This window comes from Cupriavidus sp. KB_39 (genome assembly GCF_052114485.1).
In the GTDB taxonomy this organism is placed as follows: domain Bacteria; phylum Pseudomonadota; class Gammaproteobacteria; order Burkholderiales; family Burkholderiaceae; genus Cupriavidus.
Map to the genome: position 1 here is coordinate 56,564 of NZ_JBFREV010000013.1, position 57,671 is coordinate 114,234.

47 protein-coding genes (2 of these 47 running past the window's edge) are annotated in these 57,671 nt (G+C 66.0%); 39 read left to right on the top strand and 8 right to left on the bottom strand.

Annotation, left to right across the window (positions count from 1 at the left end):
- On the bottom strand, positions 1-2,458 hold the 5' portion of the coding sequence (locus AB4Z27_RS12340; protein ID WP_092293842.1) for an FAD-binding and (Fe-S)-binding domain-containing protein. The gene continues 587 nt to the left of window position 1, outside the view; the window shows 2,458 of its 3,045 coding nt (coding positions 1-2,458); the start codon lies at positions 2,456-2,458; the stop codon falls past the left edge of the window.
- A 98-nt stretch (positions 2,459-2,556) separates the two neighbouring features.
- Positions 2,557-3,249, bottom strand: coding sequence for a GntR family transcriptional regulator (locus AB4Z27_RS12345; RefSeq protein WP_092293840.1), 693 nt, complete (start codon positions 3,247-3,249; stop codon positions 2,557-2,559).
- Positions 3,250-3,499: 250 nt separating this feature from the next.
- Here AB4Z27_RS12345 and AB4Z27_RS12350 point away from each other — a divergent pair, with 250 nt between their 5' ends.
- The 4 genes from AB4Z27_RS12350 to AB4Z27_RS12365 all read left to right on the top strand — a co-directional run bounded on the left by AB4Z27_RS12350 (position 3,500) and on the right by AB4Z27_RS12365 (position 8,129).
- Complete coding sequence (locus AB4Z27_RS12350; RefSeq protein WP_092293838.1) at positions 3,500-4,705, top strand: pyridoxal-phosphate-dependent aminotransferase family protein; 1,206 nt, start codon at positions 3,500-3,502, stop codon at positions 4,703-4,705.
- 115 nt (positions 4,706-4,820) lie between these two features.
- Complete coding sequence (locus tag AB4Z27_RS12355; protein ID WP_092293836.1) at positions 4,821-5,834, top strand: Bug family tripartite tricarboxylate transporter substrate binding protein; 1,014 nt, start codon at positions 4,821-4,823, stop codon at positions 5,832-5,834.
- A gap of 269 nt (positions 5,835-6,103) precedes the next feature.
- Complete coding sequence (locus AB4Z27_RS12360) at positions 6,104-6,610, top strand: tripartite tricarboxylate transporter TctB family protein (RefSeq protein ID WP_092293834.1); 507 nt, start codon at positions 6,104-6,106, stop codon at positions 6,608-6,610.
- 10 nt (positions 6,611-6,620) lie between these two features.
- Positions 6,621-8,129, top strand: coding sequence for a tripartite tricarboxylate transporter permease (locus AB4Z27_RS12365; protein WP_092293832.1), 1,509 nt, complete (start codon positions 6,621-6,623; stop codon positions 8,127-8,129).
- Between the two features lie 13 nt (positions 8,130-8,142).
- Here AB4Z27_RS12365 and trhA read toward each other — a convergent pair whose 3' ends face one another.
- On the bottom strand, positions 8,143-8,760 hold the full coding sequence (trhA, locus tag AB4Z27_RS12370; protein WP_092293830.1) for a PAQR family membrane homeostasis protein TrhA: 618 nt from the start codon (positions 8,758-8,760) through the stop codon (positions 8,143-8,145).
- Between the two features lie 147 nt (positions 8,761-8,907).
- On the bottom strand, positions 8,908-9,606 hold the full coding sequence (locus tag AB4Z27_RS12375) for a dienelactone hydrolase family protein (protein WP_441591278.1): 699 nt from the start codon (positions 9,604-9,606) through the stop codon (positions 8,908-8,910).
- 193 nt (positions 9,607-9,799) lie between these two features.
- On the opposite strand from AB4Z27_RS12375, the gene AB4Z27_RS12380 reads away from it, so the two are divergent.
- The 3 genes from AB4Z27_RS12380 (at position 9,800) to AB4Z27_RS12390 (ending at position 13,660) form a co-directional block, all read left to right on the top strand.
- Positions 9,800-10,627 carry an alpha/beta fold hydrolase gene (locus AB4Z27_RS12380; protein WP_092293826.1) on the top strand — a complete coding sequence of 276 codons (828 nt, stop codon included), beginning with the start codon at positions 9,800-9,802 and terminating at the stop codon, positions 10,625-10,627.
- Between the two features lie 185 nt (positions 10,628-10,812).
- On the top strand, positions 10,813-11,811 hold the full coding sequence (locus AB4Z27_RS12385; protein ID WP_092293824.1) for a Bug family tripartite tricarboxylate transporter substrate binding protein: 999 nt from the start codon (positions 10,813-10,815) through the stop codon (positions 11,809-11,811).
- Positions 11,812-11,866: 55 nt separating this feature from the next.
- A complete protein-coding gene (locus AB4Z27_RS12390; protein WP_255370783.1) occupies positions 11,867-13,660 on the top strand; it encodes an IlvD/Edd family dehydratase in 1,794 nt (597 codons plus the stop codon).
- A gap of 18 nt (positions 13,661-13,678) precedes the next feature.
- Here the strand turns inward: AB4Z27_RS12390 and AB4Z27_RS12395 are convergent, their stop codons facing one another.
- Entirely contained in the window at positions 13,679-14,560 is an 882-nt protein-coding gene (locus tag AB4Z27_RS12395; RefSeq protein ID WP_149138440.1) for a LysR family transcriptional regulator, read from the bottom strand.
- Positions 14,561-14,654: 94 nt separating this feature from the next.
- On the opposite strand from AB4Z27_RS12395, the gene AB4Z27_RS12400 reads away from it, so the two are divergent.
- From AB4Z27_RS12400 to AB4Z27_RS12410, 3 genes are all read left to right on the top strand, one after another.
- Positions 14,655-15,611 (top strand): dihydrodipicolinate synthase family protein, encoded by a 957-nt coding sequence (locus AB4Z27_RS12400; RefSeq protein WP_092293818.1) that lies wholly within the window; start codon positions 14,655-14,657, stop codon positions 15,609-15,611.
- Between the two features lie 88 nt (positions 15,612-15,699).
- Positions 15,700-15,981 carry a hypothetical protein gene (locus tag AB4Z27_RS12405; RefSeq protein WP_143093877.1) on the top strand — a complete coding sequence of 94 codons (282 nt, stop codon included), beginning with the start codon at positions 15,700-15,702 and terminating at the stop codon, positions 15,979-15,981.
- Positions 15,978-16,655: a LuxR C-terminal-related transcriptional regulator gene (locus AB4Z27_RS12410; RefSeq protein WP_092293814.1), complete on the top strand. Its 678-nt coding sequence runs from the start codon at positions 15,978-15,980 to the stop codon at positions 16,653-16,655. Before AB4Z27_RS12405 ends, AB4Z27_RS12410 begins: the two co-directional genes overlap by 4 nt.
- Here the strand turns inward: AB4Z27_RS12410 and AB4Z27_RS12415 are convergent.
- On the bottom strand, positions 16,652-17,308 hold the full coding sequence (locus tag AB4Z27_RS12415) for a response regulator transcription factor (protein WP_092294372.1): 657 nt from the start codon (positions 17,306-17,308) through the stop codon (positions 16,652-16,654). The genes AB4Z27_RS12410 and AB4Z27_RS12415 overlap by 4 nt on opposite strands.
- Positions 17,309-17,550: 242 nt before the next feature.
- Between AB4Z27_RS12415 and AB4Z27_RS12420 the strand changes: the two genes are divergently transcribed.
- The 24 genes from AB4Z27_RS12420 (at position 17,551) to AB4Z27_RS12535 (ending at position 50,368) form a co-directional block, all read left to right on the top strand.
- Complete coding sequence (locus AB4Z27_RS12420) at positions 17,551-18,150, top strand: TagK domain-containing protein (protein ID WP_092293812.1); 600 nt, start codon at positions 17,551-17,553, stop codon at positions 18,148-18,150.
- Entirely contained in the window at positions 18,137-18,661 is a 525-nt protein-coding gene (gene tssE / locus AB4Z27_RS12425) for a type VI secretion system baseplate subunit TssE (RefSeq protein WP_092293810.1), read from the top strand. The genes AB4Z27_RS12420 and tssE overlap by 14 nt, the downstream gene beginning before the upstream one ends.
- 1 nt (position 18,662) lies before the next feature.
- On the top strand, positions 18,663-20,543 hold the full coding sequence (gene tssF, locus AB4Z27_RS12430; RefSeq protein WP_092293808.1) for a type VI secretion system baseplate subunit TssF: 1,881 nt from the start codon (positions 18,663-18,665) through the stop codon (positions 20,541-20,543).
- Positions 20,544-20,547: 4 nt separating this feature from the next.
- Positions 20,548-21,573 (top strand): type VI secretion system baseplate subunit TssG, encoded by a 1,026-nt coding sequence (tssG, locus tag AB4Z27_RS12435; protein ID WP_255370782.1) that lies wholly within the window; start codon positions 20,548-20,550, stop codon positions 21,571-21,573.
- A gap of 20 nt (positions 21,574-21,593) precedes the next feature.
- Entirely contained in the window at positions 21,594-22,664 is a 1,071-nt protein-coding gene (locus AB4Z27_RS12440) for an ImpA family type VI secretion system protein (RefSeq protein ID WP_441591370.1), read from the top strand.
- Between the two features lie 87 nt (positions 22,665-22,751).
- A complete protein-coding gene (locus tag AB4Z27_RS12445; RefSeq protein WP_092293806.1) occupies positions 22,752-23,789 on the top strand; it encodes a fimbrial protein in 1,038 nt (345 codons plus the stop codon).
- Between the two features lie 25 nt (positions 23,790-23,814).
- Positions 23,815-25,191, top strand: coding sequence for a GlcNAc-transferase family protein (locus tag AB4Z27_RS12450; RefSeq protein ID WP_092293804.1), 1,377 nt, complete (start codon positions 23,815-23,817; stop codon positions 25,189-25,191).
- Between the two features lie 50 nt (positions 25,192-25,241).
- The gene (gene tssH, locus AB4Z27_RS12455; RefSeq protein WP_441591281.1) at positions 25,242-27,950 is read left to right on the top strand and encodes a type VI secretion system ATPase TssH; all 2,709 of its coding nucleotides are present in this window, start codon (positions 25,242-25,244) and stop codon (positions 27,948-27,950) included.
- Positions 27,951-28,101: 151 nt separating this feature from the next.
- Complete coding sequence (locus tag AB4Z27_RS12460) at positions 28,102-28,653, top strand: fimbrial protein (RefSeq protein WP_092293800.1); 552 nt, start codon at positions 28,102-28,104, stop codon at positions 28,651-28,653.
- A 62-nt stretch (positions 28,654-28,715) separates the two neighbouring features.
- Positions 28,716-29,456, top strand: a complete 741-nt coding sequence (locus tag AB4Z27_RS12465; protein WP_441591371.1) for a fimbria/pilus periplasmic chaperone — start codon at positions 28,716-28,718, stop codon at positions 29,454-29,456.
- 99 nt (positions 29,457-29,555) lie between these two features.
- Complete coding sequence (locus AB4Z27_RS12470; RefSeq protein WP_441644553.1) at positions 29,556-32,234, top strand: fimbria/pilus outer membrane usher protein; 2,679 nt, start codon at positions 29,556-29,558, stop codon at positions 32,232-32,234.
- A gap of 32 nt (positions 32,235-32,266) precedes the next feature.
- Positions 32,267-32,830 carry a fimbrial protein gene (locus AB4Z27_RS12475; RefSeq protein ID WP_092293796.1) on the top strand — a complete coding sequence of 188 codons (564 nt, stop codon included), beginning with the start codon at positions 32,267-32,269 and terminating at the stop codon, positions 32,828-32,830.
- A 163-nt stretch (positions 32,831-32,993) separates the two neighbouring features.
- Positions 32,994-33,530: a type VI secretion system contractile sheath small subunit gene (gene tssB / locus AB4Z27_RS12480; protein WP_092293794.1), complete on the top strand. Its 537-nt coding sequence runs from the start codon at positions 32,994-32,996 to the stop codon at positions 33,528-33,530.
- A gap of 28 nt (positions 33,531-33,558) precedes the next feature.
- Positions 33,559-35,061, top strand: coding sequence for a type VI secretion system contractile sheath large subunit (tssC, locus tag AB4Z27_RS12485; RefSeq protein ID WP_092293792.1), 1,503 nt, complete (start codon positions 33,559-33,561; stop codon positions 35,059-35,061).
- Positions 35,062-35,176: 115 nt separating this feature from the next.
- The gene (locus AB4Z27_RS12490) at positions 35,177-35,659 is read left to right on the top strand and encodes an Hcp family type VI secretion system effector (protein ID WP_092293790.1); all 483 of its coding nucleotides are present in this window, start codon (positions 35,177-35,179) and stop codon (positions 35,657-35,659) included.
- A 75-nt stretch (positions 35,660-35,734) separates the two neighbouring features.
- Positions 35,735-36,292, top strand: coding sequence for a type VI secretion system lipoprotein TssJ (gene tssJ, locus AB4Z27_RS12495; protein WP_255370781.1), 558 nt, complete (start codon positions 35,735-35,737; stop codon positions 36,290-36,292).
- A gap of 5 nt (positions 36,293-36,297) precedes the next feature.
- Positions 36,298-37,647 (top strand): type VI secretion system baseplate subunit TssK, encoded by a 1,350-nt coding sequence (gene tssK / locus AB4Z27_RS12500; RefSeq protein ID WP_092293789.1) that lies wholly within the window; start codon positions 36,298-36,300, stop codon positions 37,645-37,647.
- On the top strand, positions 37,644-38,957 hold the full coding sequence (tssL, locus tag AB4Z27_RS12505; protein WP_369823411.1) for a type VI secretion system protein TssL, long form: 1,314 nt from the start codon (positions 37,644-37,646) through the stop codon (positions 38,955-38,957). The genes tssK and tssL overlap by 4 nt, the downstream gene beginning before the upstream one ends.
- 12 nt (positions 38,958-38,969) lie before the next feature.
- On the top strand, positions 38,970-42,896 hold the full coding sequence (gene tssM, locus AB4Z27_RS12510; protein ID WP_441644554.1) for a type VI secretion system membrane subunit TssM: 3,927 nt from the start codon (positions 38,970-38,972) through the stop codon (positions 42,894-42,896).
- Positions 42,897-42,950: 54 nt separating this feature from the next.
- Positions 42,951-45,518, top strand: coding sequence for a type VI secretion system Vgr family protein (locus AB4Z27_RS12515; protein ID WP_441644555.1), 2,568 nt, complete (start codon positions 42,951-42,953; stop codon positions 45,516-45,518).
- A 76-nt stretch (positions 45,519-45,594) separates the two neighbouring features.
- The gene (locus AB4Z27_RS12520; protein WP_092293783.1) at positions 45,595-45,861 is read left to right on the top strand and encodes a PAAR domain-containing protein; all 267 of its coding nucleotides are present in this window, start codon (positions 45,595-45,597) and stop codon (positions 45,859-45,861) included.
- An 8-nt stretch (positions 45,862-45,869) separates the two neighbouring features.
- Positions 45,870-49,247: a DUF6531 domain-containing protein gene (locus tag AB4Z27_RS12525; RefSeq protein WP_441644556.1), complete on the top strand. Its 3,378-nt coding sequence runs from the start codon at positions 45,870-45,872 to the stop codon at positions 49,245-49,247.
- On the top strand, positions 49,244-49,879 hold the full coding sequence (locus tag AB4Z27_RS12530) for a DotU family type IV/VI secretion system protein (RefSeq protein WP_441644557.1): 636 nt from the start codon (positions 49,244-49,246) through the stop codon (positions 49,877-49,879). The genes AB4Z27_RS12525 and AB4Z27_RS12530 overlap by 4 nt, the downstream gene beginning before the upstream one ends.
- Positions 49,880-49,957: 78 nt before the next feature.
- Positions 49,958-50,368, top strand: coding sequence for an FKBP-type peptidyl-prolyl cis-trans isomerase (locus tag AB4Z27_RS12535; RefSeq protein ID WP_092293777.1), 411 nt, complete (start codon positions 49,958-49,960; stop codon positions 50,366-50,368).
- Positions 50,369-50,381: 13 nt separating this feature from the next.
- Here the strand turns inward: AB4Z27_RS12535 and AB4Z27_RS12540 are convergent, their stop codons facing one another.
- Positions 50,382-51,884 carry a sigma-54 interaction domain-containing protein gene (locus tag AB4Z27_RS12540; protein WP_092293775.1) on the bottom strand — a complete coding sequence of 501 codons (1,503 nt, stop codon included), beginning with the start codon at positions 51,882-51,884 and terminating at the stop codon, positions 50,382-50,384.
- 257 nt (positions 51,885-52,141) lie between these two features.
- Here AB4Z27_RS12540 and AB4Z27_RS12545 point away from each other — a divergent pair, with 257 nt between their 5' ends.
- The 3 genes from AB4Z27_RS12545 (at position 52,142) to AB4Z27_RS12555 (ending at position 54,834) form a co-directional block, all read left to right on the top strand.
- Positions 52,142-53,533: a GntP family permease gene (locus AB4Z27_RS12545; protein ID WP_441644558.1), complete on the top strand. Its 1,392-nt coding sequence runs from the start codon at positions 52,142-52,144 to the stop codon at positions 53,531-53,533.
- A 22-nt stretch (positions 53,534-53,555) separates the two neighbouring features.
- Complete coding sequence (locus AB4Z27_RS12550; protein ID WP_177219906.1) at positions 53,556-54,332, top strand: 3-hydroxybutyrate dehydrogenase; 777 nt, start codon at positions 53,556-53,558, stop codon at positions 54,330-54,332.
- 190 nt (positions 54,333-54,522) lie between these two features.
- Positions 54,523-54,834, top strand: coding sequence for a hypothetical protein (locus tag AB4Z27_RS12555; protein WP_092293769.1), 312 nt, complete (start codon positions 54,523-54,525; stop codon positions 54,832-54,834).
- Between the two features lie 69 nt (positions 54,835-54,903).
- Here AB4Z27_RS12555 and AB4Z27_RS12560 read toward each other — a convergent pair whose 3' ends face one another.
- The gene (locus tag AB4Z27_RS12560) at positions 54,904-55,953 is read right to left on the bottom strand and encodes a phytoene/squalene synthase family protein (protein WP_092293767.1); all 1,050 of its coding nucleotides are present in this window, start codon (positions 55,951-55,953) and stop codon (positions 54,904-54,906) included.
- Positions 55,954-56,234: 281 nt separating this feature from the next.
- Here AB4Z27_RS12560 and AB4Z27_RS12565 point away from each other — a divergent pair, with 281 nt between their 5' ends.
- Positions 56,235-56,468: a CDP-diacylglycerol pyrophosphatase gene (locus tag AB4Z27_RS12565; RefSeq protein WP_092293765.1), complete on the top strand. Its 234-nt coding sequence runs from the start codon at positions 56,235-56,237 to the stop codon at positions 56,466-56,468.
- Positions 56,469-56,621: 153 nt separating this feature from the next.
- Positions 56,622-57,671 carry the 5' portion of an MFS transporter gene (locus AB4Z27_RS12570; RefSeq protein WP_441644559.1) on the top strand. The gene runs 213 nt beyond the window's last position, so 1,050 of the gene's 1,263 nt are visible here — the first part of the coding sequence; it begins with the start codon at positions 56,622-56,624; its stop codon lies off the right edge, out of view.

A 57,671-nucleotide genomic window follows, 5' to 3' on the forward strand; every position in this document is an offset into this window, starting at 1 on the left:
CGACCAGACCTGCCGCCAGGAAGGTCCGGCCACAGCACAGCGGGCGCTCGCCCGGCACCGCCGACAGGTGCACGGTGTAGCCGGCCCCTTCGAGCACGCGCTGGGCCGCGCGGGCGTTCTCGGGCTCCATATGGTTGTTGAAGGTATCGACGAACAGCACCACCTCCTTGCCGCCCGCCGCCTTCGGCGTGTAGTCGCCCCCAAGGAAAGCCGCCTGCCAGCGCGGCAGCGAGCGCCGGGCGGACAGGCCGAACAGGCGCTCGCTCAGCGCCGGCAGTCCCGGCACGCGGTCACGCAGGTTGAACAGCCACGGCAGGCGGCTGGCCAGCCCGGCGTAGCGCGGCAGGAAGGCGACCATGCGGTCGCGCGCGCGCAGCTTGCCGGCCTTGGCGTGGGCGGCGCGGACTTCGATCTTCATCTTGGCCATGTCGATGCCGGTGGGGCAGTCGCGCTTGCAGCCCTTGCAGGAGACGCACAGGTCGAGGGCCTCCTTGACCGCTGGCTCCAGCAGCCCCTCCGGGCCGAGCTGGCCAGACAGCGCCAGCCGCAGCGTGTTGGCGCGGCCACGGGTCAGGTGCTGCTCGTCTCGCGTGACGCGGTAGCTCGGGCACATCGTGCCGGCGTCGAACTTGCGGCAGTGGCCGTTGTTGTTGCACATCTCCACGGCCGCCGCCAGCCCGCGCGCGGGGTCCAGCCCGGTGCCGGGCGTGCTCTCGGCCTCGGTCACCGGGTCGCGCGTGACGTTCCACGCCGACCAGTCGAGCGCCGGGGTGATCGGCTTGACCGTATAGCTGGGCGGGAAGCGGAACAGCGCGGTGTCGTCCATCTTCGGCGTGCCGACGATCTTGCCGGGGTTGCAGCGGTTTTCGGGGTCGAACAGCGCCTTGACCTCGGCGAAGGCCTGGTTCAGCGCGGGGCCGAACTGCCACGCCACCCATTCGCCCCGGCAGATGCCGTCGCCATGCTCGCCCGAATAGGCGCCCTTGTATTCGCGGACCATCGCGGCGGCTTCCTCGGCAATCGCCCGCATCTTGGTGGCGCCGTCGCGGCGCATGTCGAGGATGGGGCGCACATGCAGCGTGCCGACGCTGGCGTGGGCGTACCACGTGCCGCGCGTGCCGTGCTTGTGGAAGACCTCGGTCAGCCGGGAGGTGTACGCGGCCAGATGCTCCAGCGGCACTGCGCAGTCCTCGATGAAGGACACCGGCTTGCCGTCGCCCTTCATGCTCATCATGATGTTCAGGCCGGCCTTGCGCACTTCCCACAGCGCCTTTTGCGGGCCGGCATCCGGCATCTCCACCACCGAGCCGGGCAGCCCCAGGTCGGCCATCAGCTCCACCAGCCGGGCCAGGCCGCGCACCGTGGTCTCGCGGTCTTCGCCAGCGAATTCCACCAGCAGGATGGCCTCGGGCTCGCCCACCAGCGCGCGCTCGATCACCGGGCGGAAGGCCGGGTTGTGGCGCGCGAGGTCGATCATGGTCCGGTCGACCAGCTCCACCGCCGCCGGCTGCAGGCCGACGATATGGCGGGTGAGTTCCATCGACTGGTAGAAGGTCGGGAAATTCACCACGCCGAGCGTCTTGTGCGTGGGCAGCGGCGCCAGTTGCAGCGTCAGGTGCCGGAAATAGGCCAGCGTGCCCTCCGAGCCGACCAGCAGGTGGGCGAGGTTGACGCTGCCGTCGGCAGTGTAGGGGCGTTCGTTCTGGGGATGGAACAGGTCGAGGTTGTAGCCGCCCACGCGCCGCAGTACGTGCGGGTACATCTCGGCGATGGCGTCGCGCTCCCGCTCGGCGATGCGCCGCACGCCATCGGCGATGGCGCGGTGCGGGGCGCCGTCCGCCGGCCAGCCGGCGTCGAAGCGCACGTCCTCGCCGCCGGCCAGGATCGCCTGGATGCCCAGCACGTTGTGCACCATGTTGCCGTACTGGATCGAGCGTGACCCGCACGAGTTGTTGCCGGCCATGCCGCCGATCGTGCACTGCGCCGCCGTGGAGACGTCCACCGGGAACCAGAGCCCGTGCGGCTTGAGCCAGGCGTTGAGGTGGTCGAGCACGATGCCGGGCTGCACAGTCACCGTGCGCGCCACCGGGTCGAAGTCGATCACCTGGTTCAGGAACTTGCTGTTGTCGATGACCAGCGCCTCGCCCACGGTTTGGCCGCACTGGCTGGTGCCGCCGCCACGCGGCAGCAGGGGCGCCTTGAAGTCGCGGGCGATGTCCAGCGCCAGCCGGGCGTCGGCTTCGTCGCGCGGCACGACCACGCCAATCGGCATGACCTGATAGATCGAGGCGTCTGTGGCGTAGCGGCCACGGCTGGCGGTGTCGAACAGCACGTCGCCGCGCAGCTCGGCGGCGAGCCGCCGGTACAGCGGCGACTGCGTGGCGGGTGACGATGCGGCGCCGGGCATGAAGCGCAGCGGCTGCACGCCGGGCGGCGTGGGGGTGGTAGGCAGGGCCATGGGCGGGGATGTCTCCGTGTGCATGCACTGGAGACGCCGTCGCCCTGGCCCGTGGCGCGCCGGCCTGCCGTCCGGAGACGGCGCGGCGCGCGCGGGGGTCAGGCGGCGGCGTCCTGTGCGCGTTCTAGTTCGGCGATCAGCGCGTCGTGCTTGTGTTGCAGGTGCGCGCGCAGGATGTCTCGCAGGGCGGCGCCGTCGCGCTTCGCCAGGGCATCGAGCATGGCGCCGTGCTCGCGCACGGCCAGATCCCATTTGTCCTGGTCGAAGTTGGAGCGGAAGCGCAGCGCCTGGATACGCAGGTTGATGCGTCGATAGGTCTCCTCGAGGATCGGATTGCGCGCCGCGGCGTTGATGGCATCGTGGATGCGCCGGTTCAGCGCGTAGTAATTAGGGAGGTCCCGGCGCGCGTGGCACGCCAGCATCTCGTAGTGCATGGCACGGATCTCGACCAGCTCGGCGTCGGTGATGCGCTGGCAGGCCAGCTCGCCGCTGGTGGCTTCCAGCGCGCCCATCATCTCGAACAGGTGGTCGATCGCTTCCTTGGACAGCACCACCACCTCGGCGCCCCGGTTTGGCAGCAGAGTGACCAGACCGTCACCCGCGAGCACCTTGAAGGCTTCCCGCAGCGGCGTGCGCGAAACCTGGAGCAGGTCGCACAGCACGCGCTCATTGAGCCGGGTGCCCGGCGCCAGCTCGCCTTCCATGATCATGGTGCGCAGGCGCTGGGCCACCGCCACATGCAGGATCTGGCGGTCTACGGCTTGCGAGGGAGTGGTCGGATTGGCGGTCATCAGGGATCGTGTGGCTTGACAGTATTGTATTCAAAACCTACTCTGGGGCAAGCACGAACTGCATTCCGGTGTCGTTGGCCACGCCCGGAACAGCGCGACGAACGGTCTGAAATCCTGATAAGTACTGATTTATAAGGACTTTTTGCGGAATGCGAGGCGCTTGCGCCGGGCAACATTATCCCGCATGCCGGGCGCGCAGTGCATCCCCGATTTTTGAATACAAAATTCAAACCGAAGAACACGAGGCGACATGATCCGACTGAACTCCCATCCCAGCGGCCGGCACTTCCTGCAGATCCCGGGTCCGACCAACGTGCCCGACCGCGTGCTGCGCGCAATGGACTACCCGACCATCGACCACCGCGGCCCCGAGTTCCAGCAACTCGGCAAGAAGGTGCTGGCGGACATCCGCAAGATCTTCCAGACCGCCCAGCCGGTTGTGATCTATCCGGCATCCGGTACGGGCGCATGGGAAGCGGCGCTGGTGAATACGCTCTCCGCCGGCGACCGCGTGCTGATGTTCGAGACCGGCCACTTCGCCTCGCTGTGGAAGAAGATGGCCGACAAGCTCGGCCTGAATCCGGAATTCCTGGTGGGCGACTGGCGCCACGGCGTGGACGCCGCCGCCATCGGCGCGCGGCTGGCCGAGGACCGCAGCCACGAGATCAAGGCGGTCTGCGTGGTCCATAACGAGACCTCCACCGGCGTGACCTCCGACATCGCCGCCGTGCGCCGTGCGATCGATGCGGCCGGCCACCCCGCGCTGCTGCTGGTGGACACCATCTCCTCGCTGGGCTCGATCGACTATCGCCACGACGAGTGGGGCGTGGACGTGACCGTCTCCGGCTCGCAGAAGGGGCTGATGCTGCCGCCGGGCCTGTCGTTCAACGCGGTCAGCGCCAAGGCCGTGGCGGCGTCGGCCAGGTCCAAGCTGCCGAAGGCGTTCTGGGGCTGGGAAGAGATCATCGAAGCCAACAAGAATGGCTTCTGGCCGTACACCCCGGCCACGAACCTGCTCTACGGGCTGTCCGAGGCGTGCGACATGCTCCAGGAAGAGGGCCTGCAGAACGTGTTCGCGCGCCATCGCCGCCATGCCGAGGCCACGCGCGCCTGCGTGAACGCCTGGGGGCTGGAGATCCTGTGCCAGAACCCGGCCGAGTACAGCCCGGCGCTGACCGCCGTGGTCATGCCGGACGGCCACAACGCCGACGCGCTGCGCAAGGTGGTGCTGGAGAACTTCAATATGTCGCTGGGGCAGGGGCTGTCCAAGCTCTCCGGCAAGGTCTTCCGCATCGGCCATCTTGGCGATTTCAACGACCTGACGCTGATGGGCACCCTCGCCGGCGTGGAGATGGGCCTGGCGCTGGCCGGCGTGCCGCACCATGCGGGCGGCGTGCTGGCGGCGATGGAAAGCCTGCGCGCGGCCGCGCTGAAGCCGGCGCTGCGCGCCGCTTGATCCGGTCACCATCGACGTAGAAGAAAAAGACGGACCGCCCGGGATTCCCGGGACGGCCCGGCCGTACCGCCGATGCGCCAGCAGAGCGCACGGATCACACCAAAGGAGACAGACCATGACGTTGCGTTCCCCCGCACGCGCCGCCGCGCGTGCTTCGCTGCTCGGTATTGCCCTCAGTGTTTCATTTGCCGCTCCCGCGTTTGCCTGGGAGCCCACCAAGCCCGTCGAAATCGTGGTGCCGTTCAGTGCCGGCGGCGCCTCCGACCAGATGGCGCGCTCGATCCAGGGCATCATCGCCAAGCACAAGCTGATGGGCCAGCCGGTCATCGTGGTGAACAAGGCTGGCGCCAGCGGCGCCGAGGGCCTGATGGACACCAAGGCGTCCAAGGGCGACCCGCACAAGCTGCTGGTGACCTCGTCCGCGCTCTATACCGTGCCGATGGTCAGCCAGTTGCCGTTCAACTGGCGCGACCTGACCCCGGTGGCCATGGTGGCGATGGACGAATTCGTGCTGTGGACCAACGCCGAAGCGCCCTACAAGACCCCGACCGACTACATCGCCGAAGCCAAGAAGCAGCCCGGCAAGCTCAAGATGGGCGGCACCAGTTCCAAGCGCGAGGACCAGATCATCACCGCGCAGATGGAGCGCAAGGCCGGCGTGCGCTTCATCTACATCCCGTACAAGGGCGGCGGCGAGGCCGCTACGCAGCTTTCGGGCAAGCACATCGACTCCAACGTGAACAACCCGTCCGAATCGATCGGCCAGTGGCGCGCCGGCGAGCACCGCGCGCTGTGCGTGTTCGCGCCGTCGCGCATGCAGTACACGGGCAAGGTCACGGCCACGCAGAGCTGGGGCGATATCCCCACGTGCAAGGAAGCCGGGCTGGACGTGCAATACCAGATGCTGCGCGTGTTCATGCTGCCGGGCGGCGTCACGCCGGACCAGCAGAAGTACTACGTCGAGCTGATGCAGAAGGTGGCCGCCACGCCCGAGTGGAACGAGTACCTCGAAAAGAACGCGCTCAAGAACGAGTTCCTGACCGGCACCAAGCTGACCGAGTTCCTCCAGGCGGACGAGACCCGCCACAAGGACATCATCAAGGAAGCGGGCTTCGTGGCAGCACGGTGATGGTTTGCTCCCCTCTCCCGCGAGAAAGTGCGGTTCGGGGGGGCGGGTTGCTCCCCTCTCCCGCTTGCGGGAGAGGGGCCGGGGGAGAGGGGCGGCGCTGGCCGGAGCTGTAGCGCTGGAGCGCACCGACGGCTTCATCGATTGTGGCTCGGTGCTAGACCACCCCTCTCCCCGGCCCTCTCCCACTGAGGGGAGAGGGAGAAACCGCGGCACGGAATGATCCACTTGGGCGTCGCTGGTGGCGTCGCCCTTTCAATTGGGAGGTTCTAATGAGCGAGCATACCGACGCCACGGCCGCGCCGGCGGCCATCACGGTGCGCACGGCGGAGATCGCCGTGGCGCTGCTGATCGCCGCCGGCGCGGTCGTAGTCATGGTCAGCAATTATCAGATCGGCGCGGGCTGGGCGCCGGACGGCCCGCAGGCCGGCTACTTCCCGCTGCGCATCGGGGCCATCATCTTCGTGGCCTGCCTGGCCGTGTTGTGGCAGGCGTGGCGCACCGCGTCCGACGCCACCTTCGTCACCTGGCCGCAGCTGCGCCAGGTGGCGGTGATCCTGGTGCCGCTGACGATCTACATCGCGCTGATCAAGTTCCTCGGCATCTATGTGGCCAGCGCCATCTTCATCGCCGGCTTCATGCGGGTCATCGGCAAGTTTGCCTGGTGGCGTGCCGTGCTGACCGGCGTTGCCATCAACGCCGCGCTGTTCTGGATCTTCGAGATGCAGTTCCGCGTGCCACTGCCGAAGGGCCCGCTCGAAGCGGCGTTCGGTTTCTGAGGGGGCGGGCGTGGAAGAACTCAATTCACTGATGGGCGGCTTCGCGGTCGCCATGTCGTGGCACAACGTCGGGCTGATGCTGGTCGGCATCCTGCTCGGCATCGTCGTGGGCGTGCTGCCCGGGCTGGGCGGCCCCAACGGCGTGGCCATCCTGCTGCCGCTGACGTTCTCGATGGAGCCGACCTCGGCCATCATCATGCTGTCCTGCATCTACTGGGGCGCGCTGTTCGGCGGGGCGATCACCTCGATCCTGTTCAACATCCCCGGCGAAGCCTGGTCCGTGGCGACCACCTTCGACGGCTACCCGATGGCCCAGCAGGGCGAGGCCGGGCGAGCGCTGACCTCGGCCTTCACGGGCTCGTTCCTCGGCGCGCTGGCGGGTGTGCTGTTGATCACATTCCTGGCGCCGCTGGTGGCCAAGTTCGCGCTGCGCTTCGGGCCACCGGAATTCTTCGCGGTGTACTTCCTCACGTTCTGCAGCTTCGTCGGCATGGGCAAGGAAGCCAAGGCCAAGATCGTGATCGCGATGTGCATGGGCTTTGCGCTGGCGGCGGTGGGCATGGATACCGTCTCGGGCACGCTGCGCATGACCTTCGGCTCCACCGAGCTGCTGCGCGGGTTCGACTTCCTGGTCGCCGTGATCGGCCTGTTCGGCATCAGCGAGATCCTGATCACGATGGAGGAGGGCGTGGCCTTCCGCGGCAAGCGCGCCAGCATCGACCTCAAGGTGGTGCTCAAGACCTGGGCCGAGCTGCCGCGTTACTGGATGACGCTGATCCGCTCGTCGGTGATTGGCTGCTGGCTGGGCGTGACGCCGGGCGGCGCCACGGCGGCGTCATTCATGGGCTACGGCGTGGCCAAGCGCTTCTCGCGCAACCGCGAGAGCTTCGGGCGCGGCAATGTGGAAGGGGTGATCGCGCCGGAATGCGCGGCGCACGCGGCCGGCACCAGCGCACTGCTGCCGATGCTGGCGCTGGGCATTCCCGGCTCCGCCACGGCCGCCGTGCTGCTGGGCGGCCTGATGATCTGGGGCCTGCAGCCGGGGCCGCTGCTGTTCACCGAGCAGAAGACCTTCGTCTGGGGGCTGATCGCCAGCATGTACCTGGGCAACATCGCCGGGCTGATCGTGGTGCTTTCCACGGTGCCGCTGTTCGCCGCCATCCTGCGCATTCCGTTCGCGATCATCGCGCCGCTGATCCTCGTGGTGTGCGCCATCGGCGCCTTCACGGTGCACAACGCCATGTTCGACGTCTGGCTGATGCTGATTTTCGGCGTGATCGGCTACGTGCTGAAGAAGCTCGACTACCCGCTGGCGCCGCTGGTGCTGGCGCTGGTACTGGGCGACCGCGCCGAGGATTCGTTCCGGCAGACCATGCTGATGTCCCAGGGCCAGATGGACGTGTTCTGGTCCAACGGCCTGGTCGGCACGATCATGGCGCTGGCCGTGGCGGTGCTGGTGTGGCCGGTGATCGGCGGGCTGGTGGAAAAGGGCCGGCGCCGGAAGGTGCAGCCGACTTGATCGGCCAACATCGTCAGCCGACGTAGTAGAGGATGCTGACGAACTGGCAGAAGCTGCCCGCCAGGACGAAAAGGTGCCAGATGCCGTGGAAGTGGCGCACGCGTTCGTCGAACAGGAAGAAGCCGATGCCGGCGGTATAGGTGGCGCCGCCGGCCACCAGCCAGTACAGGCCGGCGCGCGGCAGGGCGGCGGTGAGCGGGTCGAACGCGAAGACTACCAGCCAGCCCATGATCACGTAGATCGACAGGGACAGGATGCGCGTGCGGTGGCCGATCCACAGTTCCTGGATGATGCCGATGACCGCGAGGCCCCAGTTGACGCCGAACAGCGTCCAGCCCCAGGGGCCGCGCAGCGTGACCAGCGCGAACGGTGTGTAGCTGCCGGCGATGAGCAGGTAGATGGCGCAGTAGTCGAGCCGGCGGAAGATGTCCTTCGCCGGGCCGCGGATGCTGTGGTAGACCGTGGAGATGGTGTAGAGCAGGACCAGCGTGGTGCCGTAGACCACCGAGCTGACCACCTTCCAGGCATCGTGGTGCAGGGCCGAGGAAGTGACGAGCACTGCCATGCCGGCGGCCGCCAGGACCGCCCCCGCGAGGTGGCTGTAGCCGTTGAACCGTTCGCCGCGATACATCCCCGAAGCTCCGTTTCCGCGTTGGACCAGCCGGCATTTTGGCATGGATCAAGCGGGGGGATGTTGCGTCGCCGCAAATCGGACTAGTACGAAACGCCCTTTTTTCTCCCCGCTCCGGCTGGCGGCTGCGGGGAGAAACCCATCCCGTTACTTCATCGCCTGGAAGAATTTCAGCGTCCGGGCGTTGGCCTCCTGTGCTGCATCCGCCACGTAGTGCACGCCATCATTGCGGGCGAAGGCATGCTGGCAGCCCGGGTAGGTGTGGATCTCCACGTGCGGGCTGTCTTCCAGCGTCTCGATGATCTTGGCGCGGGCCTCGGCCGGCACGAATTCGTCTTCCTCGGCGATATGCATCAGCAGCGGCTTGGCGATACGGGGCGCCTCGTCCAGGTGCTTGTCGATGCCGACGCCGTAGTACGACACCGCCGCATCGGCCCCGGTGCGCGCGGCCGTCAGGTAGGCCAGCAGCCCGCCCAGGCAGAAGCCGACCGTGCCCACGCCGCCGGTCACGCCCGGCTGCTGGCGCACGGCCTGGATGGCCGCGTCGATGTCCGCCACGCCCTTGTCCACGTTGAAGCCGTTGTACAACTCCAGCGCGCGCTTCCACTCGGCCTCGGTCTTGTCGGTCAGCTCGACATTGGGTTCCTGGCGCCAGTACAGGTCGGGGCAGATCGCCACGAAGCCTTCGCGCGCGAAGTTGTCGCAGGTCTCGCGCATGTCGGCGTTGATGCCGAAGATTTCCTGGATGACCACGATGGCCGTGCCGCGCGCGTTGGCGGCGTCCGGCGTGGCGAGGTAGGCGGCGAAACTGCCGTCCGGTACGGAAAGGGTGATGCGCTGGCCCATGGTTGTCTCCGGTGGTCGTGGGGGGATAGGTCCGCGAAGCTTAGCAAACGCTCATCGTTCATGTGGCGTGAAATGTTGTGAAGCGCGCGTCCCACGGCTTGCGTTTGCCGCCGCCATCGCCTTTGATGAAACGTTCCCGCCTGGCAGTTCACGCTCACCCCCCCTGTCCCACCCCCTTCAAGGAGCACGCATCATGGCTTTCGCAATCGCGCAGGACGGCACGGAGATCTATTACAAGGACTGGGGGCACGGCCGCCCCATCGTGTTCTCGCACGGCTGGCCGCTCTGCGGCGACGCCTGGGACGCCCAGATGCTGTTCTTCGTGCAGCAGGGCTTCCGCGTGATCGCCCATGACCGCCGGGGCCATGGCCGCTCCGGGCAGCCGTCCGGTGGCAACGACATGGACACCTATGCCGACGACCTGGCGGCCGTGCTGGAGAAGGCCGATGTCGGACAGGCCACGCTGGTCGGCCATTCCACGGGCGGCGGCGAGGTGGCGCACTACATCGGCCGCCACGGCACGCGGCGCGTGGCGCAGGCGGTGCTGATCGGGGCGGTGCCGCCGATCATGCTGAAGACCGCCGCCAACCCGGGCGGGCTGCCCATCGACGTGTTCGACGGCATCCGCAAGGGCGTGGCCGATAACCGCTCGCAGTTCTACAAGGACCTGGCGGTGCCGTTCCACGGGTACAACCGGGAGGGCGCCAAGCCGTCGCAGGGCACCATCGACAGTTTCTGGGCGCAGGGCATGGCGGGCGGCATCAAGGGCCAGTACGAGTGCATCAAGCAGTTCTCGGAGGTGGACTACACCGAGGACCTGAAGAAGTTCGACGTGCCCACGCTGATCCTGCACGGCGAGGACGACCAGATCGTGCCGATCGACGCCGCCGGGCGGCTGTCGGCCAAGATCGTCAAGGGGGCGGTGCTGAAGACGTATCCCGGCTTCTCGCACGGCATGTGCGTGGTCAATGCCGATGTGATCAACGCCGACCTGCTGGCCTTCGTCAAACAGTCGACCTGACCGCAGGCCCGGGGGGGCAGACCGGTCGAACCATAAGAATTTTTGCGTTCATCGGTCTGAAAAGCGCTTTTTTCTGCTTTCGACAGCCGCCAGACTGTCGGCAGCAGCGCGTCCCCCGCCGTATTGCCCGAGGCCTCGCCCCTCCGCGCTGTCCCCTACCTATATAAGAAGACACCGGAGACAACATGACCCCCACCTACCGCGCCGTCCGGCGCCGCCTGCTGCTGGCCGGCCTTGCCGCGCCGCTGGCCGTCTCGATGCGCAGCGCGCTGGCTGCGTGGCCGGACAAGCCGATCCGCCTGGTGGTGCCCTATCCGCCGGGTGGGGCGACCGATGTGATCGGCCGCATCATCGCCAGCAAGCTCACCGAGGCGCTGGGCCAGCAGGTGGTGGTGGACAACCGGGGCGGGGCAGGCGGCAATATCGGCGCCGAGGCCGTCGCCAAGGCCGCGCCCGATGGCTACACCCTGCTGATGGGCGCGCTGACCTCGCACTCGACCATGGCCACGCTCGAAAAGGGCCGGCTGCGCTACGATCTCGTGAAGGATTTCGCACCGGTGATGGTGGTGGGCTCGGTGCCGCTGGTGGTGGTGGTGAACCCCAAGCTGCCGGTGCACACGCTGCAGGAACTGATCCAGTACGGCAAGGCGCATCCGGGCAAGCTGAACTATGCGTCGTCGGGCGCCGGCGCGCCGCAGCGCATGGCCGCCGAGATCTTCCGCAAGGAGGCCGGGATCGACATGGTGCACGTGCCGTATAAGGGCAGCGGCCCGGCGATGACCGACCTCGTGGCGGGGCAGGTGAACATGATGGTGGAAACCGCGCCGGCCTCGCTGCCGTTCATCAAGTCCGGACAATTGCGCGCACTGGCCGTGGCCGCGCCGGCTCGCATCTCCATGCTGCCGGACGTGCCCTCGGCCACCGAGGCCGGCATGCCCGCGCTGGACGTCAGTTCCACGTTCGGCGTGCTGGCGCCCACCGGCACCCCGCCGGCCGTGGTCGATCGGCTCAACGCCGCGCTGGCCAAGATGCTCGAGGCGCCGGACGTCAAGGAGCAGTTCCTGAAACAGGGCGTCTACGCGCTGGCGCCGACCTCCCCGGACAAGGCCGCCGACCGCCTGCGCACCGAGGTATCGCGCTGGGAGAAGGTGATTACCGATGCCCAGATCAAATCGGATGGTTGACCGCCATCGCCGATTTCCGAATTCTTTTTGATTGTTGTTCGCACACGCCGCATCCATGACTCAGAAACCCAAGGACTCCTCCTCTCCCGAATCGACGGAATCGACCCCATCGACGGATTCGACCCAGGGCCAGCCCGGCGCCACCGGCTTGCGCAAGGGCCTGACCAACTATGGCGACCAGGGCTTCTCGCTGTTCCTGCGCAAGGCGTTTATCAAGGGCTCGGGCTATACGGACAGCGCGCTTGATCGACCGGTCATCGGCATTGCCGACACCGGGAGCGCGTACAACCCGTGCCACGGCAACATGCCGCAGCTGCTGGAGGCCGTGAAGCGCGGGATCATGCTCGCGGGCGGGCTGCCGATGGCCTTCCCGACCATCTCCGTGCACGAGAGCTTTGCCGCGCCGACCAGCATGTACCTGCGCAACCTGATGTCGATGGACACCGAGGAGATGATCCGCGCCCAGCCGATGGACGCGGTGGTGCTGATCGGCGGCTGCGACAAGACCGTGCCGGCCCAGCTGATGGGCGCCGCCTCGGCCGGCGTGCCGGCCATCCAGCTAGTGACCGGGGCGATGCTGACCGGCTCGCACCGCAGCGAGCGCGTGGGCGCGTGCACGGACTGCCGCCGCTACTGGGGCAAGTTCCGCGCGGGCGAGATCGACGCCGAGGAGACCGCCGACGTCAACAACCAGCTCGTGGCCAGCGTCGGCACCTGCTCGGTGATGGGCACGGCCAGCACCATGGCCTGCCTGACCGAGGCGATGGGCATGAGCCTGCCCGGCGCGGCCACGCCGCCCGCCGTGACGGCAGACCGCATCCGCATTGCCGAGCTGACCGGCGCGCGCGCGGTGCAGATGGCGCGCGAGCGGCTGACCATCGACCGCATCCTGACCCCGGCGGCATTCGAGAACGCGATGCGGGTGCTGCTGGCCATCGGCGGGTCGACCAACGGCATCGTCCATCTGGCGGCCATCGCCGGGCGCGTGGGGCTGGACATCGACATGCAGGCGCTGGACCGCATGGGCCGCGAGACCCCGGTGCTGCTCGACCTGAAGCCGAGCGGCCAGCACTATATGGAGGACTTCCACAAGGCCGGCGGCATGGCCACGCTGCTGCGCGAGCTGAAGCCGCTGCTGCGGCTGGACGCGCTGACAGTCACCGGCCGCACGCTGGGCGAGGAGATCGAGGCCGCCGGCCCCGGCTTCGCCCAGGACGTGGTGCGCACGATGGCCGCGCCGATCTATCCACAGGGCGGCATCGCCGTGCTGGCCGGCAACCTGGCGCCGGGCGGCGCCATCATCAAGCAGTCGGCCGCCGATGCCCGCCTGATGGAGCACGAAGGCCGTGTGGTGGTGTTCCAGGACTCGCAGGACCTCGTCGAGCGGATCGACTCGGATGACCTCGACGTGACGGCCGACGACATCCTCGTCCTGCGCAACATCGGCCCGAAAGGCGCCCCCGGCATGCCCGAGGCCGGCTATATCCCGATTCCGCGCAAGCTGGCCCGCGCCGGCGTGAAGGACATGGTGCGGATTTCGGACGGCCGCATGAGCGGCACCGCGTTCGGCACGGTGGTGCTCCATGTGACGCCCGAGGCTGCCGTGGGCGGCCCGCTGGCGCTGGTGCGCACCGGCGATCGTATCCGCCTGAGCGTGAGCCGGCGTGAGCTGAGCCTGCTGGTATCGGACGAGGAACTGGCGCAGCGGCGCGCGGCATCGGACTGGATCGAACCGAGCGCGCCGCGCGGCTACCTGAAGCTGTTCCTGCAGACGGTGACGCAGGCCGACCAGGGGGTGGATTTCGACTTCCTGCGCGCGGCGGAGACCCGTGGCAAGACGCCGGAGTAGGGGGGTGTCCGGGGGGTGTCAGGTCCGGGTGGTCCGGAACAGCGCGCGGGCCTCGTCGAGCAGGGCTTCGGCCAGCGAGGCGCGGGGCCCGTGCGTGGCCCATATCAGGCCCACGCGGCGCACCGGCGCGCGGTCCGGCAGCGGCAGGCGGGCGATCTTGAGCGGGCCGTCCCACATCGGCGCCCAATCCGGCACCAGCGCCACGCCGAGCCCTTCGCTCACCAGCGCGGCGATGACCATCAGGCCATCGACCTCGAGCCGCTGGTGCGGCCGGATATCGTGGTCGCGCAGGTAGCGGTCCGCGAGCTGCCCGCCCAGTACGGAGCGGTCGTAGCGGATGAACGGCTGCGTGGCCAGCAGCGCGTGCGGGTCCTGCCCGGCCAGCGCGGCGGGTGCGACGACCACCAGCGGTTCGGCGATGAATTCGGCCCACTGGTAGCCCTTGGCCACCGCGAACTGCGGCTCCACCACGATGGCGGCATCGAGTTCGCCGCGCACGAGGCTTTCGCACAATTCGATCGACCGGCCCGGCTTGACGAACAGGTTGACGTCCGGATGCCGCCGGTAGAGCTGGCCCAGCAGCGGCGGCACGATGCTGCCCATCGCCGTCACGAACGAGCCGAGCCGGAATTCGCCGAGCGAGGCGTCGCCGCTGGCCACGGTGCTCATGTCGCGCACATCGCGGATCACCTGCCGCGCGCGCTCCAGAATGCGGATGCCGGCCTCGGTCGGCACCACCGAGCGGCCAGCGCGCCGCACCAGGGGGACGCCAATCTCCTCCTCGAGCGCATGCAGCCGGGCCGCGATGGCGGCCGGCGTGAGGTCGAGCCGGCGCGCCGCTTCCGCGAGCGAGCCGACATCCACCACCGTCACGAAGCTTTGGAGAAATCTGACATCCATGCCGTGATGCTAACAAATCCCATGACCTTGAAGGGGACGCCGCTTGGGGCTACCCTGACGCTCGCTTTCCCTGACTACCCCCCCAGGAGCCACCATGCCTTCCCCCGCTTTCACCGCGCTGACCGCTGACGCACGCGGCGTCTTCCCCATCGCCCCGACGCCGTTCTTCGACGATGGCACGATCGACATCGCCTCGATCGACCGCCTGACCGACTTCTACCTGGCCTGCGGCGCCACCGGCATCACCGTGCTGGGCCAGCTGGGCGAGGCGCCCAAGCTGGAGCACGCGGAATCCGTGGAGGTGGCCGCGCAGATGATCCGCCGGGCGGGCCGGCTGCCGGTGGTGGTGGGGGTGTCGGCGCCCGGGTTTGCCGCCATGCGCGCGCTGACCCGCGAGGTGATGGAGCGCGGCGCGGCCGGCGTGATGATCGCCCCGCCCAACACGCTGCGCACCGATGACCAGATCGTCGGCTATTACCGCCAGGCCGTGGAGGCCATCGGCGCCGACGTGCCGTTCGTGATCCAGGACTACCCGCTGACCTTCTCGGTGCAGATGACGCCCGGCGTGATCCGCCGCATCGTGCAGGAACTGCCTTCGTGCGTGATGCTCAAGCACGAGGACTGGCCCGGGCTGGAGAAGATCTCGACGCTGCGCGGCTTCGAGAAAGACGGTTCGATGCGCCATATCTCCATCCTCTGCGGCAACAACGGCCTGTTCCTCGACTACGAGATGGAGCGGGGCGCCGACGGCGCCAACACGGGCTACTGCTTCCCGGACATGCTCTGCGACGTGGTGCGCCTCTCCGCCGCCGGCCAGCGCGAGGCCGCGCACGACCTGTTCGATGCCCACCTGCCGCTGCTGCGCTACGAGCAGCAGCCCGGCGCGGGGCTGGCGGTGCGCAAGTACGTGATGATGCGGCGCGGCTTGCTGACCTCGGCCGCCCAGCGCAAGCCGGCGGCGGCGATGACGCCTACCGCCAGGTCGGAGGTCGACCATCTGCTGGTGCGTCTGGCACGGCACGACGCGCGCGCGGCTGCGGCGCTCGGCTGAAGCAGGCTTTCCCCAAGGATTCTCGGACTCGTCCTATATCGCTAAGCCGCATTGGTTGGTAATGTGACGCGATACGTGCCTGCCAGGCATGCCATTCGCATTTGCTCGTCGCAATCAATATGAAGCAGGATGGATTTACTTTGGGGATTCGGCAATGGGAGACAGGGCTAACCTGATGCGCACGCTCGTATCGTTCGCACTCCTGCGTGAGGCAGAGCGCAAGGTCTTCATCTCGCAGATGAACGAATTCCTGCTGGCCTCCCCGAAGATCCGGCAGCGCATCGTGGAAGAATGGCGCGAGCATGCCGAGGGCCACAGGAAGCCCACCGCCGGCCCAGCGGGGGATTGCAATACATCAGGCCTGTTATGAGTCGCTACGGTATCCGGGTCATCTTTGCCGATGACCATCCTGTGCTCACGCTTGCAAACCGCCATGTCGTCGCCGCCGTTCCCACCATTGCCTGTGTGGGCGACGCGCGCAATTCGACCGAACTCGTCGATCTGCTACAGCGTACGCCCTGCGACGTGCTGGTCACGGACTACGCCATGCCCGGCGGCGAATACGGCGACGGGCGAACGCTGATCTCGTTCCTCACGCGCCGCTATCCGGCGCTCAAGCTCGTGGTCATGACCATGATGGACAACCCGATGGTGCTGCGCTCGCTGTTCAGCCAGCGCATCCACTGCGTCGTCAGCAAGTCCGACGACCCGGGCCACGTGGTGCCGGCCATCCATGCCGCATTCCGTGGGGATCGCTATGCCTCGCCGCGCGTGGAATCGCTGCTGGAGGCCTGGCCGGTCACCGAAGGCAGCGGCGACGACGCACGGCTGCGGGCACTCAGCCAGCGGGAACTCGAGGTGGTGCGCCTGTTCGTCTCCGGCATGACCGTCTCCGAGATCGCGGCCGTCCTGCGGCGGACCAAGCAGACCATCAGCACGCAAAAGCTCAACGCGATGCGCAAGCTCGGCATCGACCGTGACGGCGACCTGTACCGATACGCGAACGAGGTCGGGCTGGTGGCGAGCGTGTCGGGCGCGGCCTAGTGGCTAACGTCGTCAAGCAACGCGAGCGAGGCGGCACAGCGGATCAACTCCATGTCGTTCCGGAGCCCCAGTTTCTGCATGGCGCGGTTCTTCTGGGTGCTCACCGTCTGCTTCGCCTTGTGCGTCCTGGCGGCGATCTCGCTGATCGTCATCCCGGACACATAGAGCCGCACCACCTCCATCTCCCGCGCCGATAGCCCGCCGCCCGGCGCAGCGAGCAACCGGCCGATGGCTGGCGAAAGGTACGCCACACCGCGCCGGGCTTCGCGTATCGCCGTGACGATATGCCCCACTTCGTCGAACTTGCTGACGATGCCCGTCATGCCGCGCGCAAGAATGGCGCGGACTAGCACCGGGTTCTCCTGCGCCAGCAGCACGACGGCGGCAATGCTCGGATACGTGCGCCGCAGGTATCGCAATAACGCCATGCCATCCATGTCATCCCGGCCGCGCATCGAGTAATCGACGAGCACCACGTCGCATTCGAATGCACGCGACGACCGTTCGAACTCCTCGGCAGTCGCGTGAATGCCCACGAGTTCCAGCTGCGGAGACGTGCTGGTGATGTGCTCCACGCCGAGTCTGGCCAAGGGCCGGTCGCCCGCAAACACGACCCGGATGCGCTGACCTGACGCGAAGTTCAGTTGATGCATGGCGATGTGTGTCCGATATGGAAGGTCTGAAACGGCCGGATTGTAGAGGGCCGCGACGCGCTCGCACATCGGAATTCTCCGAGAAATGCGACCACTTCTCCTGATACGCCCCATGCGTCACTGGCGTGGCGTCGAAAGGCGCGCGAACGCATTGGAAAAATCGGACTAGTTCAATAGATTGCCCGGCGCCGGCTTGCTAGTCTTCGTTCTCTGGAAAACTCTTTCCAGCCTCGAACGGCGCCATGAACGAAACAGATGCAGCACGCGAGGAGGGCGCGGTGTCCATGTCCTCCGATTACAGCGACTTGGTCGCGTTGGCCATGGGCGGCGCGCAGGATGTGCCGCCGCTGCCGGATACCGCGTTGGTACGGCACGCTTCCGACGCCAGCCTGCCACTCGCCGACCTCGACGCCTCCGACGTGCTCGGGCAGCTTGCTGTCGAGTACCGCGAGGCGCTGATGTCCGTTGGGCAGGTGCCGAAGCGGCTCAAGCGCCTGGGAGCCGGGTGCGCGTCCGGTCCGCTGCCCCCCGATCCGCTTCGTCTGAATACGAAGGCGACCTCCGCCGTCTGCCTGTTCGACGATCTGCTTGGGCCGCGCCGCATCGACCGCGTGCTGGACAGCCTCGACAGCTTCGGCGCGCAGCAACTGTTTTCGCCGCCGCCCCGGCACGAGATCCTGAGACTCTTCGCTGCCCGCCATCAACAGACACGCCGCACAGGCCAGTTCGCGCTGCTGGCACGCCAGGAGCACCATGCATCGAGCATGGATAGCTGCCTCGCCATGCCGGATATCGCGGCCGACACGTCCGACGACACGGGAGAACGCCATGCCACCACGTGACGGCGGGTTCCGCAACGCGTACCTCCCCTCCCTGCTGGATCGCCTGCAGGACGATGCCCCGCAGCAACGCAGCGAGCCGGCCGAGGCCTACGCCCCGGACGAGCGCGGCATGCGTCGCATCATCCAGCGCGATCTGGGCCTGTTGCTGAATACCACCAACCTGAACGAGGAACTCGACGCCGAGGCCTACCCCGAGGTGGCGAACTCGGTCGTCAACTACGGCATTCCGCCGCTCTCCGGCGGGTTCGCCACGGAAATGACCTGGGAGCGGCTTGAGGAGCGGGTGCGTACCGCGATCGCCCGCTTCGAGCCCCGGCTGATTCCGGACACGGTACGGCTACGCCCGCTGCGCGACACTTCCGCACGGCGCTACAACAAGATGATGTTTGAAATCGAGGCGCTGATGCAGTGGACGCCCTATCCGCTCGAATTCCGCATCCAGAGCGTGTTCGACCTGGAACTGAGCAAGGTCTCGCTCCAGTCGGGCCATACCCCGGGATCGGCAGGCTGACATGGATCCGAAGTTTCTCGAGTACTACAACCGCGAGCTGACCTACCTGCGCGAATCGGCAGGCGAGTTCGCCGCACAGCATCCGAAGATTGCGCGCCGGCTGGGCATGGAGGGCATCGAAGTCGCCGACCCCTATGTCGAGCGGATGATCGAGGCGTTCTGCTTCATGTCCGCCCGCACGCACCTGAAACTGGATGCGGAATTCCCGCGCTTCACCCAGCGGCTGCTTGAAGTCGTCTACCCGAACTACGTGGCGCCCACGCCTTCGATGGCGGTGGCGCGGCTGCATCCGAGCCTGCGCGAGGGCGAGTTCAGCCAGGGATTCAAGGTGGCACGCCATAGCGTCATGCGCTCCGCAGTCCCGCCCGGCGAGCAGACTGCGTGCGAGTTCCGCACCGGGCAGGACGTCACGCTCTGGCCGATCGAGATCGTCGATGCGCGGCTGACCGCCGTACCGCCAGATCTCCCGGAAACGGGGCATCTGCTCCGGCACCGCCAGTTGCGCGGCGCGCTGCGACTGCGGTTGCGTACGGTTGGCGACATTCGATTCAACGAGATCAAGGGGCTGGATCGGCTTCCGCTCTATATCGACGGCGACGAACGCATTGCTTCGCACTTGTTCGAGCTGATCCATGCGGGCGCGGTCGCGTCCGTGGTGCGGCCGGAGGGCGTCACCGATCATGTGCGATGCCATGTCGTGTCCAGGGCACCGGTCGCGTTCGAAGGCTTCGAGCCGGACCAGAGCCTGCTGCCGCTGCGCTGGAACAAGTTCAGCGGGCATAACCTGCTCCAGGAATACTTCTCTTGCCGGCAACGCTTCTACTTCTTCGTGCTGACGGATCTGGCGAAGGGCCTGTCGCACGTGGACGGCAAGGAAGCGGAGATCGTGCTGCTGCTGGACCGTATGCCGGACGAACTGGGCGTGCATGTCGATGGCAGCCGCTTCCTGCTGTTCTGTACGCCAATCGTCAACTTGTTCCCCCGACGCACGGACCGTGTGGAGGTCGACCGCAGCCTGACGGATTTCCATCTAGTGGTCGATCGCGCACGTCCGCGTGACTACGAGGTCTACTCGGTCTCGCGCGTGTTTGGGCAGAGGGCGGAGACCTCGACGGAGATCCAGTTCAATCCGCTGTACCAGACCCTCCACAGCGACCTTGGCAACTATGGCCGGTACTTCTCGGTGCGGCGAGAGCAGCGCATGCTGTCCGGCGATGCCCGCAAGTACGGCACGCGCACGGCCTATATCGGCACGGAGGTGTTCCTGTCGCTGGTGGACCAGGCCGAAGCGCCATATGCCGACGATATCCGCTACCTGTCCGTGGAGGCGTGGGTGACTAACCGCGACCTGCCGCGCCTGATGCCGCGCGGCGTGGGCGGCCATCTGACCATGCCTGATGCGGTGCCGCTCGAGGCCGTCAGCCTCGTCCATGCGCCGAGCGCTCCGCGCGCACCCTACGCGAGCGACGAAGCCGCGTGGCGGCTGATCCGCCAGCTCAGCTTCAACTACATGCCGCTGTCGGAACTCGATCATGGCGAAGGCGCGCAGGCGCTGCGCAACATGTTGCGCCTCTTCGTGACCAGCAGCGAGCGCGAGCAGATCGCGCAAGTCGAGAGTCTGGTCGGCGCGAAGACCCAACCCGTGGTGAGCCGCCTGCCGGGCCATGGCCTGCTGGTGTACGGGCGCGGCGTACGCTGCGAGCTGACGGTGGACGAGAACGGCTTCTCCGGCGCCAGCCCGTACCTGTTCGGCCTGATCCTGGAGCACTATCTCGCGCGCCACGTGGCGATCAACGTCTTTTCGGAAACCGAACTGCACTCGATGCAGCGGGGCCTGATCACGCGCTGGGCGCCCCGGATGGGAGGTCGCGGTGCGGTATAGGGCCGTGGAAGCGTCCCCGAATGCGGCGTTGCAGCCGGATGCCCTGCGCGCATGGTTCGACCACGGCCGTCCGTGGAAGTCGGGCTTCATGAGCCTGATGCGCGCGATTGCCGCGCGCGACCGGAACCGTCCTGCGCCGGGGTCTGCCGACCTGCCGTCTCAGGAGACCTACCGCATCGGCCAGCGCCCGGTGCTCGCCTTCCCGCCACGGGAAGTCGCGTCGCTCGACACGCGGCACGGACGGCTCGACATCCGCCTATTCGGCCTGGGCATCTGGGGCCCGCAGGGTCCGCTGCCGCTGCATGTCACCGAGTTGGCGTATCACCGGTCCGTCGCGCTCCAGGACCGGACTCTCGAGCATTTCGCCGACCTGTTCCACCATCGCGCACTGTCGCTGTTCTATCGCGCCTGGGCTGCGGGCCAGTCCACCGCCGCACTCGACCGGCCTGACGAGGAGCGGTTCTCGTTCTACGTCGCCAGCCTGATGGGAACGGATCAGGACGAAGCGCGCCAGAGCTGCCTGCCTACCCACGCCCGTTACGGCGCGTCGGCGCACATTGTGCGCGAGGCCCGGAACCCTGAGGGCATCGCGGCCACGCTGTCGCAGTACTTCGATGTGCCGATTGCGGTCGAGGAGTACGTGCCGCACTGGATTCGCGTCGACGCGTCCGGCCATTGCCGGTTGGGGCTCCCGGGCGCTTCGTCCTTCATGGGCGAGGCGGCGATGCTCGGCGAGCAGATTGCTGACCGGCAGCACAAGTTCCGGCTTGTGATCGGGCCGCTCGACTTCCTCCACTACCAGCGGCTTGCGCCGCGTGGCGAAGACTTGCGCACACTGGTCGAATGGGTGCGTGCCTTCATCGGCTACGAGTACGACTGGGAGATCCAGTTGCTGATCAAGCCAGAAGAGGTGCCAGCGCCGCACGTGGACGGGCGTCAGCGGCTTGGGCACTCGATCTGGCTGGGCGAGTGCGACCCGGCGCAACCCGTGTCCGGCATGGTCTTCGAGCCGGAGGCCTACGCGGCATGACCGAGAACCTCCCCATGACAATGCAGAACCTGGCATCCGCCGCGACGTCGCGCTACGACGACCTGCTCGAACCGGTTTCGGACGCAGCCGCCTGTGGTGATGACCTGGAATACGATCCGGCCTTCATCATGCTACAGGCCGCTGTGGCGCCGTCGGCGCCCGTGCAATACGGTGACTTCGTCGAGACGCCAGCGTCGGTCAACTGGGCCGAGGCCGAGCGCGAGTGCGAAGCGCTGCTGGCCCGAACCAAGGATCTCCGCGTGGCCATCATCCTGCTGCGCGCCGCCGTGCGGCTGCGCGGCGCGGCAGGTCTGCGCGATGGGATGGTCTTCCTCCAGGCCCTGCTGGAACGATATGGCAGCCGTCTGCATCCGTTACCGTACTTCGACGGCGAGTGGGATCCCGTCACGTTCGCCAATGCGCTCGCCGCGCTGGCGGACGCGGAAGGTGCGCTGGCCGATGTGCGGGAGATTCCGCTACCCAAGGCGGCCGGCGCGCAGTTGCAGCTGCGCGATATCGAGAAAGCACTGGCGATGCCGCGCCAGAAGGACGCACTGGCGCCCGAAAGCGTGACGCGCATGCTCAAGGAGCTGGCCGCACGCGGCGAAGCGGTCGTGCTGGCGCTTGGCGAAGCCCACGGCCGGTTGGCGCAGATTGCTGCATGGGCCACGAGCGGACTGAAGGCCGACGCGCCCAACCTCGCCCCGCTTTCCCGACTGCTGCAGCCATTCAGCGAGATCGATCGGCTGGTCGAGCCCGCGCCAGCGGCACAGCCGCCGGCACCCGTGGCTGAGATGCAGGCTGGGCGAGCGAGCGCGCCCGACCTTCCCAACCCCGTTCCGCGTGCCACGACGCCGCCGCCACACGCCGCACCCACCGCCACCACCGTCCCCACCGCCCCGGCAATGGACCGATGGACCGCACTCGCCACCATACGGCAAGTGCGGGAGTGGTTCGAAGACAACGAGCCAAGCAGCCCCGTGACCGTGATGCTGCGCGAGGCGGAGCGCATGGTCGGCAAGCGGTTCTCCGAACTCGCTCAAAGCATTCCCCTCGACCTGCTGTCGAAGTGGGACGCCGTGGACAACTGAAATGGCCCCAACGGGCACTCCCATTAACGCATCGGACGACAAGCCGGTCAGCCGGCGGTGTCGCCCGCAATCTCGACAGGTACTGTGATGAAAGGCTATACCAAGGGCTTCGCCGCGTTGCTGGGGCTTGGGCTCCTGCTGCCGGCGGGTGGCGCAATGGCGGCATGTAGTCAGGTGACACAGGCGGACATCGATGAGTGGACCGCAAAGGGACTGCCGAACATCGATGTCATCCAGAGGGAAGTCAGCTTCCATGTGACGTTTCCCTCGGCGATTGAGGTCAGGCCAGATCTTGCAGTTGGCGAGACGTTCGGCAGCGGGGCGTCCGAGAGCTTGGGACGCAGCACGGCGCTATTGAATTGCGATTGGCGCTCGGGCGGACAGGTTCGCTATGCATTCGTGAGCGCGAAGCAGCAAACCGCCTTTCCGGGGGTGGTGGAATCCGGTCTCAAGGGGATCGGCATTCGCCTCAGCTACGTCCGAAGCTCGGGGACAGTCAGCACCTTTCCCTTCATCGTGAACTTTGGGCCGGCGGAACCCAATCAGCCGTACTTCCCGGGCTTCCGTTCAGGGCTGCGGATGGTGGTCGATTTTGTGAAGACAGGAGAGATGGACGCCTCGTCGACGTTCAGCGCCGCGAACATCGCCACGGTCGCCGGCGATGGTTCGGGCGGGCCGGTTATCCGGGTATCCAACGGTAGTACGCGGATCAACGTGTTGCCCAGTTGCAGCCCAAGTACACCCAGCCGAAATGTCGATTTCGGTACATTTGGTGCCAACAGTGTCTCGCAGATAACGGGGCCCACGCGACCGATCAACTTTGAAGTGACATGCATCGGCCCCGCGTCGCCCAGATCGATCACGGCCAAGCTCACCGGCACCCCGGACACGGAAAATCATTCGCTGCTCAGGAATACCGGCGCGCAGCACCTCGGCATCCGGATCAAGGATCGCGATAGCGATACCGTGCTCAGGCCCAACGACAACGCCAGCGTCATCAACAAGCCAGGTAACACGAAGCTCTTCACATACAACCTCGATGCCACCGTGCTGCGAACCGGGACGCAGACGCCAACCGCTGGCCTGATCAATGCCACTGCCGTGTTCACCATGGCGGTCAACTGAAGGCGACGGTGAGGGCGGCAACGTGATGGAGGAGAGCATTTTCGTGCAGGTGGCGAGCTATCGGGATCCGCAACTGATCCCGACCTTGCACAGCCTGATCAGGCAGGCGTCGCGGCCGGAACGCCTGCGCGTGGTGGTGTGCTGGCAGCACGGCCTCGACGAGATGATCGGCAAGTTCTTCGCGCATGGCTTCTCGCATTGGCAAGTGGTGATGCATGAAGGGCTCACCGTGCATCGGCTTGTGCTGGCGGAGGCGACGGTTGAACTGATCGATGTGCCCGCCATGGAAAGCCAGGGCGCCTGCTGGGCGCGGAACCTGATCCAGCAGCAGTACGCCGGCGAAGCCTATACCTTGCAGATCGACTCTCACCATCGTTTCGTCCAGGGATGGGACAGGATGGCCATCGACATGCTCGAGTCGCTGCGCGATGAAAGCGAGAAACCGGTGCTGACTGCCTATCTGCCAGCTTTCGAGCCGGCGGACGATGACCCGTCGCGCCGCGGCCAGCATCCCACCTCCCTCATTTTCGACCGCTTCGTCGCGGCCGGGGCGCTGCTTGTGGCGTCGCGCCGGATGCCGGACTGGCAGGCGCAGACCAAACCGCTCAAGGCTCGCTTCTATAGCGCGCACTTTGCCTTTGCCGACGGGAATTTCTCGACGACTGTCCAGCATGATCCCGAGTACTTTTTTCACGGCGAGGAGATCTCGATTGCCGCGCGGGCCTTCACCCATGGGTATGACCTGTATCACCCGCATCGTGTGCTCGCCTGGCATGAGTACACGCGCGACTATCGCGCCAAGATGTGGGATGACCACACGCCCGAGAACCAGGCGCTTGGGCTGGTGAAGACTGCGTGGTTCGAGCGTGACAGACTCTCACAGGCGCGCAATCGCGCCCTGCTCGGCGTGGACGGCGCGAGCGCTGAGGGCACCGATTTCGGTCCGTATGGATTCGGACAAGTACGAACACTGGCTGAGTACGAGGCCTATGTGGGCGTCAGCTTCGATCGGCGCGCCGCCACGCCGGAAGCGTTGCGTGGCGATCCTCCCTCGCCCGGTGCGGCACATCCTGAAACTGACCTCGCACTCCTGCGCTGCTCCCATGACGTGGCCGTCGAACTCTATCTCGGCGACCTCGACAGCCTGTCTGGCTTGAAGCACATCGCGTTCACGGTGCTCGCGGCGGATGGCGGAACGCTCCACGACGACCTCCAGCCCGCCACGGGATTACCGCAGCTCCTCGCCGAGCACAACGGCTGGCTGTCCCGGCGACTCCTCTTCCAGTCCGGCGCCGACGGCACCCCGGTCCGCTACATCGCCAGATTCGTCAATGCAGACGACGTCACCGTGCACGAGCTGGCGCGCGACGTGCCGCCCTACGGCGCCCCCGCCTCGACCTGAACACCGCCCATCGGCGGACCCATTCCCTTCCCGGCATCTGCCGTTAGACCATGACCCCATCCAGAAAGACCCTGTTCGGCAAGCTCGGCGAAACGATGTTTCGCGGCATCGAGTCGGCCACAACGTTTTGCAAGCTCCGCGGCAACCCTTACGTCGAACTGGCGCATTGGCTGCACCAGATCCTCGCGCTGCCGGACAGTGACATGCACCGCATCTGCCGCCATGGCGGCGTGGACCGCGAGAAGCTCGACGCGGATCTGGTCCGAACACTCGCCGGCTTGCCTTCCGGCGCCAGCTCGATCAGCGATTTCTCGAACCATATCGACATCGCCATCGAGCGCGCGTGGGTGGTTGCGACACTCGAGTTCCGTGACCTGCGCGTGCGCGGCGCCTGGCTCATGGCGGCGCTACTGAAGTCGCCGGAGTTGCGGCGCGTACTGCTGTCGATTTCCCCCGAGTTCGCGAAGATCGGTGTGACCGATCTGAATGCCATGCTGCCGGCCTGGATCATCGACTCGCCAGAGGAAGGGGACTCGGCCTACGAAAGCTCCGACTTCCCGGCGGCGATGCCTGGCGTCGCGTCCGGCGCCATCGGAGACGCCTCGGTGGCCGGCTCCCCCCTGGAGCAGTACTGCGTGGACCTGACTGCCCGCGCGCGCGCCGGGGAGGTGGATCCGGTGATCGGGCGGGAACTGGAGATCCGCACGATGATCGACGTGTTGGTCCGCCGCCGGCAGAACAATCCGCTGTTGACGGGCGAGGCCGGTGTCGGCAAGACCGCTGTCGTGGAGGGGCTGGCGCTGGCCATCGTTAGGGCTGATGTGCCGTCGAAGCTGGCCGACGCGCGGGTCCTGAGCCTGGATGTGGGCGCACTGCTGGCTGGCGCGAGCATGAAGGGCGAGTTCGAGGCACGCCTCAAAGGCGTACTGGCCGCGGCGGAGACGAGTGCCGGGACCGTGATCCTGTTTGTGGACGAGATCCACACGCTGATCGGCGCGGGCGGGCAGGCTGGCACTGGCGATGCCGCGAACTTGCTCAAGCCGGCACTCGCGCGCGGCACGATCCGGACGATTGGGGCGACGACGTGGGCCGAGTACAAGCGCCATATCGAGAAAGACCCAGCGCTGACGCGGCGTTTCCAGGTGCTGCAGGTCCACGAGCCGCAGGAGCCGGCGGCCATCGACATGGTGCGCGGGCTGGTGAAGACGTTCTCGCGGCACCACGGCGTGGTGGTACTCGATGCCGCGATCCGCGCCGCGGTGGCGTTGTCGCACCGCTACATTCCGTCCCGCCAACTGCCCGACAAGGCCATCAGCCTGCTCGACACGGCGTGTGCGCGGGTTGGTCTTTCCCAACAAACGCGACCACGGGAGTTGCAGGACGTGCAGCAGCAGTTGCTGGCTGCGCGCGCCGAACTTGACCTGCTGGAGAGCGAAGCGCGCATCGGGCTCGAAGTCGACGGGAATCTGGACGACGTACGGACTCGCATTGGCGGATTGGAAACCGAGGAAGCCGCCATTACTGCAAGGTGGGATGCACAGCGGGAGGCCGCGCAGGCGTTGCTGTCCGCGCGCGAACGGATCGAACGCGGCGCGGAAGCGGAGGCAGGCACCGATGGCGAGTGGGAGCCGCTGCCTTCGATGGAGGTGCTGCGCGAACGCGAAGCAACCATGGCAGCACTCCAGGGCGAGGCGCCACTCGTGTTTGCCGAGGTCAACGAGGCGATTGTCGCCGAGGTCGTCTCCGACTGGACCGGCATCCCCGCCGGACGCATGGTGACTAACCAGGTCGCCGCCGTACAGGCCCTCCCGGCCACACTCGCCAATCGGGTGATGGGGCAGGAGAGCGCATTGCATCGGATCAGCGAACGGGTGCAGACCGCACGCGCCGGGCTGACCGACCCCGGCAAGCCGCTCGGCGTGTTCCTGCTGGTGGGCCCGTCCGGCGTCGGCAAGACCGAAACGGCGCTGGCGCTGGCGGAAGCGCTCTACGGCGGCGAGCAAAACCTGATCACGATCAATATGAGCGAGTACCAGGAGGCGCACACCGTCTCCGGGCTCAAGGGTGCGCCGCCTGGATATGTCGGCTATGGCGAGGGTGGCGTGCTGACCGAGGCGGTGCGGCGGCGGCCTTACGCGGTGGTCCTGCTTGATGAAGTGGAGAAGGCGCATCGCGACGTCCACGAAATGTTCTTCCAGGTTTTCGACAAGGGATACATGGAGGATGGCGATGGCCGCTACATCGACTTCAAGAACACGGCGATCCTGCTGACAAGCAATGTCGGCGCCGAACTGATCTCGCATCTTCATGCCGATGCCTCTGACGTGCCCGAACCCGATGCGCTGCGCGACGCGCTGATGCCGGCGCTGCTGAGCGCCTTCCCGGCCGCCTTCCTGGGCCGCGTGACCGTGGTGCCGTATCGCCCGCTGGCGCATGCGTCGCTGTCGAACATCGTCCGCCTGCACCTCGACCGCGTCGTGCAGCGCATGCAGGACCATCACGACATCGCGGTGCTCTACAGCCAGGCGGTGGTCGACTACGTGATCGGGCGTTGCCTTGTGCAGGAGACGGGCGCGCGTGCGCTGATCGGTTTCATCGACCAGCACATCCTGCCGAGATTGTCGGCGCTCTGGCTGGAATCGGTCGCGTCGCGATCCGTGCTGACGCATATCGAGGTCGATATTGGCGATGCCGAGCTGGCTCCTGCGGCGGCGCTCTGCCTGCACGCGCGGCAAGCGGAAGTCATGTCGCAGAACTGACAGGAACTTTCGTACGAGTCATATATGCGCCGGAAATGCCGGCTTGTACGATGCGTTCGTCGTGAAGTGAGGCGGGATCCGAGGTTGGTCAACGCCGTTTTGCAGCAACAGCGGAAGGACTGAATCCGCATCTCAATTGGAAGGACGTTTCATGAATAAGCAAGTACTCCAGGTTGCCGTCGCAGCATTGCTCGCGATGGGCGCCGCATCGAGCGCTGTCGCGCAGGCCGTTGTCGCGCAGGGTCAGGTGAATTTCGCTGGCCGGCTGACGGGGCAGACCTGCTCGATCACTGCCGGTGATCGCAACAAGACCGTGACGTTGCCAGCCATCTCGATTGCCAGCTTGACAACAAAGGGTCATACCGCCGGCTCGAGGCCGTTCAGCATCAATGTCGAGAACTGCCCGGTCGGGGTGAACAGCGTATCTGCGCACTGGGAGATCACGAACCTCAATCCTGAAACCGGGAACGCCCGCAATCTCGCCACCGCCACGCCCGCAGGCAACGTTGAAGTGCAGTTGCTCGATCACGACGGCGCGGTGCTGCGTCTGGGCGACAGCGGCAAGCCCATTCAGGTCGCGCGGACGGCCGCAGACGCCGTCGGTACCGCAACGCTGCACTACGGCGGCCGCTACTACGCGACCGGTGCAACGTCTGCGGGCATGGTTTCGACCACTGCGAACTTTACCCTGGCTTACAACTAAGGCATGCGGCAGATTGGCTGGCCCGCTCGCGGGGCAGCCGCTCAAGCGCGTGGAGATCAATGATGCATGTCTGGCGATGGCTCTCCTTCCTGATTGCGGCCACAGTGGGACTGGTGTCGATACCGGCCCAAGCCGCGATTGTCATTACCGGTACCCGGGTGATCTACCCGGAAAAGAGTCGCCAAGTCTCCGTGCGGCTCAACAATGTCGAGGACACGCCGGTACTGGTGCAGGCATGGATCGACGATGGCGATACGTCCGTTCCAGTTGAGAAGCTCGACGTACCGTTCATCATCACGCCGCCGGTATTCCGTGCAGAAGGCGGCAAGGGCCAGACGCTGCGGGTGAAGTTCACCGGCAAGGCGATGCCCGCGGACCGTGAGACGGTCTACTGGCTCAACATCCTCGAAATTCCGCCCAAGCCGGTGGATGCCGATAGCAGGAACATGCTCCAGCTTGCGTTTGGCACGCGCATCAAGCTCTTCTATCGACCTGCCGCGTTGCGCGACGACCCATCCGCCGGGCGTGCTGGGTTGACCTGGACGGCCGCGCGCAATGCCGAAGGCAAGCAGGTGCTGCGGGTTGGGAATCCAACCGGCTACCACGTGTCACTCGACAGCGTGTCGGCCAAAGCCGGCACCGCCGACATCAGCTACCAGCCCCAGATGGTCCCTCCATTTGGCAGTGTCGAGCTTTCCCAAGTCGGGGACCGCAATGTCTCCCCACCAAGCGGTACGGCAATCACCTATTCCCTAATCAACGACTTCGGCGCGACGGTCGAAGACGTCGCCGCGGTCCAGTAACGCCAGCAGGCAACCCAGGGCGCTTCTCGTAGTCGCCGTCAGCCGCTGATGCTGCCGCTGAGTAGGCGTGATCACATCAAAGCAAGGCGAAATGTTTCTATGAGCACCAGGCATCGTTTGGCTGTGCGTCCGTTGGCACGGACGATGATGGTCCTTGGCGCATTTGTGTGCTACGGGCTGGATGCAGAAGCAGTGCAATCGAAGCCAGGTGGCGTACCGATCGAGGAAATTGAAACGCTCAAGACGGGACCGCGGGAGCGAAGCAAGCGGCGTCATCGGCCCAAGCTCGCCTCGGTGCAGTTCAATCCAGCGTTCCTGAACGGCCAGGTCGTGAGCATTTCCCGCTTCACGAATGGCAACCCCGTGCCGCCCGGCGTATACGACGTGGATCTGTCGCTCAATGGAAATTCGCAGGGGCAGCGCGAAGTTCAGTTTGTCGCCGTGGCAGACAGTGACGTGGCGGAGCCTTGCTTCACCATCGCGGCGCTGCGCGGTCTTGGCGTCGATGTTGACAAGGCGCTTCGATCCAGCGCGGACGACGCCGGCGCCCAATCCCGTCACGCAGCAGAAGACGCTGCCTTCAGCGAAGCGGACCAATGCATCCGACTGACGGACCTTGTGCCTGACGCACAGGTCGAACTCGACATCGCGGAACTGCAACTCGGTATCACCGTGCCCCAGGCGAGCATGGTGCAGACGCCATACGGGTACGTGAGCCCCGCCCTGTGGGACGCCGGCATCAAGGCGGGGCTTCTCCAGTACAACTTCAGTACATACAGCGCCAATCAATCTGGCGCCGACATGAGCAGTGCGTATCTTGGCCTGCAACTGGGCTTGAATCTGGGCCAATGGCGCTTTCGCCAGCGCTCCACGCTTGACTGGAACAGCAGCCAGGGCGGCATGCGCTGGAATAACCTGGCGACCTACGTCGAGCGAGACATCACGTCCTGGCGCAGCCGCCTGACGCTCGGCGACAGCTTCACGACCGGTGAAGTTTTCGATTCGTTCAGTGTGCGGGGCGTTCAGGTATCCAGTGAAGACCGGATGCTGCCCGACTCGATGCGTGCCTACGCGCCCATCGTACGCGGCGTGGCGGAAAGCAATGCGCGCGTGGTCGTCCGCCAGAACAACGACATTCTCTACGAGACGAGCGTCCCGCCAGGGCCGTTCGAACTCGCCGACCTACCGGCGATCGGCTACGGCGGAGATCTGCGCGTTACGGTGGAAGAAGCGGATGGGCGGCGCCAGACCTTTCTGGTGCCCTTTGCCGCCGTCCCTAACCTGCTGCGCCCCGGTTTCACGAAGTTCAACGTGTCCGCAGGCCAGTACCGCGACCAGCTCGTTCAGGATGAGCCATGGGTGGTGCAAGCAACCATCCAGCGCGGCCTGAACAATATGCTGACCGGCTATACGGGTGTCCTGGGCTCCGAGGGTTACAACTCAGGCTTGCTCGGCCTCGCCGTCAACACGCCGATCGGGGCAGTCTCAGCGGATGTGACGATGGCGCGTACGGAACTACCGAGCAGTTCGCATACGGGCAGCAGCTGGCGCGTCAGCTACAGCAAACGCATTCCCGGCATTGATACGAATGTCTTGCTAGGTGCCTATCGATATTCGACAAATGGCTTCTACAGCCTGCGCGACGCCATCTACGCGCGGAACGTGCGGAATCCCGCCGGCAACCTGATGAGCTATCGCACGCGCAACCGGTTGCAGCTCAGCATCAATCAGCCGCTCGGCACGATGGGCTCCGTGTATCTCTCAGGCAGCACGCAGGACTACTGGGATGGCCGTCGCGGACGAGATACCCAGTATCAGGCTGGGTTCAGCGGCGGACGCGGCCGGGTTGGATACACGATCTACGCGCAGCAGTCGTTCGACCAAAACCGCGCCAGACATACCCTGTTCGGCGTGAACCTGACGATCTCCCTCGGCCGCAACTCCGCGGTGGATCGCGGTCCGTTCGATTCCGTGTCGACGAATTTGACAGTGGACACCAACGGCGACAGCGCCTTCCAGACCAGCCTCAATGGGTCCACTGCAGGGGAAGCGCCCATTTCGTACGGCATCAACGCCCAACGGACATCGAGCGCTGGCGACAAAACAAATCTGCTCGGTGGCAACGCCACCTATCGCTCGCGCTATGGCACATACGCCGCGAACGCCTCCATCGGGAACCAGGGCCGCCAGTTCGGCCTGAACGCGGACGGCAGCATGGTCGCGCACGCTGGCGGCGTCACATTGGGGCCGCCGCTTGGCCAGGCTGCCGCACTGGTCGAAGCCAAGGGCGCGGAAGGCGGGCGGATTGTCAACGGTCAAGGCGCGCGCATAGACGGCAATGGCTATGCCTTGCTGCCGTCCTTGACGCCCTACCGCGTGAACCGGGTGGCGATCGACCCGACTGACCTGCCGGATGACGTGGAACTGGAGACTTCCAGTGACGAGGTCGTACCGCGCCTCAACGCCCTTGTGCTCGTGAAGATGCCAACCGTCACAGGCAAAGCGGCGCTGGTGGCCATGCATGACGCGGCCGGCAAGGCCCTGCCGCTGGGCACCGCCTTGTTCGCCGCCGACGGAAAGTCGATGGGGATCGTGGGTCAGGGTGGTTTGGCGTTCCTGCGCGGTCTGGCGGGCAGGGGCGCACTGCGTGCGCGGTGGGGCGAATTGACGAACGAGTCATGCGACCTCCCGTACGAGATGCCTGCTGGCGCGGGTGCGGGCGGGGGCGGTGACTCGGCCACGCGCCTGACACTGCGCTGCGTGGCAGCGGCGAGCTGAAGCGGAATCGATGTGAGTGGAGATCCCCGAGAATGAAGATGCACGCGAAGTTGCCCGTCACACAGCAGACGCTGAGGTGCTCACCACGGAAGCTGCGGACGTCGTTGGCTGCGAGCCTGACCGTGCTGTGTTTCCCTGCCTTCGCGGATGGCACAAAACCATCGGTCGCGTTGAATTTCACGGGGAAGTACGTTACGCAAACCTGCCGCCACACAGGGGCAGTGCGGCAAAGCGTCACGCTGCCAAGCATCCCCACCGCTGCTTTAAAAAAAGCCGGAGACACAGCGGGCGACACCGCGTTCACGATCAACCTGGTATGCGAGGGCGGCCAAGAGCCCGTGGCAGTCTCGTTCGTCACCTTTAGGAAGATCGATGGGCGACTGATATCCAGTGGCACCGCGCAGAACGTCCAGGTGCAACTGCTCAAGGCGGACGGGACGCCGATCGCGGTAGGCGATGACTCCACGACTCCGATGTTTCCGATGTCCTCGACAGGGTTGATGTCGCTCTCATTCATTGCGCGGTACTACGCGACGGGAGCCACAACTCCGGGGTCGGTGACGGCCGGCACCTGGTACTTCATTGAGGTGCGCTGACGCTAGCTCAGAAACTTCTGACAAGACTCGGAACTTTCGAACGTTTCCTATATCCCGCGCCTGCCCCGAGACCTAACATGCTTCTCGCAGGCCCTGTGGCCGGAAAGGGGGCCGCGGTTCTCACGGCAAGTCCCACATCATCACGCATTCGACGGAGTATTCCATGTCAGCATCCAACAGTTCACAGAAGTTCATTGCGAGGAACCGCGCGCCGCGCGTGCAGATCGAGTACGACGTCGAGATCTACGGCTCGGAAAAGAAGATCGAGTTGCCATTCGTGATGGGCGTGCTTGCCGATTTGTCCGGCACGCAGGTGGATCCACTGCCGCCAGTGGCGGACCGCAAGTTCTTCAACATCGATGTCGACAACTTCGACGAGCGCATGAAGGCGATGAAGCCGCGTGTGGCCTTCCCGGTGGCGAACACGCTGTCGGATCAGGGCCAGTTGATGGTGGACATGACCTTCGAGAGCATCGATGACTTCTCGCCTGCTGCCATCGCCCGCAAGGTCGATGTCCTGGCCAAGCTGCTCGAGGCTCGCACGCAGCTTGCCAACCTCCAGACCTACATGGACGGCAAGTCCGGCGCCGAGGGCCTGGTTGCACAGGTGCTCAAGGATCCCGCGCTGCTGAACGCGCTGGCCAAGGCACCGCGCCCCGAAGCGGCGAACGAGGCCGACGACAAGGCCCAGGCGCAGTAAGGACCGCAACCGCAACCGAGTACAAGACATGGCAACACGTGACACGCAATACAAGGCCGCGACGGCGCAGACGCTCGACCGGCAATCCGACTTCAATGCGCTGCTGACGAAGGAATTCAAGCCGAAGACCGAGCAGGCGCGCGAGGCCGTCGAGAACGCGGTCAAGACCCTTGCGGAGCAGGCGCTGGCCAATGCCGTGACGATGTCTGACGATGCTTACAAGAGCATTGAGGCCATCATCGGCGAGATTGACCGCAAGCTGTCCGAGCAGATCAACCTCATCCTGCACCACGAGGACTTCCAGAAGCTGGAAAGCGCCTGGCGCGGGCTCCACCACCTGGTTACCAATACCGAGACCGACGAGAAGCTCCGCATCCGCTTCATGGATATCTCGAAGGAAGAGCTGCGCCGCACGATGAAGCGGTTCAAGGGCGTGGCGTGGGATCAGAGCTCCCTGTTCAAGCAGATTTACGAGGAAGAGTACGGGCAGCTCGGCGGCGAGCCTTACGGCTGCCTCGTGGCTGACTACTACTTCGACCACACGCCAGCCGACGTCGACCTGCTCGGCTCGATGGCAAAGGTGGCTGCGGCCGCGCATGCGCCGTTCATCAGCGGTGCCTCGCCGTCAGTGCTCCAAATGGATTCGTGGCAGGAACTCGCCAACCCGCGCGACCTGACCAAGATCTTCACGCAAAACCTCGAATATGCACCGTGGAATTCGCTGCGGTCCTCGGAGGATTCGCGCTACATCGGCCTGGCCATGCCGCGCTTCCTGTCCCGTCTGCCGTACGGTGTGCGCACCAATCCGGTAGATGAATTCAATTTCGAGGAAGAAACCGACGGTTCCGATCACCAGAAGTACGCGTGGTCGAACGCCGCCTACGCGATGGCAGTGAATATCAACCGCTCGTTCAAGCGCTACGGTTGGTGCACCCTGATTCGCGGCGTGGAAAGCGGTGGCGTGGTCGAGAACCTGCCCTGCCATACCTTCCCGACCGACGATGGCGGCGTGGACATGAAGTGCCCGACCGAGATCGCTATTTCGGATCGCCGCGAAGCCGAGTTGTCGAAGAACGGCTTCATGCCGCTGATTCACCGCAAGAATACCGATTACGCGGCGTTCATCGGCGCGCAGTCGCTGCAGAAGCCTGCCGAGTACTACGACCCGGACGCCACGGCCAACGCCAACCTGTCGGCGCGCCTGCCCTACCTGTTCGCTTGCTCGCGCTTTGCCCATTACCTCAAGTGCATCGTGCGCGACAAGGTCGGCTCGTTCAAGGAGCGCGAGGAAATGGAGCAATGGCTCAACGAATGGATCATGAACTACGTTGACGCCGACCCGACAAATTCGAGCCAGGAAACCAAGGCGCGCCGTCCGCTGGCCGCTGCGGAGGTGGTGGTCGAGGATGTCGAGGGCAATCCCGGTTACTACCAGGCCAAGTTCTTCCTGCGTCCGCATTTCCAGCTTGAGGGCCTGACGGTATCGCTGCGACTCGTCGCGAAACTGCCGCTGGTGAAGGCTGCCGCCTGAGCATCGTGGCGCGGCGTACGTCGCGCCTGCGAACGCTACTCCGAGTCAGGGCGGGGGCTCGTCAAACAAGCCCGCCATGGGTAAGTCATATCTACTGAACAAGGAAATTCTCACTATGGCACAAGACATCTTCCTGAAGATCAACGGCATCGATGGCGAGTCCGAGGATAGCGTCCACAAGAGCGAGATCGAGGTGTTGAGCTGGTCGTGGAGCGTCAGCCAGCAATCGAACATGCACGCCGGCTCTGGCGGCGGCGCTGGCAAGGCCACTGTCGATGATCTGCAGTTCGAGCACTATATCGACCGTGCCAGCCCGAATCTCGTGCAGTACTGCCTGCTGGGCAAGCATATCGACGAGGCTCGTCTGGTGGTGCGCAAGGCCGGCGGCAGCCCGCTCGAGTACATCAAGTTCACGATGAACGACCTGCTGGTGACGCAGGTGAGCCCTTCTGGCCTTAGCTCCGACGAAGCTCGTCCGCGCGAGATCGTGCGTCTGTCGTTCTCCCGCCTGAAGCAGGAATACGTGGTGCAGAACGCGCAGGGCGGCAGCGGCGGCGTGATCACCGCAACGTTCGACGTCAAGAAGAACACGGCCTGACCCTCCTGGTTGTCGTGCAATCCGGTTGCGATTCGGCGGCCGGATTGCACTGCGTGCAGCCAAACCGAATCGAACATGTCCATGCGCTTTGATCTGACTCCCACCGGAATGGCCGGCACCCGCGCCACTCGGTGGATGGCGATCGGGTGGTTGTTGCTGATGGTATGCCTGGTCTTGCAAGGATGCAGCACTGCACCGACGCGGAAAGAGCCGTTGCAGTTGAAGCTCCTGATCGAGACGAGCGGGAACCTGAATAGCGATGAACAAGGCCGCGCTGCGCCGGTGATGGTGCGCGTCTACGAACTGAAGTCCGCTGCGGCGTTCGATAGCGCCGACTTCTTTACGCTTCAGAACGAAGACAAGAAGGTGCTTGCCGCCGACCTGCTTGCTGTCGACGAGTTCATCATGCGGCCCGGCACCGACGAGCGTATCGAACGCAAATCCAATCCGGCCACAACAGCGATCGGCGTGCTGGTTGGTTACCGCGAACTAGGCAAGTCCGTATGGCGCGCCACGTGGCGCCTGCCCGAGGCACCCGATGCAGCCTGGTACCGCGCGGTGGTGCCCGACAGGACTGTCGCCCTGAAGATCGAGGCACGCGATCAAGCTGTTTCGATTACTGAGGTCAACTGATTGCCATGAGCTATCACAATAAGATCGTCTGGAGTGAAGGACTATTCCTGCGCCCTCAGCTGTTTCAGCAGCAAGAGCGCTATCTCGAGTATGTCGCACAGCGGTGTGTGACAACGCTTAGTCCGTTCTCATGGGGATTCAGCCAGTATGAGATCGATCAGAGTGCATTGTCCTTCGGCAAGCTGGCGATCAAACGCGGATCGGGAATCTTTCCCGATGGCACACCGTTCGACACGCCAACGGAGGCGCCACCGCCACCGCCGCTGACGATCACTCCCGAGCATCTCGGCCAGTTGATCTACCTCGCCGTGCCGCTACGCCTTGCCAACACCGAGGAGACGATCTTCGAGGAGCAGGCGGGGTCGCTGGCGCGGTATCTTGCCTTTGACGAAGCGCTACGCGATGCAAATGCGATCGGCCAAGGTCCGAAGCCGGTACAGATGGCTAACCTGCGGCTGCGGCTGTTGCCTGAGAAGGAACTGAGCCAGTCCTGGATCGGCATCGCCGTAGCGCGCATCCAGAGCTTGCAGCCCGACGGTTCTGTCGTTCTCCATGAGCGCGACCATATCCCGCCCGTTGTGCACTTTGGCGCCAACGCCTTGTTGCGGGAATGGGTGACGCAGCTGCATGGCCTGGCGAAGCTACGCGCCGATGCGTTGGCGAACCGGCTGTCAGGCAGCCATGGGCGCACGGGTGCCGTAGCCGAAGTCGCCGACTATCTGCTGTTGCAGGTGCTCAACCGCCATGAGCCGTTGCTCGAACACATCGGGCAGATCGGCGAGACCTCGCCCGTCGAGCTCTACCGCGCGCTGCTCTTGCTGTCCGGCGACCTCGCGACCTTTGTGCGTCCGCAGACGCGGCGGCCCGAGCTTGCGCCGGGCTACGACCATGCGCGACTCTTTGAGAGCCTGTATCCGCTAGTAACCGAGGTCCATCACCTGCTGAACCAGGTGCTGATACGTGGCGCGCAACCGATTCCGCTCGTGGAGCAGCCGCATGGCATTCGCCTTGCGACAATGCTGCCCGCTGAGTTGGCCAGTTTCGAGACGCTTGTGCTTGCCGTGGGTGCGCAGATGTCGCCAGACGTCCTGCAACAACAGTTCGCCGCACAGGCCAAGATCAGCCAGCCTCAGCGCCTGCCGGAACTGATCCGTTCGCACCTGCCGGGGCTCCAGATGCTGGCGCTTCCCGTGCCGCCGCGCCAGATTCCGTTCAATGCGAATTACGTCTACTTCGAGCTGTCCCGGACCGGCGTGTTCTGGGACCAGATCGCTCAGCAGGGTGCCCTGGCGATGCATATCGCCGGCAGTTTCCCCGAGCTGAAGCTGGAACTGTGGGGAGTGCGTCATAAGTGAGCGCCGGAAATCTTGAATCGTCGGACGACTTCGCGTTTCTCACGGAGGGTGGCGTGACTGACGTGCAGACGGCATCGGGCGCAAAAGTGGCGGTGCCGCGCGATGGTACGTCGCCGGTGGAGGCCGAAGTGCTGTTCGCGTTCGATCCGCCGGTGGACGCCGAACGGCGGCTCGAGACGGTGCAGCTAGCCAGGAATCCGCTCATGGAAGCGGCGAGCCCGTTACTGCGGTTGCTGGCCGACATGCCAGCGACGATGGCATCGCAGGAAGAGATCCGCGCGCTGCGCCTGCTGCTCGCGCGCGAAGTGGACCATTTCCAGACCCTCTGTGAGCGTGCCAACCTCCACTGGACGCATATGGCGGCGGTGCGCTACTGCCTGTGCACGGCGCTCGACGAAGCCGCAAACCGTACACGATGGGGCGGCGGCGGTGCCTGGGCGCGTAACAGCCTGCTGATTGCGTTCGAAGGCGAGAACGACGGTGGTGAGAAGGTATTCCTGCTGATCGGCCGGATGGCTGCTGATCCGCAAACCTACATTGACGTGCTGGAGATCCTGTACCGCATCCTTGGCCTGGGTTTCGAGGGCCGGTATAGCGTGATCGAGGATGGCCGGCGTCATCTGGAGCAGGTGCGGCATCGCCTTGCTGCGCTGGTCGCCGGCGCCCGCGACGCAGTGCCGGTCGAACTCTCCCCACGCTGGAAGCCCGCCGAGGCGGGGCGCCTGCGCGCATTGCGCGGCGTGCCGCCATGGAGCCTGGCCGCAGTGGCCGCGGTGATCGTGTTCGGCTTGTTCGCCTGGTACAAATATCAGTTGCTCACGGCCGGCAGCGCGCTAAATGCGCGCATCCATAGCATTCCGCGTGGATCAGTGCAGGCTCCGGCGCGGCTCCGCCTCTCGATCCTGCTCAAGGACGAGGTCACGCGCGGCCTCGTGAGCGTGGATGAGGACGAGCGACGCAGCCTGGTCATCTTCAAGGGCGATTCGATGTTTGCCTCCGGCAAGAACGAAGTTCGTGCAGACATGTACCCGACCCTCGAGAAGGTGGCGAAAGAGGTGGCCCGCGTGGGCGGCCAGGTCGTCGTCACCGGCCATACCGACAGCCTGCCGATCCGTTCGCGGGACTTTGCGAGCAACGAGCAGTTGTCCGAGAAGCGCGCGGCCTTTGTCGCGAAGATTCTGGAGTCGGGCGGTACGCCCGCGAATCGTATCGCGGTGCATGGCCGTGGCGATGCGCAACCCGTGGCCAGCAATGGCACGGCGGAAGGACGTTCCCGCAACCGGCGCGTGGAAGTCATGGTGACGCAGTAGCGCGGAAGCAGCATGCATAACTTGAAGACCTTCTTCTCTCCCCTGTTCTCGAAGGCGATGCTGGCATTCCTCGCCATCGTGGCGCTGGGGCTCGCCGTCTGGTTCCTCGGCCCCTGGCTCGCCTTCGGTGCCCATCATCCTCTTGGCGATCTGTCATTACGGGTGACGGCCATCGTAATGCTGGTCGCGCTGTACGTATGCTGGCTGCGTAGCTGGCCGTATAGCCCGCTCGCCGTGGCCGCCTTGTGCGTGCTGCTGTGGCATCTCGGCCCGCTCCTCGCATTCGGCGAGGTTCGTCCACTGGCCTCCTACGGCACGCGCACGATCTGCATCGTGCTGATCGTCATTGCCTATGGGGTTTACGGCGCTTGGCGTCTGTGGGGCGCATTGCGCAACAACGAGGCCCTAGTCAAGCGCATCTTCGGCTCGTCCGATGACGCGGCCGCGCGGCCGCGCGAGGAACTGCACGTGCTTGGCGCCATTGTCGGCAAGGCTGTCCAGCATATCCGGCGTATTCACGGGCACGGGCTTGGCCTGAAGCGGTACTTCGAAAGTGACCGCCAGCTCTACGACCTGCCGTGGTTCATGATGCTGGGCACGCCGGAGGCGGGCAAGACCATTGCCGCCCTGAATTCCGGGCTCGAGTTCCCGGAGGCGGACCAGATGAATGCCGTCTCGCTGAAGGCGCCGGAGGGGACGACCTATTGCGACTGGTGGTTTACCAATGAGGCGGTCCTGATTGATACGGCCGGCCGCTATGCCGATCATCGCGCCGGCGAGACGGAGGACCCCGAGCGCAACAAGACGGAGTGGATGGGCTTCCTGGGCCTGCTGCGCAAGCACCGGCCGCGCGCGCCCGTCAATGGCGTGGTGCTGGCACTCAGCGCCTCGGAGTTGTTGGGTAAGTCGGCCGATGAGCGGATCGCTCTCGCGGCCACGCTGCGCACCCGGCTGACCGAGCTACGCAAGGAACTCGGGATTCGCTTCCCGGTGTATGTGCTCGTGACCAAGGTCGATGTGCTGCCAGGCTTCAGCGAGTACTTCCAGTCACTGACGGCGGAAGGGCGTGCCCAGGTATGGGGCATCGCGGTCTCCGCTCCGGAAGACGGTGCGGCACGTCGTGTCAATGATCTGCGTGAACGGTGCGTCGAGGAAGTCGGGGTGCTTGTCGACCGCCTGGAAGCGGGCGTCAACAATCGGCTGATCGAGGAGTACGAGACCGAACGTCGCAAGCGTCTCTACGCGCTGCCGGCGGAATTCGGCTGCCTGGCCGGTGTGGTGCTCGATGTGGTGTCGCTCGTATTCATGGACTCACGCTACGACAGCACGCAGATCGACAGTGCCCTGCGCGGCGTGTACTTCTCGAGCGCAATGCAGTCGGACGTAACGATTGCCGCCGATAAGACCACGCTGCTCCAGCGGCTGCGCGGCGGCGGGGTCCGCTCGGTGCCCAGTGAAACCGGAGCGGAGGCGGAGGCCTCGCGTGCCGCGGGCGCCGAGATGTCCGGCTATCGTAGCTACTTCCTGCACAACCTGTTCCAGCAGGTGATCGTGCCGGAAGCACACCTGGTTCGGCCGAACCAGCGCTGGGAACTCCGCTTCCGGGCGATGCGCGCAGCGAGCTATCTGGCGTCAGTCGTGGTGTGTGGCTGGCTGGTCTATGCGCTCACCACGAGTTTTGAGAACAATCACGCTTATCTGACAGCCATCGAGGCGAAGGTGACCGCGCTTGACGAACGGGTCAAGGGCTATCGCAAGCGGCGCGAGCCGACGGCCTTGCCCGGCATGCTGAATGCGTCGGCAGATTTGCCGCACCTCGGGCAGCTCGATCTCGCCAATCCTGGCTTCGACTATCGGTACGGGCTCTACGCCGCACCCCCCGTCATGGATGCCTCGGGGAGCACCTACGCCATCCTGTTGCGCCAGATGCTGCTGCCGCATGTCGTACGGCGTCTGGAGGATTCGCTCGATGCGCGAATGGAGGCTGGTGACCCCGATGGCGTCTATAGCGCCCTGACGGCCTACCTGATGCTGTACGACAGGAAGCACTTCGACGCCGCAGTGTTCAAGGCGTGGGTGCTCAAGGACTGGGAGCAGTCGGACAGCAGCGCGGCGTTCGGCGAGCCCCATCGGATGCGCCAGCACCTTCAGGCGCTGTTCGATGGCGACGACCTGTCGCCGAGCACGCCACAAAACGCGTTGCTCGTGGACCGCGCGCGTCGCTACCTGAGCAGCAACCCGGCGCCGCGACGGCTCTATGAACGAGCCATGGCGGAGATGGCCAAGGAGGCGCCCGAGCCGATCACCCTGGCGCGCGCTGCGGGGTTGCAGGCCGGTTCGGTGCTGACGCTCGCGGACAGCGCGCTGCTCGAGCAGGGCGTGCCCGGCCTCTACACATACGATGGTTACCACAAGGTATTCGCGCGGCGGCTGGCGCACTTCCTTGTCAAGGCTCAGCCTGCGGATGCCTGGATCATGGGGCGTACGGAGTTGCAGGCGAAGGCTGGCTACGGCCAGGACGTCGCCACGCTGATGGCCAGTTCGCCGCTGGCGGAGGACATCCGCCGTCAATACCTGATCGACTACGCCAACTACTGGCAGCGTTTCCTGGAAAGCGTGCGGCCCGCGATGCCGGACGCGGCGGAGCAGGGTGGTTCAACTGTGCTCGATCTTCAGATCCTGCGCATTCTGTCTTCAGCGGATTCCCCGCTGGCACGACTGGCCCGTACGGCAATACGCGAGACATCGCTGTCGGTCGCGGATGACGAGGATGATGGCGTCAATACCGCGCAGAAGGTCGTCACGGCCTCTGGCATGTCCGCGCGGCTCCATACGGTGACACGGGCTGCCAGTGCTGCATCCGCGCTTGGCGGCACGAACCGGCTGCGCCGCGTGGAGCGCGATCTGGTCGACAACCGTTTTGCAGCGCTGCGCGAAGTGGTGACCGGGCACGCCGATTCGGGTGCCGGCACGACACCCGCCAGCGCGCCGGTGGCGGCGGCCGGTTCCGGTGGCAATGCGCTCCAGCTGGGCGGCATCATGGCGCTGCTGGGTGAGCAGTACACCCGGCTTTCCGTGGCGGGCGCCGCGCTTGCGGCGAACAGTATGCCGCCGGCGGTCGACATCGGCACGATGCTGCAACTGGAAGCCGAGAAGCTCCCCGCGCCATTCCGCACCGTGCTGGCCGGCATATCGGTCCAGGTGACGCAGAAGGTCAACGCGGGCGTTGGCACGCTGCTGGCATCCCAACTCGAATCATCGGTCGGTGCGGCGTGCCGCCGGGCGATCGCGGGCAAGTATCCGTTCGTGGCAGGGGCGAGCCAGGATGTGGACATTGAAGACTTCCACCACATCTTCGCGGCCGATGGCCTGCTGGATGCTTTCTTCACCCGGACGCTCGCGCCGAACGTGGATACCAGTTCGCGGCCCTGGCGCTACAAGGCGCTCAGCCCGGGCATGCCGCCCGTCCACGGGCCGAGCCTGGAGCCGTTCGAACGGGCTGCGGCCATCCGCGAGACGTTCTTCCGCGAATCGGGCGGGAAGCGCATGGCGTGGAAGGTCGACGCCCGGGTGGCCAATCTCGACCCCGAGATTCTGGAACTCTCGCTCGACATCGACGGCCAGCAGATTCGCTATGCACATGGCCCGGTCGTGACATTCCAGCTCGGATGGCCGGGCCCACGCGGCGGGGCGGTGGCCGGCATGTCGGCCAGCCCGAAGATCCGGCCCGACACGTCGACGATCGTGACATCGGGTCCGTGGGCGCTGTTCCGGCTGATCGACCGAGGGCGGCCAGTTGGCACGGCCTCGGCCAGCCGCATGGTCGTGGATTTTACATTCGACGATCGCCATGCCGCACTGGAACTCGTGACGGGCGGGCACGCGAATGCGTTGTCCGGCCAGCTTCTCAGGGGTTTCGCCTGCCCGAAAGGCGCGTAGCGCCGGCCGTGCCGACGACGATGGAAACAGACTGGTGATTGCAATAGGGAAGAAATGGCTACTGAATTCTTGAACGGCGTTGCCTCGCAGAATCGTACCGTGGCGATCCGCAGCGCCGCCATGCCCAAGGTGGCCGGCTTGCCGGCCCTCGAGTTCCTGCAGGTCCATGGCACGGAGCGGCTTGGCCGATTGTTTGAGTACGAGGTGCAGTTGCGCACGCCGGACGACTACCAGCTGCCGCTGGCGGCGAGCGCGAACCTTGACCTGAAGGCGTTGGTCGGCAAGGAGATGACGCTCTCGATCCAGATCGACGGAAGCGGGAAGGCGCCCAGCGAGCAGGTGGGGCGCGGCACGCGCGAGATCAGCGGGCTTGTGGTCTCTGCCGGCTACCTGCACCAGGAGGGGCGGTACAACGTTTATCGCGTGGTGTTGCGGCCCTGGCTGTGGCTGGCCACGCTGACCAACGACTTCAAGATCTACCAGGACAAGACCGTACTCGAGATCATCGACGACGTTCTGGCTGACTATCCCTATCCGGTGGAGAAGCGGCTCGACGTGGGCAAGTACGCGCTGACGAGCGAATCCGAGCGCAACGACCCGCGCAAGTTCCAGGTCCAGTATGGCGAGACGGACTTCAACTTCATCCAGCGGCTGATGGAGGAATGGGGCATCTACTGGTTCTTCGAGCATTCGGACGGCAAACACCGGCTCGTGCTGTGCGACCACATCGGTGCGCACCGCCGCGTGCGCAGCGAGTCTTATCACCAGATCGAATACCACCCGAACGACGACAAGATCGACATCGAACACATCGCGGCGTTCTCCGTGCATGAGGCGCTGCGTACCGGCCGCGTGGAAGTGGACGACTACGACTTCACACGCTCGCGGGCGAGGCTGCTGCAAGCCAATCAGCAGCCTCGCCGCACGACATGGGCCGACCGGGACGTGTTCGAATGGCCGAGTGACTTTACTGACGCGCGTCATGGCGACATGATCAGTCGTGTCCGCATGGAAGAGGCCCGCGCGGAAGGTGTGCGCGCGTTCGGCCATGGGAACGTCCGTGGCGTGGCTTGTGGCGAGACCTTCGTGCTCGCCCGTCATGCGCACCGTGGGGCGAACCGCGAGTATCTCGTGGTGGAATCGACACTGATGCTGACGGAGGTTGCCGACGAATCGGGAGCCGGTTATCAGTACCAATGCCGGAACGAGCTTGAGGTGCAGCCCACCAGCGAGGTGTTCCGCATGCCCCGCACGACGGCCAAGCCCAATACCCACGGTCCGCAATCGGCCATCGTGGTCGGCCCGCCGGGCTCCACGGTCTGGACTGACGAATTCGGCCGCATCAAGGTGCGTTTCCTTTGGGACCGCTACGCGCGCAACGACGAGTCGGACTCATGCTGGGTGCGCGTGGTGCAGGCCTGGGCCGGCGCCAAGTTCGGCAGCATCTATATCCCGCGCGTCGGCCATGAGGTGATTATCAACTTCATGAATGGCGACCCGGATCGGCCGCTGGTCACTGGCAGTCTCTATAACAATGCGACGCAGCCGCCCTGGGACCTGCCCGCCAGCGCCACCAAGAGCGGCTTCAAAAGCCAGACGCCAGGTGGCGGGCCGGACAACTACAACGGCGTCCGGTTCGAGGACAAGGCCGGCATGGAGGAGTTCTACCAGCAGGCCGAGCGCGACATGGTCAGCCTGACGAAGCGGAACGAGACGAAAACCGTCGGTATGGACCTGGCGATGGGCGTGGGTGCCAACTTCAACCTTGGCGTTGGCGCACTGTATGCCACCAACGTGGCGGGCGGATCGGTCCATACCGTCGGCGCTGCCTATTCCATGAGCATCGGTGGCATATCGGCGGTCAACGTGGCCTTGGCATCGACCTATTCGGTGGGCGGCGCCTATCTGGTGAGCATCGGCAAGGCGATGGCCGTCAGTGCCGGTTCGGCCTTGTCGCTGACCTGCGGGGAATCGTCGCTGTCGATGGCCAGCGACGGAACGATCAAGCTCGTGGGCAACAAGATTGTCATCCAGGGCACGCAACTGGACTTGAACCCGGGCGACGGCAAGAAGAAGAGCGGCGGCGGAGGCGGTGGCGGTGGCTTCTTCGCGATCGGCCTGGCCGCACCGTCGGTACCGATTGTGGTGCCCATGCTCGGCCTCGGCTCCCGCGCCAATGCCAAGCAGATACCGGGACCGCCGGGGCCGAGTGGCGCAACGGGGGCGACTGGAGCAACGGGGGGAACTGGCGCAACCGGCGTAACTGGGGCAACCGGCGTAACCGGGGCAACAGGGCCAACAGGGCCAACAGGGCCAACCGGGCCAACCGGGCCAACCGGGCCAACAGGGCCAACCGGGCCAACCGGGCCAACCGGGCCAACGGGGTCGACAGGGCCAACGGGGTCGACAGGGCCAACCGGGTCGACAGGGCCAACTGGCGCGACTGGACCAACCGGATCGACAGGGCCAACCGGGCCGACTGGGCCAACCGGACCGACTGGGCCAACCGGACCGACGCCACCGTCGCCGACGCCCACCCCGCCCCCACCGACGCCGACGCCGCCGATTCCGACGCCGACGCCGCCGATTCCGACGCCGACGCCAACGACGCCAGAGCCATAACGGCGGAAGGCGAGAACCTGCTCGCCCCGGTGACATCCGTCACCGGGCCATCACTCGATTCTGAAAGGAAGCACATATGGGAACGCCAGCTGCGCGATTGGGTGACGCGATCGGCCACGGAGGGTCGATCACGTCGGGATCCGGCAATGTCTTTATCAACGGGGTGCCCGCCGCTATCGCGTGCGGGAGCAGTTGTTCGTGCTCGCTGCACGGAGGCGGATCATTGGCGAAAGGCTCGTCCACGGTATTCATCAATAACATGCCGGCCTCCATGGTCGGCGGCGTGTCCGGCTGCGGCGCGCCAGTCGCGAATGGCTCCCCTAACGTATTCGTCGGGGGTTGAGGGCGGACATGTCGGCCATCAGTGAACTGGGCAGCCTGCTCGACCTGCTCCGGGCGAAGGAACTCGATGCCGTGGCAACGCGTCCTTTTGCCGGGCGATTCCATGGTCACGAAGCGGAGATGGCGGCGCGGTACGGTGTTCGTCGCGCGCTGTCCGGCCTGCTGTGGGGCGAGATCGATGTCCTGTCTGGCGACAAGATCTGCCTCCCGGCGCACGAGACGGATTTCACGCTGCCGGCGCGCCTGCCGCTGCGCTGGTCGCGCTTCTATTCCAGCGCACTGGCCGCGGAAGGGGCGCTGGGCGTCGGCTGGCGCGTGCGTTGGGAGGTGACGCTGCACCGGCAGGGCGATCGACTGATCTACGCCGATGAGCACGGGCGCACGATCGACGTACCCGATCCGCAGCCCGGCACGCGCGTGACAGTGCTGTCCGAACGCCTGCACCTGGCGTGCCTGTCGGACGGCACGATGGTCGTGGCCGATTTCACGCCGTGCTATCGCGTCTTCGAGAAGTTCGACGCGCAAGGCATCGCGCGGCTGAAGTACATCGAGGACTATGCCGGCGAACGCATCGGCTGCATCCGGGATGCCTCGGGACGCTTGGACCGGCTTGGCAGCACGTGCGGTGACGTCTTGCAGATGCACTATGCCGGCGACAGCCGGCGCCTGTCCGCCATCGAGCGTGTAGGGACAGGGCCTGCCGGCATGCTCGTGCACTATCACTACGATGATGACGAACGGCTCGCGCGGGTCGAGGACCGCACGGGTGCCACGACCCGGCGTTACGGCTACCGCGGCGGGCGCATGGTCGAGCAAGCCGGCGCTCTCGGCGGCGTGACACGCTACGTATGGGAGGCCGATGGAGACCGCGCGCGTGTGGTCGAGCGCAGCACCGATGCCGGGGCACGCGAACAGTTCACATACGACACTGCATCGCGCACCTGCGACGTCACCGATGTGTTCGGGCACACGGCGCGCTGGCGCTACGACGCGCGCGGTTGCGTGGTCGGCTTCCGTGACTTCGATCGCCGGCAGTATGCGTTCCAGTACAGCCGCTCGCACTGGCCAGTCGCGCTGGAACTGCCGGGTGAGCGTCGGATCGTGCTCACACTGGACAACCTCTCGCGCGTGGTCAAGGAGACCGATTCCGCCGGCCGATGGCGCCAGACCCACTACACCTTCAGCACGCTCGAGCCGCTGATGGTGAAAGATTCCGCCGGCCAGAACTGGTCGTGGATTCGCGATGACAGCCTCCAGCCGACGCAGCACAATACGCCGGAAGGCAAAGTGGCCACGGTGTACGACGCGCACGGCTGGATCATCCGTCGCACCGGCGCCGACGGTGCAACGGTTCAATTCGAGCGGGACGCCGCCGGTCGGGTGATCCGGCAGACCGATGCGGAGGGCCGTACCTTCGACCTGACCTATGGCGCGGACAACCGAGTCACCGCGCTGTGCGACGCGGCGGGCGGCATCACACGCTTCGAATGCAACGGCCACGGTTGGCCGCTCCAGCTGACGCGCGCCGATGGCAGCGATGAGCGTCATGACTGGAATGCGCTCGGTCAGCGCACCCAGTATGTCGGCGCCGACGGCCAGGGCCGGGCGTGGGAGCGAGATGGGCGCGGTCGTGTCCTGCGCGAGATCAACGAAGAGGGGCACGCAATCGCGCATGCCTACGACGCGCACGGCCGGCGCGTGCGCACCACGAGCGGCAATGGGGCGGTCCAGACGTTCGAATGGGATGCTGTGGGCCGTCCGAGCCGGTCGACCGACGAGAACGGCGTAACGCAGGACTTCACCTACACGGACAGCGGCGCGCTCGCCACGCTGACAGCGAGTGCCGGCGGGCAGGTGCGGCGCGAGGTGTACTCGTACGATCCCCTTGGCCGTCTCGTGGGGCGCGACACCACGCACAGTCGGTATCGGTTCGACTATGCCGCCGATGGTCATCTCCAGGCCGTGTCGCGCACGCCCACCGCTGAGGGCGAGGCGCTGGGGATCGTCGAGACAGCCGTCCGCTACACGCATGACGAGATGGGCAAGCCCTTGTCCGAGGAAGGCCCGCACAGCAAGCTCCGCTTTGGCTACGATGACGCCGGTCGCCTGATTGGGGTGCTGCTGCCCCAACAGCAGACCGTGCAGATCACGCGCGACGACACGGGGATGGTGACGTTGATCGGGATCGACGGCCAGCACGTCGCGGAGTTTGCTTTCGACCCCATGCAGCGCGAAGTGGTTCGCATGCAGGGCGACCTGCTGACCTATACGGGCTACGACGCCATCGGCGCGCCGCTGTGGTGGCGCGCGGTGCTGCACAGCGAGACCGCCGAGCGCGAGATCGTGCCGGAAGATCTTCGGCTCTGGCGCGCGGTCAGTTACGGCGCTGGCGGCAAGGTAGTACAGACCGTCGATCACCGATATGGCACCACCCACCTCGACTATGACCGCAGCGGCAACCTGCTGCGGCGCGTGACCGACGATCTCGGCATTGAACGCTTCAGCTGGGACGGCGCGGGCACGCAGTTAGACCCATCGCGGAGCCTGGTGGGTCCGGTGCGGCGTGACAATCACCGGCTGACCGAATTTGCGGGCTGGCGGTATGAGTACGACGCGTGGGGGCAGGTCATAGCGAAGTCAGGCAATCGCGACGCGATGGCACTGGAATGGGACGGCGAAGGCCACCTGATTGCCGTGCGTGTGCGCGACCGGCTCGTGCGCTACCAGTACGACGCGCTGGGCCGTTGCATCGAGCGGACTGTGACGGTCCGGCAGGCGCCGGGCCGCGCGTTGCCAGCCACGCCGCCGCGCATCACGCGCTTCGTCTGGCACGACGACACCTTGCGGCAGATACTCGAGGCAGACCGCGTACGGACCTATCTCTATGTGCCGGCGGGGCAAGGCTCTGGCGGCGACGTGCCCTTGACCTGCATCGACCAGCCGCTCGATGCTGCCGGCCAGCCCGGGGCCATGCGGTTCCTGCATTACCAGACCGACGTCGCCGGCACCGCCGTGGCGTTGACCGACGAGGCGGGCGCGGAGGTCTGGTCTGGCCGCTACACGGCGCTGGGCCGGCTGCTGGCCCAAGATGGCCCGGCAGTCGCCGGCGGGCAGCCGCTGCGGCTCGCGGGCCAGTTCGCCGATGACGAAACCGGGCTGCATTGGCACGGCCGGCGTGTCTATGACCCCGACATCGGCCGCTACCTGAGCCCGGACCGTCGCGGCGGCGATGGCGTCAACCCCTATGCGTACCGGGCACCCACGGCGAAGCCGGCGCCATCGCCGCACGCGCAAGGGCCGGCCATGGCGGACGACTACTGGACCGTGGCGGATACCGCGCGGCGGCACGCCATGATCGCCTCCGGCGCAGAGAAGGACTGGGGATGACCCACTATTGGGGAGGCAATCTCCTGCTCCATCTCGCCCAGCCGCTGTTTCGCATCCTCGATGAACTGTCGCCGGAGCTGAAGTCGATGGCGCGGATGGAATGGCTCAAGCGCGAGGCCCGCAAACAGCTCGTCCACCTGCGGCGGGCGGGCAACGCGGTGAACCTGCCGGTCGACGCTGTGGAGGCGGTGCACTACTGCTTCTGCACCGCGCTGGATCAGGCGGGCAGTCGTGTGCAGGGCGGCGCGTCGGGCAGTTGCCGGGGCGTATGGCTGCAGGACAGCCTGCTGCGCGAGTACTACGGCAGCGCCGATACCGGGCAGCAATGCCGGACGTGGATCCTGCGCTTGCGTGAAGCGCCGGACATGGGCACACACGCACTGGCGGTGATCGCGGCGCTGGTCGCCCGGGGGCTGCGGGACGAGCACGGCGCACCATTGCCAGACACCGCGCCGCGCGTCCGGCCGGCGCTCGTACCGGCAGAGGCGGAGGAGACGATGCCAGCTTCGGTCGCCAACCCGGAGCGGCGCCGCCGCACGATGCCATGGCGAGGAATTGCCGTGGTGCTGGTTGCGCTGGCGCTGTCGCTCTCGCTCGCGTACTTCATCGTCGGGCTGTTCGTGGTCGGATGATGCCTCGGGTACACTGCCGGCTGGCCTCGCGCGCGCTGCCGGCGCCAATTTCCAAACACACTGACACGACAGATTCCCATGAAGACTCTTTCCCTGATTCTTGCCGCCGTCACGCTCGCTGGCGCAGGCGTTGCCCAGGCCGCCGCACCGGCTTCCGAGACGCTGCCGTCCGGCGTGGTGATCCAGCACGTGACCAAGGGCACGGGCGCCTCGCCCAAGGCTTCCGATACCGTCAAGGTCCACTACCGTGGCACGCTGACCGATGGCACGGAATTCGACAGCTCGTACAAGCGCGGCCAGCCGATCTCGTTCCCGCTGAATCGCGTGATTCCGTGCTGGACCGAGGGCGTGCAGAAGATGCAAGTGGGCGGCAAGGCCAAGCTGACCTGCCCGTCGGCCAGCGCCTACGGTGCACGCGGCGTGCCGGGTACGATCCCGCCGAACGCCACGCTGAACTTCGAAGTGGAACTGCTCGGCATCGGCGGCTGATCAGGTCGCCTGATCAGGTCACCGAAGCCGGCTTCAGCGCCGCGAGCTTCTTGTAGAACGCGGCGCGGCTGATGCCGATCCGCGTGGCGGCGTCGGCCACCCGGCCGCCGCAGGCGTCCAGCGCCTGTTGCAGGAAGGCGGCCTCGAAGCCGGCCATCGCCGCCGCGTAGGTTTGCGGCGGGGGTTCGGGTGCCGTCGGCACAACCGTCGTCACCTTCGCCGGCGCGACGGGGGCTTCCAGGCTCGCTGGTACGCTTGACGGCAGGGTCGCCGGCAAGCGGCGGTCCAGCAGCGGGGCGAGAGTGGTCGCGTCGATCGAATCCTCGTCGCACAGCATCACGACACGCTCCAGCACGTTGTGCAACTCGCGCACGTTGCCGGGCCAGTCATATTCCCCAAGCAGTTGCAACGCGTCCTGGCGCAGCCCGGGCGGGTTGCGATCGGCCTTGATGCACAGTTCCTCGATGATCGCGTTGGCCAGCAGCAGCAGGTCGGCCCGCCGCTCGCGCAGTGGCGGCAGTTCGATCGTCAGGACGTTGAGCCGGTAGTAGAGATCGGCGCGGAACTTGCCCGCCGCGACCAGCGCCGGCAGGTCGGCCGACGTGGCCGCGATGATCCGCACATCGGCGCGCACGATGCGGTTGGAGCCGAGCGGCTCGAATTCCTTGTCCTGCAACGCCCGGAGCAGCTTGCTCTGGAGCATCAGCGGCATGTCCCCCACCTCGTCGAGCAGCAGCGTGCCGCCGTCCGCCAGTTCGAACTTGCCGATGCGGCCCTTGCGGTCCACGCCCGTGTAGGCGCCCGGCGCCGCGCCGAAGAACTCGACCTCCAGCAGCGTCTCGGGAATGGCCGCCACGTTCACGGTGACAAGAGGCTGCTCGGCGCGCGTAGAGCCGGCGTGGATACCATGCGCGAGCAACTCCTTGCCAGTGCCCGTCTCGCCAAGCAGCAGCACCGGCGACTCCACGCGCGCCGCGCGCCGGGCCTGGCGCTTGACCTCCTGCGCCGCCGGGCTGGTGCCGATGAAGCTGGCGAAGGTGTACTTCGCGCGGCGGGCCTGGTCGAGCGAGCGGCGCGCTGCGGCCAGCTCGGCCTGTACGCGCGAGTAGTGCGCGAACAGCGGCGTCAGCGACTTCAGTTCGTCGAACAGCGCGAAGCCCACCGCGCCGATCGTGCGCCCATCGTCGTCCTTGATCGGCAGGCGCGTGACGATCATCGTGTCGCTGTCCGTCTCCAGGATGTCGAGCAGGATCGGCTTGCCGGTGGTCACCACCTCGCGCATCAGGCTGTTGGGAATCACCTGCTCGCAGTCGCGGCCGATGGCCTCCTGCGGGTTCGAAAACCCGAAGCGCGCCGCGTAGCGCTTGTTGATCCAGACCACGCGCGCGTGGTCGTCCACGACGAACGTGCCTTCGCTGAAATTCTCGAACGTGCGGAACAGCGAGGCCATGGCGCGACGCGCCACGTAGTCGTAGTCCAGCAGCAGGGCACCGCCCGGCTCCGCTATTTTCTGCATGCTGCCGATCTCGTTGTCTCGATGGGGAGACGGCGAGTGTCTCACAAGCGAGATTTGCATGCGTCGATAGCAGGTTTGAATCCATGAATCGAGACAAAAACGTATATAAGTGATGCATTCGCCTCGTATGGCGTATGGCACACATCCTGCGAACTCAAGCCGCCCCCGATGCCTGACAAGCCAGGGGCAATCCGCGCGCGACGGCTCTTCCATGGCCGCTCAGCAGCGTCGGTTCAAGAACAAATTCTGGAGACCTCATGTCTTTTGTCGTAGTGATCGCCGCCCTGGCGTTCCTGATGTTTGCCGCCTATCGCGGCTACAGCGTCATCCTGTTTGCACCCCTGGCGGCGCTTGGCGCCGTACTGTTGACCGATCCGTCCGCCGTGGCGCCGGTGTTCACGGGCATCTTCATGGAGAAGATGGTCGGGTTCGTGAAGCTCTATTTCCCGGTGTTCCTGCTCGGCGCGGTGTTCGGCAAGGTGATCGAACTGTCCGGCTTTTCCGAGTCCATCGTCGCCGCGGCCATCCGCTATATCGGGCGCTCGCGGGCCAATGCAGTGATCGTGGCGGTCTGCGCGTTGCTGACCTATGGCGGCGTGTCGCTGTTCGTGGTGGTCTTCGCCGTCTACCCGTTCGCGGCCGAACTCTATCGCCAGAGCAACATCCCCAAGCGGCTGATGCCGGGGGCGATCGCGCTGGGCGCGTTCTCGTTCACGATGGATTCGCTGCCGGGCACGCCGCAGATCCAGAACATCATCCCGTCGAACTTCTTCAACACCACGGCGTGGGCCGCCCCGATCCTCGGCGTGATCGGCTCGCTGTTCATCATCGCGGTGGGCCTGAGCTACCTCGAGTGGCGCCGCCGTTCGGCTGCTGCGCGGGGGGAGGGCTACGGCACCAACCTGCTCAACGAGCCGCAGCGCGTGCAAGGCGGCAAGCTGCCGCCGCCGCTGCTGGCCATCCTGCCGCTGCTCGTGGTGGGCGTGTCGAATTTCTGGCTGACGCGGATGATCCCGCTCTGGTATGGGCCGGCCAACAGCGTGTCGCTGCCGGGCCTGGCCAAGCCGATCGAGACCAAGGTGGCGAGCGTCACGGCCATCTGGGCGGTCGAGGGCGCGCTGCTGCTGGGCATCGTGGTGGTGCTCGTCACCGCGTTCGGCGCCGTGCGGGAGCGTTTTGCCGAAGGCACCAAGGGCGCCGTCGGGGGCGCGCTGCTGGCATCGATGAACACGGCATCGGAGTACGGCTTCGGCGGTGTGATCGCCGCGCTGCCGGGTTTCCTCGTGGTTAGCGATGCGCTGCGCAGCATTCCCAACCCGCTGGTCAACGCGGCCATCTCGGTCAGCACACTGGCCGGTATCACCGGCTCGGCCTCGGGCGGCATGAGCATCGCGCTGGCTGCAATGTCCGACGCCTTCATCCATGGTGCGCAGGCCGCCCAGATTCCGCTGGAAGTGCTGCACCGCGTGGTGTCGATGGCCAGCGGCGGCATGGACACGCTGCCGCACAACGGCGCCGTGATCACGCTGCTGGCGGTTACGGGCCTCACGCACCGCGAGTCGTACCGCGATATCTTCGCCATCACCGTGATCAAGACGCTGGCGGTGTTCTTCGTCATCGCGGTGTACTACATGACCGGCCTGGTCTGAGCGAGGCGCGATCATGAACAATCTGACCCATTTGCAAGGCAAGACCGCCCTGGTGACCGGCTCGACGAGCGGCATCGGGCTGGGCATTGCACAGGCGCTGGCCGAGGCTGGCGCCAATATCGTCCTGAACGGTTTCGGCGATGTGGACGCCGCGCTGGCCAGCCTCGCGGCAACCGGCGTGCAGGCCATCCACCATCCGGCCGACATGCGCAAGCCCGACGAGATCGCGGCGATGGTGGCCGCGGCGGAGGCGCGCTTTGGCGGCGTGGATGTGCTGGTGAACAACGCTGGCATCCAGCACGTGGCACCAGTGGAGGCGTTCCCGGCGGAGAAGTGGGACGACATCCTCGCCATCAACCTGACCTCCAGCTTCCATACGATCCGCCACGCGCTGCCCGGCATGCGTGCACGGAACTGGGGTCGCATCGTCAATATCGCGTCCGTGCACGGGCTGGTGGGCTCGGCGGGCAAGTCGGCCTACGTGGCGGCCAAGCACGGGCTGGTGGGCCTGACCAAGGTCACCGCGCTCGAGACGGCCGGTACCGGCGTCACGTGCAATGCGATCTGCCCGGGCTTCGTGCTGACGCCGCTGGTGGCGCAGCAGATCGCGGACATCGCGGCGCGGGATGGCATCTCGGCCGAGGCGGCGCAGGCCCGGCTGCTGGCGGACAAGCAGCCGTCCGGGCAGTTCGTCACGCCGCGCCAGTTGGGCGGGATCGTGACGATGCTGTGCTCGCCGCTGGGCGACGAAGTGCGTGGCGCCGCCTGGGCGGCGGACGGCGGCTGGACTGCCCAATAAGGGGGCAAAAAGCGGTCAAAAAGCGGGCGGCGGTGGCCGTGAGGGCGCTCGCGCCCTTGCTGCGCCGCGCCAGTGCTTTACAACAATTCACGTGCGAATGCCATGGCGCTTTGGCGTCCATCGGGATAGGCTTAACCTTGGCACGTGCGTCCTGGACGCGCGATCTTCCACATTCCGTCAGGAGGCATCGATGAAGTCGATCACCATGGTATTGGCCATTGCAACGTTGGTTCCGGGCGTCGTGCTCGCGGCAGGTCCGGCGAATCCCGCCGATCGCTACGACTACAATATGCGGACCACGAACAAGGACGGCTATGTGCCGGATCCGGCTCGTGCCACCAACAAGGATGGCTACGTACCTGATACCGCGCGCGCTGGCGACAAGTTCGATCCGTACACCCAGGGTGCCAAGAGCACGGGGTCGGCGCTGACCGACACCAAGAGCACCACGAAGAAGTCCACCAAGGCGCCCAAGAAGGCGCCGGCCGAAGCCGCGAAGTAACGGCTTGCACGTCAGATGAAAACGGCCCGCCGAGTGCGGGCCGTTTGTTTTTTGGCGGGACGTCGACCCTCAGGCCAGACGAGCCTCGATGCGCGAGACCAGCCCTTCCATCCAGCCCCGCAGCGCAGTATCGATCATCACGCACGGAAGACTGCCCGCCAGCACCTGGTAGACCTTGCCGCGCGGGACTTTGGAGACGCGCGCCGGATCGAGCCAGGCGTCGTTGTCCACCAGCAACAGCAGCGTTTCCAGCCCGATCAGGATCGGCCAGATGCAGGCCAGCCGCAGCCGCACGGCCGTGCGCGGGATAGCCAGCGTGTAGGCGATGGCTTCGCGGAAATGGTCGAGTGCCACGCGCACGCCCTCCGCCAGCATCGGCCGGGCACGGCGGCTGTTGGCCGGGTCCAGCAGATCCGCCGACGACAGCCCGTGCCGGTCCAGCAACTCAGTCGGCAGGTAGCAGCGCCCGATGCGCAGGTCCTTGCCGCAGTCGCGCAGCACGTTGACCATCTGCAGCGCCTTGCCGAAGCGCACGCCCCGGCGCAGCATCAGTTCGGCCGGCGCCTGCAGCGTGCCCGGCTGATGCCGGTAGGTCATCGTGGTCCAGAACTCGCCCACGCAGCCGGCCACCAGATAGGTATACCGGTCGAGATCGGTCATGGTGGCCAGTGCCGCGACCTGCCGGGAGCCTTCGTCCGGGAAGGTGCGCAGGTCGAATTCCATGCCTTCGGTCAGCGTGGTCACGATGCCGCGCACGGCGGTGCGGTCGGCCTCGGGCAACTGGTCGAGCACGTCTAGCGCCGGGCCGATCGACTCCAGCAGCACCTTTTCGTCCGACAGGCTTTGCTGGCTGGCGACCTCGGCGGCCAGCCGGCGGACCAGTTCGCCCCCGTCATCGGCACCGTTCACGCGGGCGCGCAGCCCCAGCAGCAGGTCCAGCCGCTGCGGCGGGGGAATCAGCGCGGTATCGGCGATGGTGTCCGCCGCGCGGGCCAGCAGGTAGGCGAGCCCCACGGGGTCGCGCATGCCGGCGGGCAGGATGCGCAGCGTCAGGTAGAACGAGCGGGACACCCCCTTCAGCAGCGGGCCGAGCAGGAAAACCCGGTCAGGAATTGGCATAAAACGGCATAAAGCGGTGGAGGCGGGATGAGCGGGCCGAATGGGCCCGGATGCGGCGCAGGCGCATTGTAGCCGCCCGGGCCACACCAGGATGGCGTCGGCGTGGCGCGCGCACCACGTCAACACGGCGCCACACCACCCGCAAAGCCAGCGCCGGCGCGGCAGTCCCCACCAATGGGGCGTGCACCATACATGTGCGCGTGGCTGTCATCACGTGGTCATGGCAATGTCACGCCGATCCGCGCATAATTTTCGGCATCTGGGCTCTAGGAACTGCGTTGATGCAAGTCACGATTCGAACCACGACGATTCCCGGATCGCCCGACAGGGCGGCGGTGCACCGGGCGGCCGTCTACCCTAACACCGAGGAAGACGCCTCGCCGCTGATGGTCAGCGCCTGGACACAACGTGAGCCGGAAGCCTTTCTGGCCGCGCAACGCTGGGCGATCAGCCAGGCGTACCATATCTCCAATCCGCGCACGGGAACGTTCTACGGCGGCCGCTCGGCCCGCTGATGTCCAGGGCGCCGAGGCCTTAGGCTGCTCTCCAGGTTTCGCCAGGCGGAATGGCGTGCCGTAGTTCGCACGATTTATTGCATTCCTGCGAATACCGAGCGAACCGCGCGCGTAAAATGGCCGGCTGCCCCCCGACAGCCACGAGTCATCGCGTTGCATCGCCCTCATATTTCGACTTTCCCCGAGGAAAGCCCCAGCACGACCCCCGACGCCACGACCCGGCGCGGCATCACGTTTCTCACGTTCGCCTTCATCCTGAGCCAGTTCTATCGCAGCTGCCTCGCGGTGATCGCGCCTGAACTCCAGCACGACTTCCAACTGTCGCCCGCGGGCTACGGGGCCCTGTCGTCGTGCTTTTTCCTGGCTTTCGCGGTGGCGCAGATTCCGGTCGGGCTGGCGTTCGACCGTTTCGGCGTGGGCCGCCCCACGGCGTGGCTGCTCGGCGTGGGCGCGGTGTCCGGCGTCGCGTTCGCGGCGGCGCCCAACGCCACGGTCGCCATGCTCGCCCAGATGGGCCTCGGTCTGGCCTGCGCGCCGGTCTTCATGGGGTTGCTCCACTACGCGTCCGAGCAACTCTCGGAAAAACAGTACATGCGCGTGGTCAGCCGATCCAACGCGCTGGGGATGGTTGGCGCGTTGTGCGCCACGGCCCCGCTGGGCTGGGCCTCGCAGCATGTGGGCTGGCGGCCGGCGATGGGGCTCTCGGCCATTTGCATGGCGGCCGTCTGCTACGGCGTCTGGCGCGTGGTGCGCGACGAAGGCCACGCCGAGGCACGCAATGTGCCGATGGGCGCGATGCTGACCGATAGCGCGCGGCTGCTCGGCATGGGCTCGCTGTGGCTGCTGATTCCGATGTGCGTGGCGATGGCCGCCGGCACGGCGTTCCGGAATGCCTGGAGCGGGCCGTATCTGGCCGATGTCTACCATCTCAACGCGGGCACGCGCGGCGTGGCGCTGACGCTGTTGAGCCTGGCGGGCTTCCTGACCGCCTTCCTGCTGCCGGTGCTGGTGCGCGGCACGTCCCTGAAGGCGACCATCTTCGGCTGGGGCGCCCTGTCGATGGTGGGCGGGCTGCTGCTGTGGGCCTGGCCGGACAGCGGGATCGTGTCCGGCGTGGGCCTGATGGCGCTGGTGTCGACCATCGGCATGTTGCATCCGCTGGTCATGGCCCAGGGCCGCGCGCTGATTCCGGCGCCGTCGCGC

Coding starts and splice junctions, on each gene's coding strand:
- AB4Z27_RS12345 (WP_092293840.1), bottom strand. CDS start 3,249: ATGACCGCCAATCCGACCACTCCCTCGCAAGCCGTAGACCGCCAGATC.
- AB4Z27_RS12350 (WP_092293838.1), top strand. CDS start 3,500: ATGATCCGACTGAACTCCCATCCCAGCGGCCGGCACTTCCTGCAGATC.
- AB4Z27_RS12355 (WP_092293836.1), top strand. CDS start 4,821: ATGACGTTGCGTTCCCCCGCACGCGCCGCCGCGCGTGCTTCGCTGCTC.
- AB4Z27_RS12360 (WP_092293834.1), top strand. CDS start 6,104: ATGAGCGAGCATACCGACGCCACGGCCGCGCCGGCGGCCATCACGGTG.
- trhA (WP_092293830.1), bottom strand. CDS start 8,760: ATGTATCGCGGCGAACGGTTCAACGGCTACAGCCACCTCGCGGGGGCG.
- AB4Z27_RS12375 (WP_441591278.1), bottom strand. CDS start 9,606: ATGGGCCAGCGCATCACCCTTTCCGTACCGGACGGCAGTTTCGCCGCC.
- AB4Z27_RS12380 (WP_092293826.1), top strand. CDS start 9,800: ATGGCTTTCGCAATCGCGCAGGACGGCACGGAGATCTATTACAAGGAC.
- AB4Z27_RS12385 (WP_092293824.1), top strand. CDS start 10,813: ATGACCCCCACCTACCGCGCCGTCCGGCGCCGCCTGCTGCTGGCCGGC.
- AB4Z27_RS12390 (WP_255370783.1), top strand. CDS start 11,867: ATGACTCAGAAACCCAAGGACTCCTCCTCTCCCGAATCGACGGAATCG.
- AB4Z27_RS12395 (WP_149138440.1), bottom strand. CDS start 14,560: ATGGATGTCAGATTTCTCCAAAGCTTCGTGACGGTGGTGGATGTCGGC.
- AB4Z27_RS12400 (WP_092293818.1), top strand. CDS start 14,655: ATGCCTTCCCCCGCTTTCACCGCGCTGACCGCTGACGCACGCGGCGTC.
- AB4Z27_RS12405 (WP_143093877.1), top strand. CDS start 15,700: ATGCCATTCGCATTTGCTCGTCGCAATCAATATGAAGCAGGATGGATT.
- AB4Z27_RS12410 (WP_092293814.1), top strand. CDS start 15,978: ATGAGTCGCTACGGTATCCGGGTCATCTTTGCCGATGACCATCCTGTG.
- AB4Z27_RS12415 (WP_092294372.1), bottom strand. CDS start 17,308: ATGCATCAACTGAACTTCGCGTCAGGTCAGCGCATCCGGGTCGTGTTT.
- AB4Z27_RS12420 (WP_092293812.1), top strand. CDS start 17,551: ATGAACGAAACAGATGCAGCACGCGAGGAGGGCGCGGTGTCCATGTCC.
- tssE (WP_092293810.1), top strand. CDS start 18,137: ATGCCACCACGTGACGGCGGGTTCCGCAACGCGTACCTCCCCTCCCTG.
- tssF (WP_092293808.1), top strand. CDS start 18,663: ATGGATCCGAAGTTTCTCGAGTACTACAACCGCGAGCTGACCTACCTG.
- AB4Z27_RS12440 (WP_441591370.1), top strand. CDS start 21,594: ATGCAGAACCTGGCATCCGCCGCGACGTCGCGCTACGACGACCTGCTC.
- AB4Z27_RS12445 (WP_092293806.1), top strand. CDS start 22,752: ATGAAAGGCTATACCAAGGGCTTCGCCGCGTTGCTGGGGCTTGGGCTC.
- AB4Z27_RS12450 (WP_092293804.1), top strand. CDS start 23,815: ATGGAGGAGAGCATTTTCGTGCAGGTGGCGAGCTATCGGGATCCGCAA.
- tssH (WP_441591281.1), top strand. CDS start 25,242: ATGACCCCATCCAGAAAGACCCTGTTCGGCAAGCTCGGCGAAACGATG.
- AB4Z27_RS12460 (WP_092293800.1), top strand. CDS start 28,102: ATGAATAAGCAAGTACTCCAGGTTGCCGTCGCAGCATTGCTCGCGATG.
- AB4Z27_RS12465 (WP_441591371.1), top strand. CDS start 28,716: ATGCATGTCTGGCGATGGCTCTCCTTCCTGATTGCGGCCACAGTGGGA.
- AB4Z27_RS12470 (WP_441644553.1), top strand. CDS start 29,556: ATGAGCACCAGGCATCGTTTGGCTGTGCGTCCGTTGGCACGGACGATG.
- AB4Z27_RS12475 (WP_092293796.1), top strand. CDS start 32,267: ATGAAGATGCACGCGAAGTTGCCCGTCACACAGCAGACGCTGAGGTGC.
- tssB (WP_092293794.1), top strand. CDS start 32,994: ATGTCAGCATCCAACAGTTCACAGAAGTTCATTGCGAGGAACCGCGCG.
- tssC (WP_092293792.1), top strand. CDS start 33,559: ATGGCAACACGTGACACGCAATACAAGGCCGCGACGGCGCAGACGCTC.
- AB4Z27_RS12490 (WP_092293790.1), top strand. CDS start 35,177: ATGGCACAAGACATCTTCCTGAAGATCAACGGCATCGATGGCGAGTCC.
- tssJ (WP_255370781.1), top strand. CDS start 35,735: ATGTCCATGCGCTTTGATCTGACTCCCACCGGAATGGCCGGCACCCGC.
- tssK (WP_092293789.1), top strand. CDS start 36,298: ATGAGCTATCACAATAAGATCGTCTGGAGTGAAGGACTATTCCTGCGC.
- tssM (WP_441644554.1), top strand. CDS start 38,970: ATGCATAACTTGAAGACCTTCTTCTCTCCCCTGTTCTCGAAGGCGATG.
- AB4Z27_RS12515 (WP_441644555.1), top strand. CDS start 42,951: ATGGCTACTGAATTCTTGAACGGCGTTGCCTCGCAGAATCGTACCGTG.
- AB4Z27_RS12520 (WP_092293783.1), top strand. CDS start 45,595: ATGGGAACGCCAGCTGCGCGATTGGGTGACGCGATCGGCCACGGAGGG.
- AB4Z27_RS12525 (WP_441644556.1), top strand. CDS start 45,870: ATGTCGGCCATCAGTGAACTGGGCAGCCTGCTCGACCTGCTCCGGGCG.
- AB4Z27_RS12530 (WP_441644557.1), top strand. CDS start 49,244: ATGACCCACTATTGGGGAGGCAATCTCCTGCTCCATCTCGCCCAGCCG.
- AB4Z27_RS12535 (WP_092293777.1), top strand. CDS start 49,958: ATGAAGACTCTTTCCCTGATTCTTGCCGCCGTCACGCTCGCTGGCGCA.
- AB4Z27_RS12540 (WP_092293775.1), bottom strand. CDS start 51,884: ATGCAGAAAATAGCGGAGCCGGGCGGTGCCCTGCTGCTGGACTACGAC.
- AB4Z27_RS12545 (WP_441644558.1), top strand. CDS start 52,142: ATGTCTTTTGTCGTAGTGATCGCCGCCCTGGCGTTCCTGATGTTTGCC.
- AB4Z27_RS12555 (WP_092293769.1), top strand. CDS start 54,523: ATGAAGTCGATCACCATGGTATTGGCCATTGCAACGTTGGTTCCGGGC.
- AB4Z27_RS12560 (WP_092293767.1), bottom strand. CDS start 55,953: ATGCCAATTCCTGACCGGGTTTTCCTGCTCGGCCCGCTGCTGAAGGGG.
- AB4Z27_RS12565 (WP_092293765.1), top strand. CDS start 56,235: ATGCAAGTCACGATTCGAACCACGACGATTCCCGGATCGCCCGACAGG.